The organism is Olivibacter jilunii (assembly GCF_900607235.1).
Classification (GTDB): domain Bacteria; phylum Bacteroidota; class Bacteroidia; order Sphingobacteriales; family Sphingobacteriaceae; genus Olivibacter; species Olivibacter oleidegradans.
The window spans coordinates 1-57,671 of the sequence record NZ_LR027855.1 but is presented as its reverse complement, the minus strand read 5'-3'; the positions used below and the strand labels follow the sequence as shown (position 1 = coordinate 57,671).

Annotated in this window: 55 protein-coding genes and 2 tRNA genes (1 of these 57 running past the window's edge); 35 read left to right on the top strand and 22 right to left on the bottom strand. The window is 40.3% G+C overall.

The genetic code is table 11. The features are described from left to right. Positions 1-865: the end of a heavy metal translocating P-type ATPase gene (locus E0E36_RS21670; protein WP_130857728.1), read on the top strand. It extends 1,238 nt beyond the left edge of the window; 865 of the gene's 2,103 nt are visible here — the last part of the coding sequence; its start codon lies beyond the left edge, outside the window; it ends in the stop codon at positions 863-865. A gap of 48 nt (positions 866-913) precedes the next feature. Here E0E36_RS21670 and E0E36_RS21665 read toward each other — a convergent pair whose 3' ends face one another. Next, positions 914-1,141, bottom strand: coding sequence for a hypothetical protein (locus E0E36_RS21665; RefSeq protein WP_013666704.1), 228 nt, complete (start codon positions 1,139-1,141; stop codon positions 914-916). Between the two features lie 79 nt (positions 1,142-1,220). Continuing rightward, positions 1,221-2,105: a fructosamine kinase family protein gene (locus E0E36_RS21660; protein WP_130857727.1), complete on the bottom strand. Its 885-nt coding sequence runs from the start codon at positions 2,103-2,105 to the stop codon at positions 1,221-1,223. A gap of 276 nt (positions 2,106-2,381) precedes the next feature. Between E0E36_RS21660 and E0E36_RS27825 the strand changes: the two genes are divergently transcribed. The 4 genes from E0E36_RS27825 (at position 2,382) to E0E36_RS21645 (ending at position 6,153) form a co-directional block, all read left to right on the top strand. Continuing rightward, on the top strand, positions 2,382-2,552 hold the full coding sequence (locus tag E0E36_RS27825; protein ID WP_165447046.1) for a hypothetical protein: 171 nt from the start codon (positions 2,382-2,384) through the stop codon (positions 2,550-2,552). A gap of 211 nt (positions 2,553-2,763) precedes the next feature. Then, on the top strand, positions 2,764-4,551 hold the full coding sequence (gene lepA, locus E0E36_RS21655; RefSeq protein WP_013666706.1) for a translation elongation factor 4: 1,788 nt from the start codon (positions 2,764-2,766) through the stop codon (positions 4,549-4,551). 96 nt (positions 4,552-4,647) lie between these two features. Beyond that, positions 4,648-5,532 carry a bifunctional 5,10-methylenetetrahydrofolate dehydrogenase/5,10-methenyltetrahydrofolate cyclohydrolase gene (locus tag E0E36_RS21650; protein ID WP_130857726.1) on the top strand — a complete coding sequence of 295 codons (885 nt, stop codon included), beginning with the start codon at positions 4,648-4,650 and terminating at the stop codon, positions 5,530-5,532. Positions 5,533-5,760: 228 nt separating this feature from the next. Beyond that, positions 5,761-6,153, top strand: a complete 393-nt coding sequence (locus E0E36_RS21645; protein WP_130857725.1) for a hypothetical protein — start codon at positions 5,761-5,763, stop codon at positions 6,151-6,153. 60 nt (positions 6,154-6,213) lie between these two features. Here E0E36_RS21645 and E0E36_RS21640 read toward each other — a convergent pair whose 3' ends face one another. From E0E36_RS21640 to E0E36_RS21625, 4 genes are all read right to left on the bottom strand, one after another. Further along, positions 6,214-7,134: a hydroxypyruvate isomerase family protein gene (locus E0E36_RS21640; protein WP_013666709.1), complete on the bottom strand. Its 921-nt coding sequence runs from the start codon at positions 7,132-7,134 to the stop codon at positions 6,214-6,216. A 111-nt stretch (positions 7,135-7,245) separates the two neighbouring features. Then, the gene (locus E0E36_RS21635) at positions 7,246-8,295 is read right to left on the bottom strand and encodes an FAD:protein FMN transferase (protein ID WP_130857724.1); all 1,050 of its coding nucleotides are present in this window, start codon (positions 8,293-8,295) and stop codon (positions 7,246-7,248) included. Positions 8,296-8,307: 12 nt separating this feature from the next. Beyond that, positions 8,308-9,630, bottom strand: a complete 1,323-nt coding sequence (locus E0E36_RS21630) for a Gfo/Idh/MocA family protein (RefSeq protein WP_013666711.1) — start codon at positions 9,628-9,630, stop codon at positions 8,308-8,310. A gap of 36 nt (positions 9,631-9,666) precedes the next feature. Then, entirely contained in the window at positions 9,667-10,623 is a 957-nt protein-coding gene (locus tag E0E36_RS21625) for a formylglycine-generating enzyme family protein (RefSeq protein ID WP_013666712.1), read from the bottom strand. Positions 10,624-10,826: 203 nt separating this feature from the next. On the opposite strand from E0E36_RS21625, the gene E0E36_RS21620 reads away from it, so the two are divergent. Beyond that, complete coding sequence (locus E0E36_RS21620; RefSeq protein ID WP_130857723.1) at positions 10,827-11,180, top strand: DUF488 domain-containing protein; 354 nt, start codon at positions 10,827-10,829, stop codon at positions 11,178-11,180. 69 nt (positions 11,181-11,249) lie between these two features. Continuing rightward, a tRNA-Arg gene (locus E0E36_RS21615) sits at positions 11,250-11,323 on the top strand. Positions 11,324-11,560: 237 nt separating this feature from the next. Here the strand turns inward: E0E36_RS21615 and E0E36_RS21610 are convergent. Next, the gene (locus E0E36_RS21610; protein ID WP_165447045.1) at positions 11,561-12,715 is read right to left on the bottom strand and encodes an alginate lyase family protein; all 1,155 of its coding nucleotides are present in this window, start codon (positions 12,713-12,715) and stop codon (positions 11,561-11,563) included. Between the two features lie 311 nt (positions 12,716-13,026). Next, positions 13,027-13,242 carry a DUF6965 family protein gene (locus E0E36_RS21605; protein WP_013666768.1) on the bottom strand — a complete coding sequence of 72 codons (216 nt, stop codon included), beginning with the start codon at positions 13,240-13,242 and terminating at the stop codon, positions 13,027-13,029. A gap of 229 nt (positions 13,243-13,471) precedes the next feature. Here E0E36_RS21605 and trpS point away from each other — a divergent pair, with 229 nt between their 5' ends. The 3 genes from trpS (at position 13,472) to kdsB (ending at position 15,981) form a co-directional block, all read left to right on the top strand. Further along, positions 13,472-14,467, top strand: a complete 996-nt coding sequence (gene trpS, locus E0E36_RS21600) for a tryptophan--tRNA ligase (protein WP_013666769.1) — start codon at positions 13,472-13,474, stop codon at positions 14,465-14,467. 71 nt (positions 14,468-14,538) lie between these two features. Continuing rightward, positions 14,539-15,153 carry a deoxynucleoside kinase gene (locus E0E36_RS21595; protein ID WP_013666770.1) on the top strand — a complete coding sequence of 205 codons (615 nt, stop codon included), beginning with the start codon at positions 14,539-14,541 and terminating at the stop codon, positions 15,151-15,153. 93 nt (positions 15,154-15,246) lie between these two features. Beyond that, positions 15,247-15,981 (top strand): 3-deoxy-manno-octulosonate cytidylyltransferase, encoded by a 735-nt coding sequence (gene kdsB, locus E0E36_RS21590; protein ID WP_013666771.1) that lies wholly within the window; start codon positions 15,247-15,249, stop codon positions 15,979-15,981. A 104-nt stretch (positions 15,982-16,085) separates the two neighbouring features. Here kdsB and E0E36_RS21585 read toward each other — a convergent pair whose 3' ends face one another. The 4 genes from E0E36_RS21585 to E0E36_RS21570 all read right to left on the bottom strand — a co-directional run bounded on the left by E0E36_RS21585 (position 16,086) and on the right by E0E36_RS21570 (position 19,570). Then, positions 16,086-16,631: a cob(I)yrinic acid a,c-diamide adenosyltransferase gene (locus tag E0E36_RS21585; RefSeq protein ID WP_041388404.1), complete on the bottom strand. Its 546-nt coding sequence runs from the start codon at positions 16,629-16,631 to the stop codon at positions 16,086-16,088. A 111-nt stretch (positions 16,632-16,742) separates the two neighbouring features. Further along, entirely contained in the window at positions 16,743-17,498 is a 756-nt protein-coding gene (locus tag E0E36_RS21580) for an ABC transporter ATP-binding protein (protein WP_013666773.1), read from the bottom strand. A 50-nt stretch (positions 17,499-17,548) separates the two neighbouring features. Next, complete coding sequence (locus tag E0E36_RS21575) at positions 17,549-18,286, bottom strand: lysophospholipid acyltransferase family protein (RefSeq protein ID WP_013666774.1); 738 nt, start codon at positions 18,284-18,286, stop codon at positions 17,549-17,551. A 21-nt stretch (positions 18,287-18,307) separates the two neighbouring features. Then, positions 18,308-19,570 carry a DEAD/DEAH box helicase gene (locus E0E36_RS21570; protein WP_013666775.1) on the bottom strand — a complete coding sequence of 421 codons (1,263 nt, stop codon included), beginning with the start codon at positions 19,568-19,570 and terminating at the stop codon, positions 18,308-18,310. A 432-nt stretch (positions 19,571-20,002) separates the two neighbouring features. Here E0E36_RS21570 and E0E36_RS21565 point away from each other — a divergent pair, with 432 nt between their 5' ends. The 14 genes from E0E36_RS21565 to E0E36_RS21500 all read left to right on the top strand — a co-directional run bounded on the left by E0E36_RS21565 (position 20,003) and on the right by E0E36_RS21500 (position 36,226). Beyond that, a complete protein-coding gene (locus tag E0E36_RS21565; protein WP_013666776.1) occupies positions 20,003-21,613 on the top strand; it encodes a CTP synthase in 1,611 nt (536 codons plus the stop codon). A 65-nt stretch (positions 21,614-21,678) separates the two neighbouring features. After that, positions 21,679-23,508 (top strand): membrane protein insertase YidC, encoded by a 1,830-nt coding sequence (yidC, locus tag E0E36_RS21560; protein WP_130857721.1) that lies wholly within the window; start codon positions 21,679-21,681, stop codon positions 23,506-23,508. A 92-nt stretch (positions 23,509-23,600) separates the two neighbouring features. Next, positions 23,601-24,788: a PAS domain-containing sensor histidine kinase gene (locus E0E36_RS21555; RefSeq protein WP_130857720.1), complete on the top strand. Its 1,188-nt coding sequence runs from the start codon at positions 23,601-23,603 to the stop codon at positions 24,786-24,788. A 48-nt stretch (positions 24,789-24,836) separates the two neighbouring features. Continuing rightward, positions 24,837-25,880, top strand: a complete 1,044-nt coding sequence (locus E0E36_RS21550) for a response regulator (RefSeq protein WP_130857719.1) — start codon at positions 24,837-24,839, stop codon at positions 25,878-25,880. A 138-nt stretch (positions 25,881-26,018) separates the two neighbouring features. Continuing rightward, positions 26,019-26,450: a Rossmann-fold NAD(P)-binding domain-containing protein gene (locus E0E36_RS21545; RefSeq protein ID WP_130857718.1), complete on the top strand. Its 432-nt coding sequence runs from the start codon at positions 26,019-26,021 to the stop codon at positions 26,448-26,450. A 9-nt stretch (positions 26,451-26,459) separates the two neighbouring features. Continuing rightward, entirely contained in the window at positions 26,460-27,809 is a 1,350-nt protein-coding gene (hemN, locus tag E0E36_RS21540) for an oxygen-independent coproporphyrinogen III oxidase (protein ID WP_130857717.1), read from the top strand. A 3-nt stretch (positions 27,810-27,812) separates the two neighbouring features. Then, the gene (locus E0E36_RS21535) at positions 27,813-30,209 is read left to right on the top strand and encodes a heavy metal translocating P-type ATPase (protein WP_130857716.1); all 2,397 of its coding nucleotides are present in this window, start codon (positions 27,813-27,815) and stop codon (positions 30,207-30,209) included. Further along, complete coding sequence (gene ccoS, locus E0E36_RS21530; protein WP_013666783.1) at positions 30,209-30,406, top strand: cbb3-type cytochrome oxidase assembly protein CcoS; 198 nt, start codon at positions 30,209-30,211, stop codon at positions 30,404-30,406. Before E0E36_RS21535 ends, ccoS begins: the two co-directional genes overlap by 1 nt. A gap of 83 nt (positions 30,407-30,489) precedes the next feature. Beyond that, positions 30,490-32,601: a cytochrome-c oxidase, cbb3-type subunit I gene (ccoN, locus tag E0E36_RS21525; RefSeq protein ID WP_130857715.1), complete on the top strand. Its 2,112-nt coding sequence runs from the start codon at positions 30,490-30,492 to the stop codon at positions 32,599-32,601. 10 nt (positions 32,602-32,611) lie between these two features. Next, positions 32,612-32,797 (top strand): hypothetical protein, encoded by a 186-nt coding sequence (locus tag E0E36_RS21520; RefSeq protein WP_013666785.1) that lies wholly within the window; start codon positions 32,612-32,614, stop codon positions 32,795-32,797. Positions 32,798-32,806: 9 nt separating this feature from the next. Beyond that, on the top strand, positions 32,807-33,661 hold the full coding sequence (locus E0E36_RS21515) for a cbb3-type cytochrome c oxidase N-terminal domain-containing protein (protein WP_130857714.1): 855 nt from the start codon (positions 32,807-32,809) through the stop codon (positions 33,659-33,661). A gap of 27 nt (positions 33,662-33,688) precedes the next feature. Continuing rightward, positions 33,689-35,074, top strand: a complete 1,386-nt coding sequence (gene ccoG / locus E0E36_RS21510; RefSeq protein ID WP_130857713.1) for a cytochrome c oxidase accessory protein CcoG — start codon at positions 33,689-33,691, stop codon at positions 35,072-35,074. A gap of 22 nt (positions 35,075-35,096) precedes the next feature. After that, positions 35,097-35,522 carry a FixH family protein gene (locus E0E36_RS21505; RefSeq protein WP_130857712.1) on the top strand — a complete coding sequence of 142 codons (426 nt, stop codon included), beginning with the start codon at positions 35,097-35,099 and terminating at the stop codon, positions 35,520-35,522. A gap of 17 nt (positions 35,523-35,539) precedes the next feature. After that, positions 35,540-36,226: a sulfite exporter TauE/SafE family protein gene (locus tag E0E36_RS21500; protein WP_130857711.1), complete on the top strand. Its 687-nt coding sequence runs from the start codon at positions 35,540-35,542 to the stop codon at positions 36,224-36,226. A gap of 1 nt (position 36,227) precedes the next feature. On the opposite strand, the gene E0E36_RS21495 is transcribed toward E0E36_RS21500, so the two are convergent. Then, on the bottom strand, positions 36,228-36,566 hold the full coding sequence (locus tag E0E36_RS21495; protein ID WP_130857710.1) for a Rieske (2Fe-2S) protein: 339 nt from the start codon (positions 36,564-36,566) through the stop codon (positions 36,228-36,230). Between the two features lie 239 nt (positions 36,567-36,805). Here E0E36_RS21495 and E0E36_RS21490 point away from each other — a divergent pair, with 239 nt between their 5' ends. Continuing rightward, positions 36,806-37,138 carry a TfoX/Sxy family protein gene (locus tag E0E36_RS21490; RefSeq protein ID WP_130857709.1) on the top strand — a complete coding sequence of 111 codons (333 nt, stop codon included), beginning with the start codon at positions 36,806-36,808 and terminating at the stop codon, positions 37,136-37,138. A gap of 54 nt (positions 37,139-37,192) precedes the next feature. Then, the gene (gene queG, locus E0E36_RS21485) at positions 37,193-38,128 is read left to right on the top strand and encodes a tRNA epoxyqueuosine(34) reductase QueG (protein ID WP_130857708.1); all 936 of its coding nucleotides are present in this window, start codon (positions 37,193-37,195) and stop codon (positions 38,126-38,128) included. 138 nt (positions 38,129-38,266) lie between these two features. On the opposite strand, the gene E0E36_RS21480 is transcribed toward queG, so the two are convergent. Next, positions 38,267-39,301: a quinone-dependent dihydroorotate dehydrogenase gene (locus E0E36_RS21480; protein WP_130857707.1), complete on the bottom strand. Its 1,035-nt coding sequence runs from the start codon at positions 39,299-39,301 to the stop codon at positions 38,267-38,269. A gap of 81 nt (positions 39,302-39,382) precedes the next feature. On the opposite strand from E0E36_RS21480, the gene E0E36_RS21475 reads away from it, so the two are divergent. Genes E0E36_RS21475 through E0E36_RS21465 form a run of 3 tightly spaced genes read left to right on the top strand, consistent with a single transcriptional unit; the run spans position 39,383 to position 43,249 of the window. Continuing rightward, positions 39,383-41,308, top strand: a complete 1,926-nt coding sequence (locus E0E36_RS21475; protein ID WP_130857706.1) for an ABC-F family ATP-binding cassette domain-containing protein — start codon at positions 39,383-39,385, stop codon at positions 41,306-41,308. Between the two features lie 57 nt (positions 41,309-41,365). After that, complete coding sequence (locus E0E36_RS21470; protein ID WP_130857705.1) at positions 41,366-42,694, top strand: type IX secretion system plug protein; 1,329 nt, start codon at positions 41,366-41,368, stop codon at positions 42,692-42,694. Between the two features lie 30 nt (positions 42,695-42,724). After that, positions 42,725-43,249: an acyl-CoA thioesterase gene (locus tag E0E36_RS21465; RefSeq protein ID WP_013666796.1), complete on the top strand. Its 525-nt coding sequence runs from the start codon at positions 42,725-42,727 to the stop codon at positions 43,247-43,249. Positions 43,250-43,324: 75 nt separating this feature from the next. Here E0E36_RS21465 and E0E36_RS21460 read toward each other — a convergent pair whose 3' ends face one another. The 3 genes from E0E36_RS21460 to E0E36_RS21450 all read right to left on the bottom strand — a co-directional run bounded on the left by E0E36_RS21460 (position 43,325) and on the right by E0E36_RS21450 (position 46,443). Then, positions 43,325-43,729 carry an EVE domain-containing protein gene (locus E0E36_RS21460; protein ID WP_013666797.1) on the bottom strand — a complete coding sequence of 135 codons (405 nt, stop codon included), beginning with the start codon at positions 43,727-43,729 and terminating at the stop codon, positions 43,325-43,327. A 170-nt stretch (positions 43,730-43,899) separates the two neighbouring features. After that, positions 43,900-44,397, bottom strand: coding sequence for an FKBP-type peptidyl-prolyl cis-trans isomerase (locus tag E0E36_RS21455; RefSeq protein WP_013666798.1), 498 nt, complete (start codon positions 44,395-44,397; stop codon positions 43,900-43,902). A gap of 27 nt (positions 44,398-44,424) precedes the next feature. Beyond that, entirely contained in the window at positions 44,425-46,443 is a 2,019-nt protein-coding gene (locus E0E36_RS21450) for a thioredoxin domain-containing protein (RefSeq protein ID WP_130857704.1), read from the bottom strand. A gap of 216 nt (positions 46,444-46,659) precedes the next feature. On the opposite strand from E0E36_RS21450, the gene E0E36_RS21445 reads away from it, so the two are divergent. Further along, positions 46,660-47,757 carry a mandelate racemase/muconate lactonizing enzyme family protein gene (locus tag E0E36_RS21445; protein ID WP_130857703.1) on the top strand — a complete coding sequence of 366 codons (1,098 nt, stop codon included), beginning with the start codon at positions 46,660-46,662 and terminating at the stop codon, positions 47,755-47,757. Between the two features lie 48 nt (positions 47,758-47,805). Here E0E36_RS21445 and E0E36_RS21440 read toward each other — a convergent pair whose 3' ends face one another. After that, positions 47,806-48,237, bottom strand: a complete 432-nt coding sequence (locus E0E36_RS21440) for a hypothetical protein (RefSeq protein WP_130857702.1) — start codon at positions 48,235-48,237, stop codon at positions 47,806-47,808. Between the two features lie 236 nt (positions 48,238-48,473). On the opposite strand from E0E36_RS21440, the gene E0E36_RS21435 reads away from it, so the two are divergent. Both E0E36_RS21435 and mazG read left to right on the top strand, forming a co-directional pair. Further along, the gene (locus E0E36_RS21435) at positions 48,474-50,252 is read left to right on the top strand and encodes an aminopeptidase P family protein (RefSeq protein WP_130857701.1); all 1,779 of its coding nucleotides are present in this window, start codon (positions 48,474-48,476) and stop codon (positions 50,250-50,252) included. 2 nt (positions 50,253-50,254) lie between these two features. Next, entirely contained in the window at positions 50,255-51,058 is an 804-nt protein-coding gene (mazG, locus tag E0E36_RS21430; protein ID WP_013666803.1) for a nucleoside triphosphate pyrophosphohydrolase, read from the top strand. A 4-nt stretch (positions 51,059-51,062) separates the two neighbouring features. Here the strand turns inward: mazG and E0E36_RS21425 are convergent, their stop codons facing one another. Continuing rightward, positions 51,063-52,283: an ABC transporter permease gene (locus E0E36_RS21425; RefSeq protein WP_130857700.1), complete on the bottom strand. Its 1,221-nt coding sequence runs from the start codon at positions 52,281-52,283 to the stop codon at positions 51,063-51,065. 74 nt (positions 52,284-52,357) lie between these two features. On the opposite strand from E0E36_RS21425, the gene fmt reads away from it, so the two are divergent. After that, the gene (fmt, locus tag E0E36_RS21420) at positions 52,358-53,284 is read left to right on the top strand and encodes a methionyl-tRNA formyltransferase (RefSeq protein ID WP_130857699.1); all 927 of its coding nucleotides are present in this window, start codon (positions 52,358-52,360) and stop codon (positions 53,282-53,284) included. Between the two features lie 66 nt (positions 53,285-53,350). On the opposite strand, the gene E0E36_RS21415 is transcribed toward fmt, so the two are convergent. Further along, positions 53,351-54,217 carry an aminotransferase class IV gene (locus E0E36_RS21415; protein WP_013666806.1) on the bottom strand — a complete coding sequence of 289 codons (867 nt, stop codon included), beginning with the start codon at positions 54,215-54,217 and terminating at the stop codon, positions 53,351-53,353. 43 nt (positions 54,218-54,260) lie between these two features. Continuing rightward, positions 54,261-55,307 (bottom strand): RluA family pseudouridine synthase, encoded by a 1,047-nt coding sequence (locus tag E0E36_RS21410; RefSeq protein WP_130857698.1) that lies wholly within the window; start codon positions 55,305-55,307, stop codon positions 54,261-54,263. Positions 55,308-55,449: 142 nt separating this feature from the next. Here E0E36_RS21410 and E0E36_RS21405 point away from each other — a divergent pair, with 142 nt between their 5' ends. Continuing rightward, a complete protein-coding gene (locus tag E0E36_RS21405; protein ID WP_013666808.1) occupies positions 55,450-56,091 on the top strand; it encodes a response regulator in 642 nt (213 codons plus the stop codon). A 61-nt stretch (positions 56,092-56,152) separates the two neighbouring features. Beyond that, a tRNA-Lys gene (locus E0E36_RS21400) sits at positions 56,153-56,228 on the top strand. A 119-nt stretch (positions 56,229-56,347) separates the two neighbouring features. Here the strand turns inward: E0E36_RS21400 and E0E36_RS21395 are convergent. Further along, positions 56,348-57,256 (bottom strand): arginase family protein, encoded by a 909-nt coding sequence (locus E0E36_RS21395; protein WP_130857697.1) that lies wholly within the window; start codon positions 57,254-57,256, stop codon positions 56,348-56,350. Positions 57,257-57,671: the final 415 nt, after the last annotated feature.

The window sequence follows — 57,671 nt, the reverse complement described above, 5'->3', positions numbered from 1 at the left end:
GACGGGGACATTAAGCACCGGCAAGTTCAAGATAAGGGACATAAAAAGCGAGCTGAGTGATATAGAGACCGCGACGCTGATCCATGGTTTAGAAAGCTATTCGAACCATCCGATCGCCAAGTCACTTGTTAATGCATTTGCCAACCGGGAAAAGAGAAAGATCGTTTTTACGCAGGTAAAGGAAGAAAAAGGATTAGGGATAAAAGCGATGGATAGTGAAGGGCACCGCTATCAAATTGGCTCAAAACAGCTTGTAGAAGATAGCAAGGAACTTGGCAACTATGATGTATTTTTATTGAGGGATGACGAGCTGGTTGTCAGAATCGCAATCGACGATGAAATTAAAGCAGGAGCAAAAGAGCTTGTACAGACTTTGAAGGGACAGCAGATAATACCGGTCATTTTAAGTGGTGACAGAAAAGAGAAATGCGACGCACTTGCGGCGTCGATAGGAATTACAGAAGTTTATGCCGAAAAGTTACCCCATGAAAAATTAGAATTGATTGAGTCATTAAAGCAAGGAGGTAAAGTAGCAATGGTTGGAGATGGTATTAACGATGGTCCGGCGCTTACAACAGCCGATGTAGGCGTCTCTTTAGGCGATGCAAGTCAGGTCGCCATCCAATCTGCCAAAGTAGTATTGTTGAACAACGATTTGCAATCGATCACGACTTTACTTAAGATAGGTAAGCATACGTTGCTTACGATCAAACAGAACCTTTTCTGGGCATTTTTTTATAATATTTTTGCAATCCCTTTGGCCGCATTTGGTTTTTTAAGTCCGATGTTAGCAGCACTAGCCATGGCTTGCTCGGATGTAGTGGTAATTGGTAATTCCATCCGATTGAAGTTTAAAAAGCTATAAGCGAATGCCAAATAAAAATGCCCCAGTGTTTCCACTGAGGCATTTTTATTAATTAAACATTCCTTTTACTTTATCGATGATACTATCCCCTCCCCCTTCACTATTTCCCAATAAGGATTGCATGTCGAAGTTGCCATTTAATAGGCCTTCAGCTTTGCCTTTTAATGCATCAGGTAAATTGTTGTTTACATAATCGAGCACAACTGAAGTTGCTTTTTGCGCTAATTCGGGGGAAAGACCTACTTTCTGAATCAGCTCGTTTACTAATTTTTCCATGCCTTTTGTTTTAATGTTGTCAATAGTTTTTTGAAAACATTTGAGGAGCTTATTTGTTTGCTCTCATTACATTATTTGGCTAGCTATATTTATCGATTATATGCGCTACCTGTTTCAGGTAACTTCCTCCGAAGACATTGGCATGGAACAATAGAATATAGAGATTCCATAAATCGATTCGTTTCTTCCAATCCTTCTCCAAGGGAAAAACTTCTTGATAAGCGTCATAGAAAACTTGATCGAATCCACCAAAAAGTTGCGTTAATGCAAGGTCCATTTCGCGATGTCCGTAATAAACTGCCGGATCGATCAGGAAAGGTACCCCTGCTTGATTGACCATATAATTTCCATTCCAAAGGTCTCCGTGTAATAAAGCGGGCGGTTCAGTGGGGAAAAGAGAAGGCAGTCGCTGGAAGAGTTGTTCGAATTTATGATGTAATATTTTGTCTATCAGCCCCTTTGACTCACTTCGTTCCAGTTGTTTTTTTAAACGCTCTTCAATGAAAAAATCTGACCAGGATATATGCGGTCGATTATATTGAGGTAATGAACCTAGGTAATTGTCGTATTCTAAACCAAAATAATCGTGGCTGTTTTTATGGACAAAAGCGAGCATGCGGCCTAGATTCGCTTGTGCGTTCTTACTATTATCGCCTTTTTCTATCCATGGCATAAGCAAAAAAGCATCCCTATTGAATTGCCCTGCTATCAGCAGCTCCGGTACTACGGCTCCGCCCACACGTTTTAGCAGCTTTAAGCCTTCCCGCTCCAATACAAATATATTCGGCAGGGTATCGGCATCATTGATTTTAATAAAAAAAGATTCCCGGTGCCCCTGGATTTGATAGCTTCGATGGATATCACCTCCGGATACCGGTAACATATGGAGGATTTGAAAGCTAGTGCCGATCAACTTACTTATGACTTCCTCTAAGTTTTTTATAAAATCAACCGATAAAAACATTTTTTGAACTTGTTGAATAAACCTATGGATAAATGTATGTAAAAAGGAGAAAATAAGGTAGGGGTTTTAAATTTTATGTGATTTTGATAGTTTTAAAAGAACCTTTTCTTTGTCACTTTTATTCGTTATTGTTTGTTTTAAAAGGTACTCATGCTACTTCGTGGTTTCCGCAAAAAGTGACGCAGAATCTCGTCGCTTGGAAATTTGCTACAAACAGTGTGCATCAAGGTGCAGACCGCAAATTTCCTAGGCGACATTTTCCAAAGCCAACGAATCATGCGTTTAACCAGACGTATCATTTCTTCAGCCCTAAATATAGTCCTGTGCGTGGGGAAAATCGGCCTTGGAGGATACCGAAGCAACGAGCAGCAAAGCATGTGCACCATCGTTCATATCGCAATATCCAAGCGGATTGAGGAAGTGAAACGGCTCCAATACGCGCCATGAATGCTTTGCAATCAGGTGCAAGGTAGCCTACAGAGCCTTGATTGTTTGGTTCTTTATCATCAAGGATAAAGAACATTATATTAAATGAAAAATTATTTAAAATAAACGTTCTTTTTTGTAAGACACGGTTTTGCCGGAGAAAAAGTAAAAGAGATGGTAAATATTCTGGTTAATAATTTATCTTTGCCGTTTAATACGCATTATTGCCTACATGAAGCACATTCGCAATTTTTGTATCATTGCACATATCGATCACGGGAAGAGCACCTTGGCAGATCGTTTATTGGAGTACACCAATACCATCACACAGAGAGAGGCGCAGGCGCAGCTCTTGGACGATATGGATTTGGAACGTGAGCGTGGAATTACGATTAAGAGCCATGCCATCCAAATGAATTATAATTATGATGGACAGGACTATGTTCTTAACCTGATTGATACACCCGGGCACGTCGATTTTTCTTACGAAGTGTCCCGTTCGATTGCCGCCTGTGAAGGAGCTTTGCTGATTGTGGACGCTTCCCAAGGGATTCAGGCACAAACGATCTCCAACCTGTATTTGGCTTTGGAACACGATTTGGAAATCATTCCCATTCTGAATAAGATGGATTTACCGGGAGCAATGCCCGAGGAGGTAAAGGATCAGATTGTGGATTTGATCGGTGGAAAACGCGAAGATATTATTCCTGCGTCGGGAAAGACAGGGATGGGTGTTTCAGACATCCTTCGGGCAATTGTTGAGCGCGTACCGGCACCCGTAGGTGATCCGGATGGCCCCCTCCAAGCCTTAATTTTTGACTCCGTCTTTAACTCCTTTCGCGGAATTATGGCTTATTTTAAGGTAGAAAATGGGGAAATTAGAAAGAATGATAAGGTCAAATTTATCGCAACAGGTAAAGAATATACGGCCGATGAAATAGGAACGCTGAAACTCAACCAGGTGCCGAAAGACGTTATTCGTACGGGAGATGTAGGATATATTATCTCCGGTATAAAAGAGGCACGTGAAGTTAAAGTGGGTGATACAATTACCCATGTAAACCGTCCGAGCAAAGAGGCAATCAAAGGATTCGAAGAGGTTAAGCCCATGGTTTTTGCCGGAATTTATCCGGTAGATACGGAAGATTTCGAAGAGTTAAGAGAGAGCATGCACCGATTGCAGCTGAATGACGCTTCTCTCGTATTTGAACCCGAATCATCAGCTGCCCTTGGTTTCGGTTTCCGATGCGGTTTCTTGGGAATGCTCCATATGGAAATTATTCAGGAACGTTTGGAACGGGAGTTTGATATGACTGTTATCACAACGGTTCCAAACGTTTCCTACATTGCTCATACGACCAAAGATGGTGAGATAAAGGTAAACAACCCCTCTGATTTGCCTGATCCCAGTAAATTAGAATTTGTAGAAGAACCTTTTATCAAAGCTAATATCATTACCAAGTCGGAGTTTGTCGGACCTGTTATGTCACTCTGTATCCAAAAAAGAGGAGTTATTATTAACCAGAGTTATTTAACTGCCGATCGTGTAGAATTGGTATTTGAAATGCCAATGGGTGAGATTGTATTTGATTTCTACGATAAACTGAAAACCATTTCGAAAGGGTATGCCTCATTTGACTACCATCAAATTGGCTATAGGCAATCGGATTTGGTTAAATTAGACATTCGATTAAACGGAGAACCGGTAGATGCGCTCTCTTCGCTTATTCACCGAAGCAATGCCTACGAGTTCGGAAAAAAGATTTGTGAGAAATTGAAAGAGCTTTTACCAAGGCAGCAATTTGAGATTGCCATCCAAGCGTCTATAGGAGCTAAGGTTATCGCGCGGGAGAATGTACGTGCCTTGCGAAAAGATGTAACGGCTAAATGTTACGGAGGGGATATTTCACGTAAGCGCAAGCTGTTGGAAAAGCAGAAAAAAGGTAAGAAAAGAATGCGCCAGGTTGGAAATGTGGAAATTCCTCAATCGGCCTTTATGGCGGTGTTGAAATTAGATTAATCTTTGGTTATTTGTTGTTCGTTATGAGTTATTAGCTGTGTAATTAACTGCATTATAACCAATAACGAATAACCGATAACTTATAACTAATAAGAAATGCAATTACTAGACGGTAAACTTGTATCTGAGAAGATTAAACAGGATATTGCTCGGGAAGCGGCAGAGTTTTTGACTTCAAACGGTCGGAAACCGCATTTGGTGGCGATTTTAGTAGGCCATGACGGTGGTAGTGAAACTTACGTAGCCAGTAAGATGAGAAATTGCCAGCAAGTTGGTTTCGAATCCACTAATATTCGCTATGAAGATGATATTACACAAGAGGAACTCATTAAGAAAATAAAAGAGCTCAACCAAGATGATGCGGTTGATGGTATTATTGTGCAACTTCCTTTACCGAAGCATATTGATCCGGAAGTGGTGACCGAAGCTATCGATCACCGTAAGGATGTGGATGGCTTCCATCCAGTTAATTTAGGAAGGATGCAGCGGAACCTTCCCTGTTTCATTCCTGCTACTCCCTACGGCATTATGCTTATGTTAGACCATTACGGCATTCAAACTGCGGGTATGCATGCGGTAGTTGTAGGAAGAAGCAATATTGTTGGGAGTCCGATGAGCATTCTATTGGCACGTAACGCACAGCCCGGCAATTGTACCGTGACATTGACACATAGCCGTACTAAGAATTTAAAAGAAGAAATTTTACGTGCTGACTTAATTGTCGCCGCTATCGGTAAAAAGAATTTTGTTACAGCAGATATGGTGAAAGAAGGTGCTATCATCATTGATGTGGGAATCAATCGGGAAATAAGCACGTTGACAAAATCCGGCTATAAACTGTTTGGAGATGTCGATTTTGAGCGGGTATCGTCTAAGGCTTCTTATATCACACCCGTACCCGGAGGTGTTGGCTTAATGACGATTATTGGATTGTTGAAAAATACACTTGCAGCAGCTAAGAAAGAGGTTTATCGTTATTAGTTGTTCGTATTAGCTATTAGTTATTAGTTGTTGGTTATTAGTGATCGGTTGATCGTCGTTACGAAAAAAACTGTAGAAAAAATAGGACCATTTAACAACTCGACTATTTGACAACCAACCATAACAACTCGACTATTTGACAACTAATATTAGTAGTAACGGGTTCTACAAACAATCTGGCATTTTTATTGTTATGTCTGAAAATGTAAACAAAAACAATTTATTCAAATGAAAAAATTAAGTTTATTAGCTGTCTTGGCGTTGGCATTTACATTCGCGGCCTGCAATAATTCCTCCAATAGTGGTGAAGGTACTTCGGATACGATTGTTGCCGATACAACTACACTTGGCGAGCACATAGATCAGGGCATTGACAGTATGAAAGAAGCTGGAGAAGAAGCAAAAAGCGATATTAATGCTGCTGCAGATGAGGCAAAGGCGGATGCTAAGACGACCGGAGAAAATATTAAAAACGACCTGAACGCTGCGAAGGAAGATGTAGGTGACGCTGCTAAAGCTGCCGGAACGGATATTAAGAATGCAGCAAACAAAGTAGCCGACAAGACGAAGGAAGGTTATAATAATATCAAAGAAAGCTTGAAAAAAGATAGTACAAAGTAATAATCGGTATTTTACATTTATAACCAATCTATGGGGCACTGATTCAGTGCCCCATTTTATTTACATAAACGCGTCAACTTCGCGATAGGCTTCAATTAACCGTTGTTCGCCGTCCTTGCCGCTGCCGGAGACACCATGTTCCATTCCGACAACACCTTTATAACCCTTCTCGTAAAGGTATTTGAATATGTTTTTATAGTTGATTTCGCCCGTGGTTGGCTCTTTTCTGCCGGGGTTATCTCCCGTTTGTATATAAGCAATTTCGCTCCAGGTGCGTTCCATGTTCGCTATTAAATCGCCTTCATTCCGTTGCATGTGATATATATCATACAGTATTTTACAAGATGGGCTATTTACCGCACGACAAATAAGATAGGTTTGGTTGGAAGTACGCAAAAATAAGTCGGGTGTATCGCTCAAGGGTTCCAGCACCATGACGATGCCATGCGGTTCAAGTATTTCTGCGCCCTTCCGTAGCGCGTCGATAACGTGTGCTGTTTGCATATCCAGTGATAGATTTCTTGCAAAATCGCCCGGCACAACAGTAGTAAACTTGCCGCCGCATCTTTTTGATATCTCCACCGCTTCATGACAACCCTTTAAGAAGATGTCGATGTGGTCTTTTTTTCCTGCAGCCAAGGTGTTTGCACCGTTTCCGCCCTTATTTAAGACGAATACTCCCATTGCCATGCCCAACTTTGCTAATAAATTACCTATTTTTTCCTGTTCCTGCGGCGATCTACCCGACATACCATTGTCTTCAATACCCCGAAAGCCTTGATCGTACATAAACTGAATCTGATCTAAAAAATTATTGCCTGCCAGATTCTTAAACATACCATCGTGTGGTCCATAATTTAGATTGAAGGTTTTTGCGGCTTTGTTAACCGTTTGCGTGGACGCGTTGCTTGTTAGCGAACTACCGGCAACCAGTGCGCCTGTAGCCATTAATCCTTTCTGTAAAAATTCGCTTCTTTTCATCTTTTTTGTATCAAGTATCGGGTATCAGGTATCAAGCATGATGTCCTTCTCCCTTGTTTTGTTCTTAGATCTTTTTCCTATGTCTATAGTTAATCCTGTGTCTTATGTCTTCTATCTATATCCTTTATCTTCCTCTACCAAAAATTGCTTAAATCCATTGGTCATGGTGTCCCGCACATTTCCTTGCTGATCATGATAAATAATATACGCCTCAAGTGAAGGGCGTTTTGTTACAAAATTAAGAGCATCTGTTAAACTCATCGCCATTACCGCATTATCATAGCCATCAGCGGTTATTGCATCCTCTGCATAAAGCGTAACACTTATTAGTTCGTTATCCAGTGGAAAGCCCGTACGCGGATCAATAAGATGCGAAATTTTTTTGGATCCGTTTTGTTTGAACTTTCGATAGTTCCCCGAGGTGGTGATGGCGCCTTGACTTAGTGCTACGACATGTCGAATAATCGGTTCATCGTTATTTTCGGCAGGACCTTCGATGCCAATTTTCATAGCACTACCATCTTTCTTTTTGCCATGAATACGCAGTTCTCCCCCTATTTCGACAATAAATGATTTTATTCCTTTTTCTACCAGATAATTTGCCACTTTGTCGACACTATATCCTTGGGCAATGCCATTCACATCTATCTTAACACAGGGCCTTGCCTTATGGAGGAAATTTCCTTTCAATTTTAATTTAGTATAACCAATGCACTTTTTAATAGCGGCAATTTCCAAGCTATCGGGGTAATGCGTTATTGCCTCATGGCCAAAACCCCAGGCTTCTACTAGCGGGCCTACGGTAACGTCAAATAAACCCTCGGTTTCCTGAGCTATTTGTAGTGATTTTTCGATAACCTTGCGAAAATCAGCGTCAATGGATATCCCTTTTTCACTGTTGTTAAATTGGCTAATCAGCGAGTAAGGTTTGTAGATCGACATGGAGCTATCAATGCCTGCCAGTAGGCTATCAATACTTTCTTTTCGAATACTAGGTAAAGGACTGTAGTACGTGATTTGATAGCTAGTACCTTGAGCATAGCCCGTTATCCGATGTTTATCTTCTTCGAGGGAAGGTTCGGAGAAAGAGCAAAACAAGCATAGCATAAACAGGGAAAAAGAAAGCTTTTGCCAAGTATTAGTCGTGCTTGTTTTGCTCATAAGATGCCTATGTTATGCTTTTTCCCAGTGAAATAACCCCGGTTGAGCTACAGGATAAAGGCCATTTTCATCTGGTAATATTTTTGGCTTAGCATCCCAAGCTAGCGTTTCGGGCATGAGGGAATTGTTGGCGTTTAATGCATCGTCCCATTTTATTACTTGACCGGAATAAGTAGCATAACGCCCAATAATGCCGGTAAGGGTGCTTTTAGCGCCATATTCCGCATCCCAATGCTTATACTCCCCTTTACTGATCGTTTCGAACAACTCATCGTGTTCTGTTTGATAGGGATTTGCCTGGCCTTTTGTTGGGTGATTAAACAATAAGTTGCCTTGATGATCCCACAGTTTACCTGTGTTTCCCGCTGATAAATAGGCCTTTCCTTTCGTACCAAAGAAAGTTTCATCTACTCGGTTCTGCGTTCCTTCGAAATGCCGGCATTGACTGTAAATAACCGAACCATCAGCATAAGTAAGTTCAATCGAATGATTATCATAAATTTCACCGTATTCTTTTCCGGTACGCCAAGCCCGGCTTCCTGTACCCTGAATAGATACAGGATAAGAACCTTTAACCCAGTTCGCAATATCGATATTGTGAACATGCTGTTCTACTATATGATCGCCGCAGAGCCAGTTAAAATAAAACCAGTTACGCATTTGATATTCCATTTCAGTTTGTTCCGGCTTGCGCGGTCGTACCCACACCCCTCCACTATTCCAGTAAACCTGGCCGCCTACAATGTCGCCTATTTCACCGGCATGTATACGTTTAATTGCCTCTCTATAATTTTTTTGATAGCGGCGTTGTAGACCGACAACGACATTTAGTTTTTTCTTCTTTGCTTCTTCAGCAGCTGCCAGTACTTTCCTCACACCAGGTGCGTCGACGGCTACCGGTTTTTCCATAAATACGTGTTTTCCCTGTCTGATGGCTTCTTCGAAATGAGTCGGCCTAAAGCCAGGTGAAGTAGCAAGGATAACAACATCCGCCAAGGCAATGGCCTTAGCATATGCATCAAAACCGACGAATTTATGATCTTCCGGTACATTGACCTTTTCTTTGAACTTTTCTGAAAGATCTTTGAAACTGTTATCCAGTTGATCCCTAAATGCATCGGCCATAGCGACAAGTTGAATGTTGAATTTGGTTGAAAGTGCCTGAGAGGCTGCTCCTGTGCCTCGTCCTCCACATCCAACCAACGCAATCTTAATGGTATCATTTACGGAAGAATGTCCCATGAAGGGAATGCTACTTAACATCGTGCTGCCGGCAATGACTGCGGAGGTTTTTAAGAAATCCCGGCGCTGTTGATGAAGATTTAATTTATTCATTTCGGTTTATTGTTTGTTATTATATCTGTTAATTGATTATTTATCTGGTATAGGCGCTTGGTTGTAGTAAGCTTCAATTTCGGCTTTAGCAGGCTGGACAGCGGGTCGTACCAAGCGAAAACCGACAAAAGGTGCTTCCGGAAACCACCAATTGCTTTTTGGTATCTGTGGATCCAATTGTTTCCAGGCCGGATCGGAAGCAAAGCGAGCTGCCGAGCGCAATGCAGCCGCTTCGTCGTCGTAGGCGCCGCCACGTACGCTGTGGGGATATAACTTAGTTGGTTTATTTACCGGGTTTTTAGCCGGTGACGACGCATAGAACTGCTCATCATATTGATCGTAGGTCCATTCCGATACATTGCCATGCATATCATATAATCCCCATGCATTTGGCTTCTTCTCTCCTACCTTATGTGTCGTTCCATTGCTGTTGTCCGTAAACCATGCATATTCGCTCAGCTTGCTCGCGTCATCTCCAAAAGTATAGCTTCCTGTACTACCGGCCCTGCAAGCATACTCCCACTCTGCTTCAGTAGGTAGTCGATAGAATACCCCGGTTCGTTCATAGAGCCATTTACAAAATTGTATGGCATTATAGTGGGTCATGGCGATTGCCGGATGTCCCTCTTTACCCATGCCAAAAGTCATGTCTAAGTAAGGTTTTGTAGGACGGGTAACGGCATCTACATTGGCCGGAACTTTTCCATCTATGCTTTGGGTCACTTCGTAATCCTTATAAAGGAAAGGTTCGAAAAGATCCCAAGTAACCTCGTAAACACCTATCCAAAAGGCATCTAAGGATACTTCGTGAACAGGCTTTTCATCAGGATTTCCATTTTCGCTTCCCATTTTAAAATCTCCTTTCGGAATGGCCTTCATCGGAAAGCTAAGTTTGGTTCCGTTGATGGCTTGCGTATAGTCTGCTACTTCTTGGGCGGAAAGAGTGAAACTTGTGAATGTTAGAATGGATAAAATGGCAAGTTTTCTATTCATTTGTTGTTTTAATTGGCTCTGCTTAATTAGTTTTGCATTGATTAGTCCACTAAATAAGTCATATTTTGGAAGATATACAAGAGTTATATGAAATAATTGTGTATGCTGAACACTTTCGGTTACATGCAATCGGTTGTGTAGGTTAGGTTCAACACAATGCGACCGAATAACTGTTAATAAGTTGATTCGAAAATATAAAGGATATGCCCAGCTTTAAAATAAAACGCATTTATGATGAACCCGATAAATCGGATGGTTATCGGATTTTGGTTGATCGGCTATGGCCACGAGGTATTAAAAAAGAACGTGCGCAAATTGATGAATGGTTGAAAAATTTAGCACCTTCAACGGACTTGAGGAAACGTTATCATCAAGATGCGGAAAGTTGGGATGAATTTAAAAGAGATTATTATCGAGAGATCAGTGGCAATAGTGAATCAAAAGAAATCATTAACGAGTTAAAGAAGCATGAAGTGATTACCTTGCTTTATGCTGCTCATAATAAAGAACATAACAATGCAAAAGCCTTAAAGGAATATTTAGAGGCCTATTTTTGAAAAAATATTTGTCTAAAATGTGTAGGAAATAAAAGATTTTATTAGCTTTGCATCGCTTTTAGGGAGCATGCCTCGGTAGCTCAGTTGGATAGAGCAACGGTTTTCTAAACCGTGGGTCAGGGGTTCGAATCCCTTCCGGGGTACATAAGGTCTCAGTGAAAACTGAGACTTTTGTCATTTAAAAGGGATGCGAACAGAAGGGTCGGTCGGGTTCGAACACTTTCTCGGCGGGTCGAGTGCGGGCCAACAGGGACGCCGACAATCCCTTCCGGGGTACATAAGGTCTCAGTGAAAACTGAGACTTTTTTCATTTAGCAGGGATGCGGACAGAAAGATTATAGACTACACACCGCCTGAAGTTGGAGATTTTCGTCTATGTGTTATTTCCTGAAAACTAAAAGATTTGCCCGATTTTCTTTCGCTACCCCCTCACTTAATTTCCTTAATAAATGCAGCAGCGATGCATCTTTATACACGTGATAATAAGATAATAGCGCGCTGTATAGATCATAAGGATAATAGACGGAAAAATGACCGCCATCATCAACATCCAGGCTAATAGCTTTATCGGTAATTTGTTTAAACGGCCATATCGAACCAGGCTCGACAAAGCCTGCAAGGTATTTAATGGATTCTAATATATTTTTAGAATTTCCATTGTCCGTATTGTAATGCCATAAGTCAATGCCAACTTTACTACCGACCTTTGCCAAGGTTATCAACGCATGCACATTATACAAACTGTAATCGTAGGATTTAGTGCGGTTCAGTTCGTATATCTGCCGACCCATTGAATCGATCTGGGTGTCAAAAAACTTTTTGCTATCGCTAACTATTTTTGTCGCTAGTTGGTTATCGCCGGTATATAAAGCATAATAAGCCGTTTGGGCAGCATACCAAGTTCCGTGATTGTTTTTCTTCTTCCTTTCCTCTTTTCCAATTTCACTGGTTAACAGCCAATTCAAAAAGGTATTGAACCATACTTTCAGTTCCCTTCTTTCTGCTTCTTGGAACACATCAGCTCCTTGAAGCATCTCTTGAGCATCAATCACCAGTATGAACCATCTCGAATCAATAATGCCTGTGGGCGTGCCCACTTCTACACCTGGTTTACACTGACCAAAATTCAAGTTGGGATTCATTTTGGTTTTAGGATTTAAGAACCACGTCCTAATCAATTCAGCGGATTTTTGTGCATATCTTTTATCTTTTGTAAAATGATAAGCAAGTGCCAATGTATGAACTGAGACCGACATTTTGCGAAGCAATGGTTTATCAGACACTTTTTCGGTTTCGGGGTTTGTCTCTCCATCTTTGGTGATATACGATAAACTATCTTTAGCGTTCGGATTAGGCCAACTGTACGGCGACCAACTGTAATAATCATGTATATCTTTGCTGGCTGGCATGGGTGGATTATCTGTCACCGACAAGGCCTGAACTTTTAGCGTCAGATCCGCATCCGCTATAAGCCGCTTTAAAGAGGCCACCTTCGATTGTTCAAGTGCCTCGTCTGCTATTTTTTTAATATTCATAACCTCCTGGCTAAAAGCAGGGATATGGCAGAGGATGCAAAGAGTGTATATTAGTAATTTTCTAAGTAGATACATTGCGCTCTTTAAAGGTAATTCCTATTTCTTCTTCCACCATAGGGAGATGGCATACAGCAAACAGTGTTGTCAAATTTGAATAATTGACCAAGGAGCTTTACCCTTGGTCATCTTATGGATGTAGTTCACCGTATGATTTCTTGTCAGAATAAAACGAAAGAAGGTAATTATTGCTAATATATATAATCTTTTATTGCCCTCCAAAGAAGTAATAATCGGCCAAAAGGCCGATAGTGCTAATTATCGGCTTTTTGGCCGATTATATGATTGTAAAATTCCAACAAGTGCCAGTAATCAGGACAGTTTTGGTAATTGCCCTTGTAAACACTAATAGCAGTATAGCAAGCTTCTAAAAATTTTTTTGTATTAATAACCTTCGCCCACGGTTTCCATTCTACTTCAAAGGGTGGCGGATTGCTGTCAAAATATTCTTTAAGCTCTTGCGGTGTCATAAGGGATCTTCAAAAAACAGCCAAAAGTAGTAAAAATATTCACCTTCTCTCCTTTTACGAAGAAATCGAAGAAAATTAAATGGATTTTCCTGTATAACGAGTTCCCTTTAAACGGTATTAGTCCCCGTTAATTTGCAATGAAAACTTCGATTTCGACAAGTCCGATCTCAATGGATGGTTTTACTTTTATAGATAAAATATAGGAAGAATTCTTTATTTTCGCCCCTATATGGAAACAGTTGTCAGTGGAATCCGGAGCACCGGAAAATTACACTTAGGAAATTACTATGGCGCAATTAAGAACTTTATCAAAATGCAGGAAGAATACAACTGCTTTTTCTTTATTGCTGATTTACACTCATTAACAACCCATCCTACTCCCGATAACTTACATGGCAATGTGAAACAGGTTGTTGTAGAATATTTGGCAGCGGGTATCGATCCTGAGAAGGCCACCATTTATGTTCAGTCGGACGTACCGGAAGTTATTGAATTATATCTCTATTTAAATATGAACGCGTACTTGGGTGAATTGGAACGAGCTACCTCTTTCAAGGATAAAGTGCGCGCCAATCCGGATAACGTTAATGCGGGATTACTCACCTATCCTGTCTTGATGGCGGCCGACATTCTATTGCATAAAGCCACCAAGGTACCGGTTGGAAAGGATCAGGAACAGCATTTGGAAATGACGCGTACCTTTGGGAATCGTTTTAACAGAATGTACAAGCATGATTATTTTCCGGAGGCTTTTGCTTTTAGCTATAGTCATAATTTGGTGAAAATACCCGGTTTGGATGGTAAAGGAAAAATGGGTAAATCAGAAGGAGATGCTAATTGCATCTATTTATCAGATAAGCCGGAGGCGATTCGTAAGAAAGTCATGCGTGCCGTCACCGATAGCGGTCCAACGGAGGAAAATCAAGTAAAGCCCGTAGAAATACAGAATTTATTTGACTTAATGAAAGTTGTTTCATCTGCTGATACAGTTGCGCATTTTGACGACCTCTATAACAAATGCCAGATACGATACGGAGATTTTAAGAAACAGTTGGCAGAAGACATGGTAATAGCTACGGAACCCATGCGCTCACGAATTGAAGAGATAGAAGCTGATACAGCGTATATTCGAAGAGTTGTCGCTATGGGTGCGGAAAAAGCGAGGGAAAGTGCTAAAAGAACCATCAAGGATGTAAGGGAAATCATTGGATTTAAAGAGTTTTAAGAAGACAAGAGCATAAAGAGGTTGGTAGATAAAGCAACGAATAACAAATAACTTGTAACGAATAACAAAAAATGCATATAGCGATTGTAGGAAATATAGGCGCAGGCAAAACAACTTTGACCGGTTTGTTAGCTAAACACTTGGGTTGGGAGCCGCAATTTGAAGAGGTCGAAGACAACCCTTATCTAGAGGATTTTTATAGTGACATGAAACGCTGGTCTTTTAATCTTCAAATCTTTTTTCTCAATAGTCGCTTTCGCCATATTGTTGAACTGCAAAAAAGAAACGCTAACATTATTCAAGACCGTACTATTTATGAAGATGCTTATATTTTTGCCGAGAACTTGCATGACATGGGATTAATGACCACGCGCGATTTTCAAAACTATAGTAATATATTCGAGAGTATCGTTTCTTTTATTAAGGCTCCTGATTTATTGATTTACCTAAAGGCTTCAGTCCCCACCTTAGTTGATAATATACAGCTTAGGGGTCGTGACTATGAAGCAGGCATTCGCTTGGATTACCTTTCTAAGCTGAATGACAAATACCAAAAATGGATCAGTGGTTATAAGGAAGGCAAGCTGCTTATTCTGGATAAGGATAAGTTGGATTTTGCGAATAATCCGGAGGATCTTGGTTTTGTTATCCAGGAAATTGAAAAGAATCTCAATGGATTGTTCTAACAGATGCAAGATATAAAGACATAAGATGCAAGACAATGAATGTTTGTGCATCGAGTCTGGTTACTTTTATCTTACTACTTGATACTATAGAAAATGAACATTATAGGTATTATTCCCGCGCGTTATGCGTCGACACGGTTTCCAGGCAAGCCATTAATAGATATTAACGGAAAAAGTATGATCCGGCGGGTCTATGAACAGGCGCTTAAGGCTTCTTCCCTCAAACGTGTGGTGGTAGCAACGGATGACGAGCGGATCGCTCATCATGTGCAAAACTTCGGCGGTAATGTAATCTTAACGGCAAGTTCGCACCAAAGCGGAACGGATCGTTGTGCAGAAGTGATTGCTAAAGAGAATTCTTTCGATATTGCTATTAATATACAGGGAGACGAGCCTTATATAGATCCCGCCCAAATCGATTTGCTGGCGAGCTGTTTTGAAGATAAGGAGACGCAGATTGCGACACTTGTGAAGGAAATAAGAGACCATGAGGAGCTGTTTAATAATAACAGCCCTAAAGTGTTGCTAAATATGGATCGAGAAGCGATCTATTTTAGTCGCGCGACCTTACCCTTTTTAAGAGGAGTTCCGACAGAAAAATGGCTTGATCATCATAAATTCTATAAGCATATTGGTATTTATGGATACCGTTGCGAAATATTAAAGCTTTTAACGGCACTTCCGATTTCGAGTCTGGAAAAGGCGGAATCCTTGGAGCAGTTACGCTGGATAGAAAATGGTTATCGTATTAAAACAGCGGAAACGCTGGTCGAAACAGTAGCTATTGACGAACCGAAGGATCTGCATAAAGTTAAACAATTAAAATAACGAAGGAATCCAGTGTATTAAACTATAAATAACGATCTACTACCCTAACCCGTAACCTTGGCTGTAATAGGAAATCTAAATCCGAATCAGATCAATTTAAAGTGCTAACGAGGATTCCAGATTACTTCTTGCGTATTGCTGTCTTTGGCAATTTTCCTTGCTAAAACAAAAAGATAGTCGCTTAGACGATTAAGATAGATAATAATACTTCCCGATACTTCAGATGAAGCGGCTAAATGAACAACAATACGTTCTGCTCTCCGGCAAATACAGCGCGCAACGTGTACATGTGAGACGACGGTATTGCCTCCGGGAAGTATAAAGTTCTTTAATGGTTTAAGTTCATGGTCCATGCGGTCAATCGCCCTTTCCAAAAATTTAACATCATCATTCGCAATATTGTATAGTTTCATTTTTGATTTTTCAGGATCCGCAGCGAGTAAAGCTCCAATTGCAAAAAGCAAGTACTGTATTTCTAATAGTTCATCTTTCAAGTCGTTACTTATTTCATAGCTCCGAATTAGGCCAATGTAAGCGTTCAGTTCGTCTATCGTACCATAACATTCCACTCTCAAGTGATGTTTTGGTACCCTGGTACCTCCTATCAGGGAGGTCAATCCAGTATCTCCGGTTTTTGTGTATATTTTCACTTTACGTTGGTTAAGTTCATTGTTTTGATGATCATACATTGCGCGTGCCTGAAAACTCCAAGTAGACTTACTTAGAGGAGACGGGCGTATTAAAATAAGCAATGCAATCGGTTAGATTCCTTCGAAATCAGAGCCCTTTTCCTTTAGTGCTGCTAAGCGAGGAGATACGTTCTTAATTTCGGGATTTGGATAATCATCTTCTATCAGACCATCTCTCATACGGACAATACGATGGGCGTGTTGCGCGATATCTTCCTCGTGGGTTACCAAGACAATGGTATTACCTTTAGAGTGAATTTCTTCCAATAAGCCCATAATTTCAACGGAAGTCTTTGTGTCGAGATTTCCAGTCGGTTCGTCTGCGAGAATAATGGAAGGATCATTTATCAAAGCACGGGCAATCGCTACACGTTGCCTTTGTCCGCCCGACAATTCGTTAGGTTTATGATCCACACGGTTTCCCAAATTTACACTTTCTAACGCTTTCTGAGCTTTTTCAATTCTTTCTGTTTTACTTAGGCCAGCGTATATTAAAGGAAGTGCAACATTGTCCAATGAGGTAGAACGGGGCAGCAGATTGAACGTCTGAAAAACAAATCCAATTTCTTTATTGCGTACTTCTGCCAGTTCATCGTCTGTCATATCACTTACTTTTATACCATTTAAGACATATTCGCCCCTTGTGGGCGTGTCCAAGCAGCCTAAGATATTCATCAAAGTAGATTTGCCTGAGCCTGAAGGGCCCATGAGCGCAACAAATTCGCCCTTATTAATTTGAAGGGTTACGGATTTTAGTGCGTGAATGGTCTCGGCTCCAATGACATATTTTCTTCCTATTTCTTTGATATCTATGAGCGGTGATGACATAAATTGTTAATGATATATAGATGAGACTTCGAAAGCATTCTTTTGTTACACTAAATATCGGAATTTAAGTGGGCCTTAAATAAGGCGTGTGTATGATCTCTAAGTGCGTCAGTATCATCAACGCCAAAATCCTGCGTTTCTATTGGTTTCAGTACTTCTATCAAACAACGACCGGGCCGGCTACCCGTAGCTCCTTCATCCCATAGAAGTTTCCATAGATTATGAATAACTATTGGAAGTACAGCAACTTGATTTTCGATGGCCAACCTAAAAGGCCCGTTTTTAAATGGCTGTAAGACGGGGGGATAGGTGTCGTCTATTTTCCCTTCGGGAAAAATGATAATGCTTTTACCTTCTGCTAATTTTTGTTGAGCTGCTTTAAAAGCTCTGTAGGAAGATATCTTACTATTTCTATCAACCGGAATATCAATCGTCTTGAAAAACATACGAGTGATCGGGTTCTCTAGCAGTTCTGCCTTTCCCATAAATAGAATATCCTGCTTGCAGAGGATTGCTAACGCCGAAATATCCAGAATGGAAGTATGATTTGAACAAATAATATATGGGCGGCTCCAATCCATATTTTCGGATATTTTGATCCTAAAATAGAATCCGCTTAGAAACGTACTTAGCCAGGCGATTTGTTTACGAATACGGCCTATCAAGGAGAAATTTTTTTGCTGATTTTTTGCCGCTGCCCATAAAACCGGATAAAACAGCACAAAAAAAAAGACAACCCAAAAAATATAAATTCCTAAATGTATTTTTTTTAATAACCTTTTAAACATAAACCGTATAAGGCCAAGATTTTAAGATGCTTTAGAATCTTCATTATCGCCTCCGACTGCTGTACGCTTATTTCGAAATTTATCGTTTCTCTTTTTGAAATTTGATCGTTTCTTTTTCCTTTTTTTGTTCTGGATAGGAATAATCTGTGGTCCTTCTCCGATAAATTCAGGAAGCTGAACTTCTTCGATTGTCCTGTCCATCATTTTTTCAATAGACAATAACTTTCTGAAGTCTCTGTTATTAACAAAAGTAATAGCCGTTCCTGTTCGCTCTGCTCTGGCCGTTCGACCTATGCGATGAATATAGTCTTCCGGATCACCCGGCACATCGTAATTAACGACCAAATCGATTCCCTCGATATCAATTCCTCGTGAAAGCACATCGGTGCCCACCAATATATTTAATTTTCGGTTTTTAAAATCAAGTAAAATTTGTTCGCGTTCGTCTTGCTGCAAGTCTGAGTGAAAAGACCGGACCTTCAGGTCATTTTTAAATAACTCTTTTTCTAGAAGCTTTACATTTTCTTTCGTGCTACAGAAAATAATAATACTATAAAAACTATCGGTAGATAAAATATGCTTTAGAAGCGTTACTTTCTGTTCATCGAAGGTTCTGTAATATTGTTGTTTTATTTTTTCGGCAGGTTGAGAAATGGCTATATTAACTTGTTGCGGATTTTTCAGTAAGGCCTTTGCGAATAAGCGTATCTTCTGTGGCATGGTTGCTGAAAATAGCAACGTTTGTCTTTGTTCCGGCAGTTGCCTCACAATCCTTAATATGTCGTCCTTGAAACCCATGTCCAGCATACGATCCGCTTCGTCCAAAATCAAGAAGTCTATTTTTTCCAACCGAACAGTGCTCGATGACATATGAGCTATAAGTCGCCCGGGGGTAGCAATAACGATATCTACCCCTTCTTTTAATGAGCGCCGTTGCTGTTCATAACCAACACCATCTCCTCCACCGTATACGGCAATTGATGTTATTCCCGTAAAATAAGCCAGGCCTTGAATCTGCTGATCAATTTGTAAAGCCAACTCACGCGTCGGCGCTAAAATGAGCGCACTTATTGATGGCCGATCGTCATTTTTGCAAATGGCATCCATTAAAGGTAATAAATAAGACGCCGTTTTTCCGGTGCCGGTTTGTGCGCAGGCTATAAGATCATGTTTCTCCGCGATGACAGGTATTGCTTGCTGTTGGATGGGGGTGGGTATCTTGAAACCCATACTCATGAGCCCCTCTAAAAGCCTGTCATCAAAATTAAATTCACTAAAATCCAAAATGTATCGTTTTGATTATGACCGTAAAAATAGTAAATTATTTTGATAAGCTATTGGCTTTAGGTATTAGGCCATAGGTTATAAGCTATAAGCTTTAAGCTTGTGCCACCGCAACTGCCACTTTTTAGCTATCGGCAACCAGCTTTATATTAAGCCTCAAGTTATAAGCAGTAAGCTTAAACGTATACAAGCCCATCGTCCCATCGGCTAATCATCCCATTGGCTAATTATCACATCGGCTATTCATCCCATCGGCTAATTAACGACTCCCTTACTTAACCATTCAACAACTCAACTACTTACGATATTTGCTAAGAATTAATCAATATATGACAAAAAAGACCAAAAAAAATTCTACTTTTGTACCCCGTACAAGAACATGCTGTAATTGCATTACATAAATAAACAGCAATAATTTCCATTTTTTATATCATGACCAAATACATCTTTGTTACGGGCGGTGTTACTTCATCTTTAGGTAAAGGTATTATTTCAGCTTCATTAGCAAAACTACTTCAAGCGAGAGGATACCGGGTTACTATTCAAAAATTTGATCCATACATTAATATTGATCCAGGTACCTTGAATCCCTATGAACACGGCGAGTGTTATGTGACTGAAGACGGTGCGGAGACCGACCTTGACCTAGGGCACTATGAGCGATTTTTGAATACACCGACATCACAAGCTAACAATGTGACAACCGGTCGTATTTACCAGCATGTGATTGAACGGGAGCGTGCGGGCGACTATCTTGGTAAAACGGTTCAAGTGGTACCTCATATCACCGATGAAATTAAACGTCGGATGCGTCTGCTGGGCGAGACAGGAGAATACGATATTGTTATCACCGAATTAGGAGGCACCGTAGGAGATATTGAATCGTTGCCATTTATAGAAGCGGTAAGGCAATTGCGTTGGGAACTAGGCAACAATGACTCGCTGGTAATCCATTTGACTCTTGTGCCTTATCTTGCTGCTGCGGGCGAACTCAAAACAAAACCAACCCAACACTCGGTTAAGATGCTATTGGAGTATGGTATACAGCCTGATATTTTGGTGTGTAGAACCGAGCATCGTATAGGTCATGATATCCGGAAAAAAATTGCCTTGTTCTGCAATGTAAACATTAATGCTGTTATTGAATCGGCTGACGCCTCATCGATTTATGATGTTCCGCTTTTAATGTTGAAAGAGCAGCTTGATAAAACCGTACTGGCGAAACTTAAGCTTTCCAATAAAAATGAACCTGATTTAGAGAACTGGAAGGCCTTTCTGGGAAGAGTGAAAAACCCAACCGCAGAGGTTAAAATAGGTTTGGTGGGTAAATATGTGGAGCTTCCGGATGCATACAAATCAATCAATGAATCCTTTATCCACGCAGGCGCTCAGAACGAATGTAAGGTAACGGTAAGAAGCATAGCTGCAGAGAGTGTTAATAACGACAATGTTGAAGAGAAATTAAAGGGCTTAGATGGCGTATTGGTGGCTCCCGGCTTTGGAGAGCGTGGCTTGGAAGGCAAAATTGCTGCTATCAAATATGTGCGGGAAAATAATATTCCGTTTTTTGGTATTTGCTTGGGCATGCAGGTAGCGGTGATCGAGTTTGCAAGAAATGTATTAGGATTGAAAGATGCCAATAGTTATGAGATGGATAAAAAAACCAAACATCCGGTTATTAACTTAATGGAAGATCAAAAAAATATAAAAAACATGGGAGGAACTATGCGTCTTGGGGCCTATCCCTGTGAGCTAAAAAAAGGTACCAAAGCGTCTGCCATTTATGGGAAGCAGCGTATCAGTGAGCGACATAGACATCGTTATGAATTTAACAATGACTATCTAAAACAGTATGAAAAAGCGGGCATGATTGCATCGGGTATCAATCCGGATAATAATTTGGTGGAAATCATCGAACTGAAAGACCATCCATTTTTTGTGGGTGGACAATTTCATCCGGAATTAAAGTCTACAGTAGCAAATCCTCACCCACTTTTTGTTAACTTTGTGGCCGCTTCTTTAATAAAAGCGGGGAAACGGTAACAATTTGAAATAAATATAGTCAATTTCAATAAATATATTTTAGACTGATTCAGTAATATTAAAAGATGGATAGAAATACCTTTACTGGCCTGTTCCTGATTATGATCATCTTGGCAGGTTCGGTATTTTTTATGAAACCCTCGGAAGAGGAGATTAAAAAGGAACAACAGCTACAGGATTCCATAGCGCAGGCCAAAAGTCCTGAAACAAAAAAAACGACGGATAGTCTTTTTGCAGCACAACAAGGTTTAGAGGCCTCTACAGTAGATTCGACGCAAATGTCGGGTCCTTTTGGTGGCGCGAAAGTAGGAAACGAAGAACTTATTTCACTTGAAAATGAATTTATCAAAGCAACAATCAGTACAAAGGGTGGCCGCGTTAAATCTGTTGAAGTAAAAGGAGAAAAAGATTACCTTGGAAAACCTTTGGTATTATTTGGAGGTGACAAAAATCGCTTTGGTTTACAGTTTTCAACGGCCGGTGTCAACATTAATACGAATGACCTTTATTTTATTCCGCAGGCTAAAGAGCCCATTGTGGTAGAGAATACGGATTCGGCTTCTTTGGTTATGCGACTGTCTTATGCTGAGAATAAATATATCGACTATGTCTATAGCCTGAAAGGTAACAGCCATCAGTTAGGATTTACCATTGTAACCAAAGGTATGCAAGATGTGGTGGCTCCTACCGAGACTAAATTAGTACTGAATTGGCAAGCCGATCTTCCGCAGAAAGAAAAAGATATGAAGGATGAGCGGAATCGTTCGACCGCTTACTTTAAGGAATTTGACGGCGATGTTAATGAATTAAGTACCACCAAGGATGAAACAAAGGATGTAGGAAAAACTGATTGGATATCCTTTAAGCAGCATTACTTTTCTAATGTCTTGATCGCAAAGAATAGCTTTAATGGAGGTACGCTTAAGGTAAGCACTGTTAATAGTGACGAAATTGTAAAATCGTTTGCTGCTAATATGAGCCTTGATTTTAACAGACAGGACGTTAATACGTATCCAATGTCTTTTTACTTTGGACCTAATAAGTTCAGCATATTAAAGGATCAAGGACACGATTTGGAAAAGCAGATCAATATGGGTTGGGGACCAATGAAATGGATCAACCGCTTTATTACGCTACCAGTGTTTAACCTATTGGAAGGCTTTAATTGGAACTATGGTCTCATTATTTTGGTGTTGACGGTATTATTAAAGATTGTACTTTCTCCGCTTACCTATAAGTCCTATGTTTCGATGGCTAAAATGCGGGTACTGAAGCCTGAAATGGATGAGATTAAAGCAAAGGTAGGTGAAGATAACCAAACATTATTACAGCAGGAATATCTTAAACTCTACAAACAAGCCGGTGTGAATCCGATGGGAGGCTGTATTCCGATGCTTTTACAAATGCCTTTCATGATCGCCTTCTTCTTTTTCTTTCCTAATCTTTTTGAACTGAGGGGGGAAAGTTTTTTATGGATGAAAGATCTGTCAACCTACGATTCAATAGTTAATTTTCCGATGATCCCGATCATCAATATAAATCACATTAGTTTAATGTGTATATTGATGACTTGTGCCACGCTACTATCCACCTGGTATAACAATATGGTGTCCGGAGCAACAGGACAAATGAAATATATCGGTTATTTTATGCCATTAATATTTTTCTTTGTATTGAATAGTTATCCTGCGGGTCTTAATTATTACTACTTCTTATCGACCTGTTTAACGTTTGTAATACAGTTCTTCATTAGACAATCAATTAATGATGAGAAGATACACGCGATGATACAAGCCAATAAAAAGAAACCTGAGGCAAGTAAAAAATCAACCTTCCAAAAAAGAATGGAAGAGTATATGCGTCAGCAACAACAAGCGGGCAAAAATAAAAAATAAAATTTTGCACTTGAAAGAAATCGGAAGGCGCGTTTCAACGCGCCTTTTTTGTTACGGTAAAAGTGTTTATATTGGGTGCTTAAGGTGCTTATATGGAAACAGGGAAATTACTTGAGGCGATTATTCGCAATGCGATTGATGGTATTATTACAATTGACAACAAAGGGATTGTAGAGTCAATCAATCCGGCTGCTATGGCCTTATTCGGTTACTCCGATAACAGCGAAATCATTGGTAATAATATCTCGATGTTAATGCCCGAACCCGACCGCAGTCGGCACGATTCATATATCCACAATTACCTGACGACCGGTGTAAAACATATTATAGGAATAGGTCGTGAAGTAAGAGGAAAACGTCGAGATGGGACGACCTTTCCGTTTCGTTTAGCAGTAAGTGAAGTGAATTATAAAGATCGGAAAATCTTTACGGGTTTTATTCATGATCTTTCTAAGCAAAAAGAGGCTGAAGAGAAATTGAAAGAATATACCGCGGAACTAGAGATGAAGGTTACAGAACGAACCAAGGATCTTATTAAACTGATTGGTGAGTTAGAGGAAGCTAAAGCGGATGTTAGCCTATCTTTAGAAAAGGAAAAGGATCTTAACCAAATGAAATCCCGATTTGTTTCTATGGCTTCTCATGAATTTAGAACTCCCCTTAGCTCCGTACAACTTTCAGCATCTTTAATTGAAAAGTATCTGGACAAACATGATTTTGATAATATTACCAAGCATACGAACAAAATTAAAGGGTCCGTTCAATTGCTTACGAATATTCTCAACGATTTTCTATCCTTGGAACGTCTGGAAGCAGGAAAAGTCACTGCTGTTGAGGAAGAAGTCAATTTAATCAGATTAGCAGAAGATATTATTGAAGAAATGCAGCTTTTGGCAAAGCAGAATCAACATATTGTTTACCAGCATACCGGCGAGATTGGCAAATTTCGGATCGACCCAAATCTTCTTAAGAATAGCATTCTTAATCTCATTTCAAACGCTATTAAATATTCGGGTGAAAACACGTTTATTGAGTTTAATAGCGAAATAAACGGAGATTCCTGTATTATTACGATCAAAGATAATGGGATAGGAATTCCATTTGATGAACAAAAAAACCTGTTTGAACCCTTTTTTAGAGCGAATAACACAGGAAATATTCCAGGGACGGGGCTTGGATTGAATATCGTAAAGCGATACGTACATTTAATGAAAGGTGAAGTAATGTGTAAGAGCGAAGTTAATAAAGGAACGACTTTTACATTGATCTTTAAAAATTAATTAGTTAATGGTTTCATGTCTTTGGTAAGCAGATAAAAAATAGTTTTCATGAAAAACGTATTGATCATTGAAGATAACGATGATTTTAGAGAAAGCACAGTGGAGATTTTGGAACTGGCCGGGTATCGGGTGTTTAGTGCTACAGAAGGCAGATCAGGTGTTGAACTGGCGCTAAAAAATAAACCTGATATTATACTTTGCGATATTATGATGCCTAACCTGGATGGTTACGGTGTTTTGTTCCTGTTAGGAAAGCATCAGGAAACTGCAAGCATTCCCTTTATTTTCCTTACAGCAAAGGCAGAGCGTGCCGATATGCGAAAAGCAATGGAAATGGGGGCCGATGATTACCTGACGAAACCTTTTGATGATGTAGAATTGCTTAATGCGATCGAAACGAGACTTAGAAAGAAGGAGATTACTGATAAAAGGAAGCCCTTGCATATAGCAAGTGAAGAAGATCAAAATCATCTCCTCAACGATTTGCATCTTAAAGGAAGGGCAAAAAATTATAAAAAAAAGCAGAGCATTTATGAGGAAGGGGATAAACCACTTTATATCTACAAGGTTAAATCCGGAAAAGTTAGGAGCTATCTCTTTTATCATGATGGACGCGAATTATCTACTAATATCTTTACAACGGGGGATTACTTTGGTTATGAGGCACTTTTGGCACACGAAAAATATTCTGATAATACCCAAACGATTGAGGAAACGGAACTATGTTTGATTAATAAGGATGTATTTTTTGAGCTGCTATACCAAAATCCGGCCATTGCTCAGAAATTTATTGGTTTACTTTCTGAAAACATACGGGAAAAGGAGGAGCAATTATTACGGTTGGCCTATCACACCGTACGAAAAAGGGTTGCCGATGCCTTGGTGGTTGTATCGAAAAAATTTTTAGGAGACCAAAATGCCGACGAATGTGTGATCCGTATTTCCAGGGATGATCTGGCAGCCCTCGCGGGAACAGCTAATGAAACGATTAGCCGGACCTTAGCGGATTTTAAAGAGGAAAAATTACTTTCAAAAGAGGGGAATGCAATTCGTATTCATTCCATTTCTAAGCTGAGTACCATTAAACAATAATTATTGAAGTGTGTTTATCCTGTCATACAAAAAAGTAATGAATATTACTTTTTTGTATGACAGGATTCATCGTGTTCGTGCTCGATTCAATTTAGCTTTGTTTAGGCGCTATAAAAATAGCGATAACGAATCAGCACTATGAAAGCCACCGCTTACAGTATAAATGTCGATGAAAAAGAACACCTTGTTCGATCAAATGCCAAAACGCATGATTTAACGCTTATTTCGAATGCGTTGAATGCTTCCACTCTACCTTATTGCGCAGGAAAGACTGTTATTATTATTTCCGGAACAGATGTTTTGGACAAGTCCTTACTTATTTCTCTCAAACAAATGGGCGTAAAGAATGTGATCACCCGATCGAAATCAACTGCCCATATCGACTTAGCAAGTGCTGCGGAACTAGGTATTAAAGTAGCCAATAATCCCAGCAACGATCAGTCGATTGAAAATACAGCCAAACAGACCATTCACAATTTAGATTTATGGGAGGCTGGCCGCTGTGTCGGCCGTGCCTGTTGCTGTCATGACTGCATTAGTACGAATAAACATAATACAGAAGAAATCTAGCAAAGTAGTATGGAAAAGCAATTGATCAACTGCGCGAAAAAATATAATATAGCTGCACCGCGTTATACGAGTTATCCGACTGTCCCATATTGGGTAACTACTGATTGGACAGTTGACCAGTGGGTATCAGCTATGCGAGTTGCCGCTAATGTGGCCGGTGAAATCAGTTTGTATATACATCTACCCTACTGTGAGCGATTATGTACCTATTGTGGTTGTAATACACGGATTACAAAAAATCATAGCGTTGAGAGACCTTATATCGATTCGGTACTTCAAGAATGGCAACTGTATTTGGCACAAATGAGCGTAAAACCAAAAATTGTAGATCTTCATTTAGGAGGTGGAACCCCAACTTTTTTTAGTCCGGAGAACTTAAGCTATCTCATCAAAGAAATTATCCAGTATGCGCATGTTGATGAACATGCAGCTTTTTCTTTTGAAGCCCACCCTGCAAATACAACACGTGAACACCTGGATGCATTGTTTGCGCTGGGGTTTCGACGTTTAAGTTTAGGAATTCAGGATTTTGACGCCGAAGTGCAACGTATAATCAATAGAAAACAAAGCCCTGCGGACGTTATTCGTGTTACGCAAGAAGCAAGACGAATCGGTTATACATCGATCAATTTTGATCTTATTTATGGCTTACCAAAGCAATCTTTGTTGCGGATTAAAGACACCATTCAAATGACTATCGCTATGCATCCGGATCGAATCGCTTTTTATAGTTATGCGCATGTTCCATGGATGAAACCAGGGCAGCGCCTATATACGGAAGATGATCTGCCATCGGATGAAGCAAAATTGGAACTCTATTATGTTGGAAAGGAGATGATTGTAAATGCGGGCTACATAGATATTGGCATGGACCACTTTGCTTTTCCGACCGATAGTTTAGCACTTGCAGCTAGAGTAGGTAAACTTCATCGCAACTTTATGGGGTATACCGATATCAGGCCTTCCCTCCTATTGGGACTGGGTGTTTCGGCGATCAGTGATGTAGGAACAGCCTACGCCCAAAATGTAAAAACAGTAGAAGAATACCGAGGCATGGTCGAAAAAGGACAGTTTCCGCTTCAAAAAGGCCATTTACAAACGGAGCACGATCTTTCCGTAAAAAAACAGATACTTCGCCTAATGTGTGAAGGTAGGCTTCCTTTGTCTGACGTACAAGGTTCACCGGGAGTTCTAAAAAGGCTAAAACCGCTTATTGCAGATGGTTTAGTTTTACTTGGAGCAAAAGAACTGATTGTAACAGATCTTGGTAAGTCATTCCTACGCGTTATTTGTATGGCTTTTGACGAATATCATCATGCTGAAACGGCAAATAAACCATTATTTAGTAAAGCTGTATAAGATATGACCCCGCTTAAGGACATACAAAAGGAACAGCATTGTTTCCATTGTGGTGACGTAGTTGTAAAAGCGAATTATGAGGTTGACGGCCATGATTTCTGTTGCTTAGGTTGCAAAAGCGTTTATCAGGTATTAAACCAGCATAAACTTACGCATTATTACAAGTACAATACACATCCAGGCATCTCCGTCCGTAAAGATAAGAGCCAGTACTTTTATTTGGCAGATGAAAGCATCGCAAATAGCTTGTTGGACTATAAAGATGATCATATAGCCGTCGTTACTTTTTATGTCCCTACTATACATTGTAGTTCTTGCATATGGTTATTGGAAAAACTTCATAAGCTTCATCGAGGTATAACCAACACACGTGCCGATTTTCTACGGAAAGAGGTACGTATTACATTTTGCCACGACATCATAAAACTAAAGCAACTAGTTGAACTACTCACAGAAATCGGTTATGCACCGATCATTACCCTGAAAGACACATCGTCGAAAAGGAAGAAAAAAGACAGCAATAGACTGGTGAGAAAAATAGCTGTTGCGGGTTTTTGTTTTGGCAATTCAATGATGATCAGTTTTCCGGAGTATTTTGGACTAGGGACTTTTGAGAGAAACTATGCCCAGCTATTTGGTGTTGTCAATTTGCTTTTTACCTTGCCCATTATGCTCTATAGCGGGCAAGATTATTTCGTTTCTAGTATTAAAAGTATCCGGCAAGGGCGTCTAAACTTAGATATTCCGCTCACTTTAGGTATAATCGTTCTTTTTCTTCGCTCTGTGTGGGAGATTTTAACTGGCTCGGGAGCTGGGTTTTCCGATACACTTTGTGGCTTACTATTCTTTTTACTGATTGGGCGATGGGTACAACAAAAGACGTATCATCATCTTTCATTTGAAAGAGACTACCGATCTTACTTTCCGGTAGCGGTTACCAAAATTGATGCAGGCGAAGAAAAAACAGTGGCATTGTCCGCGTTACAGGTTGGTGATCGTATTTTGATCAGAAACAATGAAATTATTCCGGCAGATGCGATTTTGTTAAAAGGAGCTGCCTGTATTGATTTCAGTTTTGTCACTGGTGAATCAAACCCTGTTGATAAAATACTTGGCGAAATTATTTATGCAGGTGGCAAACAAACCGAACAAGCAATTGAATTGGAGGTGGTGAAACCCGTGTCACAAAGTTATTTAACAAGCCTTTGGAATGATCAGAAAAATAAGAAAGGGCAAGTTTCCTTTCAATCGTTCAGCAATAAAATCAGTCGTTATTTTACACCCATTCTCTTATTGATTGCTTTTATAAGCTTATTTTTTTGGTTTTACATAGGCGAACCCAGGCGAGCATGGTCGGCCTTTACGGCCGTTCTCATTATCGGTTGTCCCTGTGCACTGGCTTTAAGCTCACCGTTTACGCTATCAGCGGTACTTAGCGTTTTTGATCGGAATGGTCTATTTATGAAGGATACCTTGGCTATTGAAAAAATGGCGGGGATCGACACGCTGGTGTTTGACAAAACAGGGACCATCAGTACGCTTCATCAGGAGGAACTCCCATTCAAAGGTAGCTTGCCAGCTACGGAAGCATCCATGGTGTTTTCTGTATGTCGAAATTCCAACCATCCACTCAGTCGTAAAATAGTTCAATCATTACAGGGTACTTGCGAAATGTTGCCGATAAGCTCTTATGCTGAAATACCGGGAAAGGGAATACGGGCGATCATAAAAAATAAGGAAGTTTTAATCGGAAGTTATTCTTTTGTTGTTGGTACCGATGAGCAGTTCTATAAAGGGCCTGGCACCTATGTACGAATTGGTGGACATGTAAGAGGTGTTTTCTCCATGGAGCAAAAATGGCGAGATGGACTGGAATCGCTTATCAAAGCACTCAGCAGTTCGTACGAACTACATTTGTTATCAGGGGATGTTGATCGAGATTCAAGCGCCTTATCGTCTATTTTTCCTCAGCGAGATTATTTGAATTTTAATCAGCTACCGGCCGACAAGTTGCATTACATAAGCGGCTTACAGCAAAATGGAAAAAAAGTTGCGATGATCGGTGATGGTTTAAATGATGCAGGAGCCCTCAAGTGTGCTGATTTAGGACTAGCGGTGAGTGATGATGTTAATAATTTTTCACCGGCTTGTGATGCCATTATGAGCGGAACATCTTTTAGTAAGTTCTGTCGGTTTCTCGGATTTTCAAAAAAAGCAATGCATATTATTTACTGTAGTTTTGCTATTTCCCTTCTATACAATATAGTGGGTATGTATTTCGCGACACAAGGCAATCTATCGCCCTTGTTAGCTGCGATTTTAATGCCTTTAAGCACCATCACCATTATTAGTTTCACCAGTTTGACAACCAGGCTTTATGCTCGTAAATATACTTTGTAATGAGCGCAATATTCTTTTTGATAGCTTGTAGTGTGTTCATCGCGTTATTCTTTTTAGGCGCTTTTTTTTGGGCGAATAAGAATGGACAACACGATGATACCTACACCCCGGCCATACGTATTCTTTTCGAAGATGATGTTATTTTCGATGGGCAAGAAAACGAAAAAGGGGTAGATGAGAGCGAATTAAATAAGTGATAACAATCACCTTTTAGTCCGATCAATATCACTCGTCGGCTATTTGGACCATCGTACTTTTACCTCCGTAAAAATACTAAACTATGCAGCTTGAAACATTCAATTACGATAACAAAATTGTAAGAAATTTTGGTATAGCCACTATTTTCTGGGGAATTGTAGGCATGTCTGTCGGACTTCTCGTAGCAGTACAATTAGTCTGGCCTTTCATGAATTTTAATACACCCTTTACAACCTTCGGAAGAATACGACCTCTACATACCAATGCCGTTATTTTCGCCTTTGTCGGTAACGGAATTTTCATGGGCGTCTACTACTCCCTACAGCGCCTTCTCAAGGCCCGTATGTATAGCGATTTATTGAGCCGTATTCACTTTTGGGGCTGGCAATTGATTATTCTCGCAGCCGCGATCACTTTACCGCTCGGTTTCACCACTTCACACGAATATGCTGAGCTTGAATGGCCAATTGACATTGCGATAACGCTTATCTGGGTCGTATTTGGCATCAATATGTTCGGAACGATTATCAAAAGACGCGAGCGTCATATGTATGTTGCCATCTGGTTTTATATAGCAACCTTCGTAACGATTGCAGTGCTTCATATCGTAAACTCCGTTGAATTACCGATTGCTGCTTGGAAAAGTTATTATTTATATGCAGGAGTACAAGATGCACTGGTACAATGGTGGTATGGCCATAACGCCGTGGCTTTTTTTCTGACAACACCCTATTTAGGTATGATGTACTATTTTCTTCCAAAAATGGCGAACAGACCGGTTTACTCGTATAAACTAAGCATACTCCACTTTTGGTCGCTCATATTTATCTATATATGGGCCGGGCCACACCATTTGCTGTATACCTCTTTGCCAAGTTGGGCCCAATCGTTAGGTGTTGTGTTTTCAATCATGCTGATCGCTCCAAGCTGGGGCGGTATGATTAATGGTTTATTGACCTTGAGAGGTGCTTGGGATAAGGTACGTACGGAACCTACTCTAAAATTTATGGTGGTTGCGCTAACTGCTTATGGCATGGCAACTTTTGAAGGACCGATGCTCTCTTTAAAACAGGTAAATGCAATTGCGCACTTTACCGATTGGATTGTAGCACATGTGCACGTAGGTGCATTGGGTTGGAATGGTTTCATGACCTTTGCCATTTTATATTGGGCTATTCCGAAGATATATGGCACGACTTTACACTCTAAAAAAATGGCTAGTGTGCATTTTTGGGTTGGTACCCTCGGTATTCTCTTTTATGCCATACCAATGTACTGGGCCGCGGTCGTTCAAGGGCTTATGTGGAAGGAATTTACGCCAGAGGGTGTGTTGAAATATCCCACTTTTCTGTCGACGACTCTACAGATCCTTCCTATGCATATGTTGCGGGCAATAGGTGGTGCTTTATACCTTAGCGGTGCTTTACTAATGACCTATAACCTTATTCGTACCATGCAGAAGGGGAAATTAATTGCCAATGAACCGGCAGAAGCGATGGCGCTTCCTCCCGTCCATACGAATGAGAAATCAATTCATAGAAGACTGGAACGTAAACCGGCACTTTTTATGGTCATTGCCCTTATTGTTATACTGATCGGTGGTATGGTTGAAATGATGCCAACTTTCATGATTTCATCGAATGTTCCTACCATCAGTAGCGTGAAGCCCTACACGCCTTTAGAACTGCAAGGTCGGGATATTTATATCCGAGAAGGTTGTGTTAATTGTCACTCACAGACCGTTCGTCCCTTTCGCTCAGAAACCGTTCGATACGGAGAGTACAGTAAGGCGGGCGAATTTGTCTATGACCACCCCTTTCTTTGGGGATCAAAACGCACAGGGCCCGATTTGCATCGTGTTGGTAAAAAATACCCAAATAAATGGCACTATGACCATTTGCTAGATCCTACCCTCACCTCACCAGGGAGTATTATGCCTCCTTATCCCTGGTTGATCAATCAAAAAATAGATACGGCGAGTACCGCTGCAAAAATTACAGCCATGCGTAAATTGGGCGTTCCCTACCCGAAGGAGTATGAAAATTACGCAAATAAAGACCTGCTACAGCAAGCGAAATCTATTGTAGACGATTTGAAACAAAGTGAGGTAGACGTGCTAAATGACCGAGAAATTATTGCCATAATAGCTTACTTACAACGGTTAGGTACGGATATAAAAGTAACTGAAAAATAAATATTTAAATATGTTTAAGCAAATAATAGATTTAGGAGGAGATGAGTGGTATCTTATCCTCTCGTTATGGATCTTCTTTGTGTTTTTTGTTTTTGTGGCCATATGGCTGTTTCGCATGAGAAAGCCATACAGCGATTACATGAGCCAACTTCCACTGGAAAATGAAAAAATGGAAAACGAACAGGTTTTAGATTAACGATCAGGTATGAATAACTTATTATTACAGATAAATAATGCGACGTCCGAAAGGGGCTGGGGAAGCGGAAATATCCATCAGGATGTTTTACTGATAAGCCTGTTAATCGTGGTGTTGACGGTGCTAATTGCGGCGATCGTACTAAATAAGGCGTTTAAGACGATTGTTCATGTGATGATGCCTGAAATTGAGGCTGCTGCGAAAGCGGCTACCAAGGCTAAACAAAAGGAAAAGCGTGCGCACTTAAAACAATGGTGGAATAATGTAATGGGATTACGTCCGCTTTCGGAGGAAGAAGACTTAGTAATTGACCATGCTTATGATGATATCAGGGAATTGGATAATCCAACACCCGCCTGGTTTATGGGGCTTTTTTACGCTACCATGGTATTTGGTGTCGTTTATTTATCCGTTTATCACGTTTTTGGTTGGGGGATGAATCAGAACGATGAATATAAGAAGGAAATGCGCGTGGCCGAACAAGAGCGTAAAGCCTATTTAGCGAGCCAAGTAGACAATGTGGATGAAAATTCCGTTGAAGTAGACAAAAGTCCGGAGGTAATTGCCGAAGGAAAGGCGATCTTCGATCAAAACTGTATTGCTTGTCATGGTGCCGTTGGAGAAGGGGGAATCGGTCCGAATCTCACGGACAATTATTGGCTTCATGGGGCTAGTATAAAAGACGTATTTAAGACCATAAAACGCGGCGTGCCCGATAAAGGCATGATCGCTTGGGAGCAGCAGTTATCACCTTCTAAAATAGCACAAGTAGCCAATTATATTTTATCACTTCAGGGTACCAATCCGCCAAACGCAAAGGCTCCCCAAGGAAATCTTAATGAACAGCATCAAAGCGCGAATTGAGCGATATGCTAATGAACAAAAGAACAGATGAAACAAATGGCCTTAGCAACCAATACACAAAAGAATAAGAGGCGCTGGATTTATGCAAAAAAGGTTACCGGTAGACTTTTCAGCTATCGACAATATGTCGGATATTTCCTGTTAACGCTGTTGTTACTAGCTCCCTTTCTCAAAATTGAGGGTGAACCTTTTTTAATGTTCAATATAATTGAGCGCAAGTTTTGTGTTTTCGGAGCGGTATTTTATCCACAGGATTTACACATTTTTGTATTTGGCATGCTGATAGCCATGGTCTGCATTGTGCTTTTTACGGTTGTATATGGGAGGGTTTGGTGTGGCTGGGCCTGTCCACAGACTATTTTTATGGAATTGGTTTTCAGGCGCGTTGAATATTGGATAGAAGGTGATGCCAACGAGCAGCGGCGCTTAAATGAAGGGGATTGGACCAAAGAGAAATTGATGAAAAAAATAAGTAAACATACCATGTTTTTTCTTATTTCCTTCGTGATTGCTAATTTACTTTTGAGCTACATTATCGGTATTGATATGCTTTTTTCTATCATAACCGAACCCGTACAGAATCATCTCGTCGGTTTTATTTTCATTATGCTGTTTACGCTCGTATTTTACGCGGTATTCAGCTTTGTTCGCGAAATTGTATGCACAACGATTTGTCCTTATGGACGATTGCAGGGGGTACTTCTGGATGAGCAGAGCATTTCCGTTGTCTATAACTATAAACGTGGGGAACCAAGAGGGCCTATTCGAAAAGGGCAAGAAGCCGACTTGCGTGGTGATTGTGTGGATTGTCACTTATGTGTGCACGTATGTCCTACCGGAATAGATATCAGAAACGGGATTCAGATGGAGTGCGTTAATTGCACCGCATGCATTGATGTGTGCAATGGAGTTATGGAAAAAATTCATCGTCCAAAAAATCTAATCGGTTTTTATTCACAGAATGAGATTGAATTTGGATCGGCGCAAAAGAAAAATAAACGTGCGGTTGCTTATAGTGCGGTTCTGGTTGTACTTATCGGTGTATTTTTGAGCTTGCTGATCACTAGAAATGTAGTAGACGGAACCTTGCTACGGGCAAGCGGTACAAGTTATATTTTCAGAGATGATGGTACTGTTACCAATCTGTATAATATGGAGCTTACAAATAAATCGTCCAAGGATATCCCTTTTGATCTTAGCTGCGTTGATAAGCATTTTTCAGTTCAAGTGCTTCAAGCTAAAAAGGTATTGGTACCAGGTGAAACGGTACGGTTTTCCCTATTCTTGATAAGACCTAAAAAATCTATCAACGTATATAAAACCGATGTCGTAGTAAATATTAGTTCTGAAGGGAAAATCCTGAAAAAAATGAGGACCAATTTTGTCGCACCGCCCGCAGCCTCACGTAAATAAAGATTGTATTAATAATTAGGGTATGAATTGGGGAATGAGAATCGTTATAGGAATGGCCATCGCCATGTCATCCATCGTTGCTGTTGGAATCTATATGGTCAACCAAGACACAGACACGCTTGAAGAGACAGACTATTATGAGAAGGGGTTGGACTATGAGCGTGTCTATAAAAAGAAGGAAAATCTTGTTCGGTATCAACGAAAAGTTACCTTGAACGTCGTGAGAGATAGTTTGGTGCTTTCTTTTGCAGAAGAAAATAATAAGGGAATGGTCGATTTTATAAGGTCATCCAACAGATCTTTAGACCAACGTATTCATTTTATTACATCAAAGTCGGTCTACCGTCTCCCAATTAAAAACCTGAAAAAAGGGGTATGGCATATTAAGCTCGATTGGGAAAGTCAGCAGCGGTCTTACCTCCAGGAAGAGCAATTATATTTGAACTAAACTTTAAATATTAAAGTATGATTCTTGCTTTCTTTATTGGAGTAATTTCAAGTGTTCATTGTGTAGGCATGTGCGGACCTCTTATGTTCGCTTTACCGGCAATGAACGTATCGTGGGCAAAGCAAGTAGGTATACATCTGTTATATCAGTTAGGAAGGATTCTCACTTATGGTCTTTTGGGCTTTGTATTGGGATTACTTGGAGCTGGCACTTTAATACGGGGCTGGCAACAATATATGAGTCTTGTTACCGGCATTATCTTGCTCTTATTTGCCCTGTATTATTTTTTACAGCGGTATGGAAAAGGCTCATTTTCATATGGAGGCACTTTTTGGCAACCGTTGTTCAATAAAATGGGCTATTGGATCCAACGTCCCGGGGGACATTTTGTTGTAGGTCTGTTGAATGGCTTGCTTCCTTGTGGAATGGTTTATCTTGCTTTGGCAGCAGCTTTGAACACGGGGTCTCCTGTTAATGGGTTTATTTTTATGGCATTCTTTGGTTTAGGAACAGTTCCCCTCCTACTCATCGCTCTTGTTTGCGGTCATTATTTTCGAAAACGAATTCGTTTGAATTTTATCGGATTGATTCCATTCTTGTTTCTTATAATGGGTGTCTGGTTTATTCTTAGGGGGGCAAACTTAGATATAGCCTACTTGAGCCCACTACTCTATCCAAAGTCAGGAACAACGCTGTGTCATTAAATTACCCGCGAAATATACGTTGAAAAAAATTCCGTTTAATACCTACATACCAGTCTTCTCCCCGTTTTTCCAAGGCATATACGTTAATATAATTACCCTGCCCGGCTGCTCCATGTCCATTAGATAGATCAAAAGCATGCCGGTGATACGGACAGATGATCTGTTTATTTTCACACCAGCCTGCGCTTAGATCTGCACCGGCATGTGGGCATTTGTAGCTTGTAGCAAAAAGTTCCTGTTCGTAGTCGATCAAACATATCGTTTTTCCTCCAATCCTAACTTTTCTAATTGTGTTTACGGCAGGGAGCAAATCCGGACCTATCTTGTGCCAATAAAGCATGGATTATTCGTTGTTGGTTGTTAGTTATTAGTTATTAGTTGTTAGTTGTTAGTTATTAGTTGTTAGTTATTAGTTGTTAATTATTAGTTGTTAGTTATTAGTTGTTAGTTATTGGCTATTAGTTATTAAATTTTGTGTTTAATTTTTTATATTAGAAGTACGAATCCATATTATCTCTTGTCCATTTTCAGTATTGTCGGATAAAAATCAGTTTTGTTGCCATCAAAAGTAATATTTCAATGAAAGTTAATGAAAAATTATTAAACAGACTAAGGGAAGCTTTAATGGATATCCCAACAATTAAGGAAAAAACGATGTTTGGGGGCATTTGTTTTTTAGTAAACGATAAAATGTGTATCTGCGCGAGAGACAATCGATTGATGTGTCGCATCGGACCAGCTGTTTATGAGGAGTGCTTAGAAATACCTGGCTGTGAACCTATGGTACACGGAAAGCGTTTGGTGAAAGGTTACGTTTTCGTCTATGAAGAGGCATTTAAAGATCGAGCTGCTTTTGATCATTGGATCTCCTTATCATTGAAGCATAACGAAGCGCTGAGTCGACAACAATAAGCAAGCAGTAATTGCTACATTGTATTTAATACCCGATTTAACTAAGTTTGCACTATGTTAATTGCTGCAGAAAAGTACTCGAAATTAATCAAGGATGAAGCAAAGCGCTTAGGTTTTGCTTTCTGTGGCATTGCCAAAGCTGATTTTTTGGAGGAAGAGGCACCGCGTTTGGAAAAATGGCTAAAGGAGGAAATGCATGGCGAAATGTACTATATGGAAAACCATTTTGATAAGCGATTGGATCCTCGTCTCCTTGTGGAAGGTGCTAAGTCTATTATATCGTTAGGTTTTAATTATTTTACTTCTGATATACAGATAGATAAAGATTCTCCAAAGATATCCAGATATGCTTATGGCGTCGATTATCATACGGTAATTAAAAATAAACTTAAGTCGTTACTGCACTTTATGCAGGACGAGATTGGGGAAGTAGGAGGACGGGCATTTGTGGATTCGGCTCCGGTGCTGGACCGTGCTTGGGCTAAACGTTCGGGTTTAGGTTGGATTGGCAAAAACAGTAACTTAATTAATAGAAAAAAAGGATCTTTCTTCTTTTTATGTGAACTGATAGTTGATATTGAGTTGGATTACGATCTTGCTCCCACAAAAGACTATTGCGGAACTTGTACGCGATGCATCGATGCGTGCCCCACGGAGGCTATTGTTGCGCCGCAAATTGTAGATGGAAGTAAGTGCATCTCCTACCTGACCATTGAACTTAAGAACGAGATTCCTGATCAGTTTGTAGGTAAAATGGACAACTGGATGTTTGGATGCGATGTATGCCAAGATGTTTGTCCTTGGAATCGTTTTGCTGAACCTCATACGGAAGAGTCCTTTAAACCACATCCAGACTTATTGGAGATGACGAAGAAGGATTGGGAAGAAATTACTGAGGAAACTTTTCAACGCGTTTTTAAAAAGTCTGCCGTCAAGCGGGCAAAATTTTCGGGGTTGACGAGGAATATCCGTTTCCTGGGGAAAAGTTAAGTCGTTGAGTCGTTGAGTGGTTTCACTTCGACTACTTACCTATTTTCCTATTTGACTACTGCTCTTGGCGCACCGGTTGAGTTGTTAAGTCGTTGAGTGTTTTCGCTTCGACTACTTACCTACTTACCTACTTACCTATTATCCTATTTGACTACTCAACTTTTTACAGATTCGCTTAATCAACCCCGGACCTTCGTAAATAAATCCGGTATACAGCTGTACCAAAGAAGCACCGGCTTCCAGTTTTTCCAGCGCATCTTCTGCACTGTGTATACCCCCTACTCCGATAATGGGAAACGCTTTGTTTGATTTTTCCGACAGATAGCGTATTACTTCCGTAGAACGCTTGGTTAAAGGCTTTCCGCTTAGCCCACCTGTTTCCCTAGTTAAGTTGATCGGCGAGCGGAGCCCCTCTCTGTCAATGGTTGTATTCGTAGCAATAACGCCTGCAATTCCTGTAGTGGTAACAATTTCTATAATATCATCCAGCTGGCTGTTTGTTAAATCAGGAGCTATTTTTAAAAGAATCGGCCGAGATATGCCATTTTTAAGATTACGTTGCTGTAAAGTGTTTAAGATATGCATTAACGGTGCCTTTTCCTGTAGATCCCGTAACCCAGGGGTATTAGGCGAGCTGACGTTTACGACAAAGTAGTCGACCACATCAAAAAGTGCATCAAAACACAAAATATAATCATTTACCGCTTCTTCATTAGGAGTTAGTTTGTTTTTTCCTATGTTTCCACCGATAATGACTTCGCTCCTTTTTTTCAAAAACTTTAGTCTCGTTGCAGCAACGTCGACGCCTTGATTATTGAAACCCATTCGGTTGATCAAAGCTTCGTCTGCCGTTAGTCGGAACATGCGCGGTTTGTCGTTACCGGATTGAGGTTTTGGAGTAACCGTCCCAATCTCAATAAAGCCGAAGCCTAGATCCACAAGTTCATCCACATATTCAGCGTTTTTGTCAAAGCCTGCGGCTAAACCGATCGGATTTTTAAAAGTTAAACCAAAAACTGTTTTCTGTAGACGAGCGTCTTCATAATTAAAAGCGGCTCTGATCAGTTTACTGCCTCCCCAAATTTTATTAGCTGCTTTTAAGCCTCCCGTAACATTATGATGGGCCGACTCAGGATTCATTAAGAAAAATAGCGGTTTAACTAGTTTATACATGGCGCAAAGATGATGAAAATTAGGCAATGAAACAATTGACTGACTGAGGCAACGTAAAAAAATCGTACTTTTGCACCCGCAATGATAGCTATTAATAATTTAACTTTCGAAATAGGAGCCCGAGCATTGTATGACGATGCAAATTGGCATATAAAACCAGGTGATAAAGTAGGCCTTATTGGCGCTAATGGAACAGGAAAAACAACGCTGCTGCGCATCATAGTAGGCGAATATACGCCAACGTCCGGAACCATCTCGATGGCAAAGGACTTGAAGATCGGTTACCTTAATCAGGATTTGCTTTCTTACGAATCGGAAAAGAGTATTCTCCATGTAGCCATGGAAGCATTTGAAAGACAGAACCAGCTGCATGCTGAGATAGAAACCTTGCTGAAAAAGATGGAGACGGATTATAGCGAGGAATTAATTCATAAGCTTAGCGATAAGCAAATTGAATTTGAAGCATTGGATGGATATAATATTGAATACCGGGCCCACGAGATTTTAGCGGGCCTGGGATTTGATGATGAGCAACAGAGCCGAAAGCTCTCGGAATTTTCAGGTGGATGGCGAATGCGTGTTATGCTGGCTCGTATTTTATTACAGGCACCTGATATCTTGTTGCTGGATGAACCGACCAACCACTTGGATTTACCTTCCATTAAATGGTTGGAAGCTTATTTGCAGGCATTTGAAGGGGCCATTGTCATTGTTTCGCACGACCGTTATTTTTTGGACCGCGTTATTAATAAAACAGTAGAATCTAGAAAAGGAAAGCTTACGCTATATGCAGGAAACTATAGTTTTTACCTAGAAGAGAAGGCTTTGCGTAACGAGATTCAGGCTGGCCAATTTAAAAATCAGCAAGCTAAAATTAAACAAGAAGAACGGTTGATAGAACGTTTCCGGGCTAAAGCGAGCAAGGCAAAAATGGCACAGTCACGTATAAAAGCGCTTGAACGGATGGAACGTGTGGACGATGTGGATGACGACAACCCCACCGTCAATTTTAGCTTCAAATTTAGCAAACAATCCGGCCGTCATGTAGTCCGACTGGAGCATATTACAAAAGCTTATCCCGGTGTGCCTATTTTGAAGAACGCACATGCAGTGATTGAGAAGGGCGATAAGATTGCCTTAATCGGTGCAAATGGAAAGGGGAAGTCCACCCTATTACGTATTATTGCTAATGCAGATAAAGATTTTGAAGGAAAGAGTGAAACCGGTCATAATGTAACGACCACCTTTTTCGCTCAGCATCAGTTGGAAGCGCTACATTTGGAAAATGAGATCTTGCAGGAGTTACAGGCATTTGCCCCAAAACACACGGAAACAGAGTTACGCTCCATTTTGGGATGCTTTCTATTTACAGGTGATGACGCCTTTAAAAAAATTAAAGTACTTTCCGGCGGTGAAAAGTCGCGTGTGGCGTTAGCAAAGGCATTGACAGCGGATGCAAATTTTCTGATTCTTGATGAGCCTACCAACCATTTGGATATCCAATCGGTTAATATCCTCATCCAAGCACTTCAACAATACGAGGGTACATTGATCACCGTTTCGCACGATCGCTTCTTTTTAGATAGTGTAGCTAACAAGATCTGGTACATTGAAAATCAGGAAATAAAAGAATATCCCGGAACCTATAAGGAGTATGAAGAGTGGCAGTGGAAAAGACCGATAGTAAAAGAAAAGCCGCTGGTAAATACAACTCCTAAGAAAGAGGAAAATAAAAAAATTAATACTTATCATGCAGAAACGCCGGATAAGCACAAACAATTGCAGAAGCTGAATAAAGAATTGAGTGTTTTAGAAGAAAAAGTGGGGGAATTGGAAAAGGAGGTTACAGCTATTGAAGAGCAATTAACCGATCAGGCTTTGTACAATAACCCGCAACAATTAAAAGAAATTAATTTACGCTATGACAGCAAGAAAGCGGAGCTCTCTCAATTTCAGCAGAGATGGGAAACGCTGGCCGATGAAATTTTGACACTAGAAGGGACTTAAATCGGACTATTGTATCGAAATTCTTGTAAATTAGGCGGCACTAATACCAATTGATACATGAGATTTTCTTTAGGCCTCTTCTTTATGCTTGTTGTATTCAATGCAACACAGGTGTCTGCGCAGAAAAAAGAGAAAAAACGGGTTCGAATGGAACGCTCTCCGGAGCAAGACCTTCGATACGAAGATGTAAACTATTTACCCGTGATAAAATCAGTTCAATTTTATCACGCGAAGGAAGAACAATCGCTTCCCCTGATGACATTGGGTGGAGGAGATCAGTTTTTTCTTTCCTTTGATGATTTGCGAGCAGATAATCGTACTTATTATTACACAATCGAACACTGCACCTCTGACTGGCGTAGTAGCAATCTTTCCACTATTGAGTATATCGATGGCCTTACGGAAGATCGCTTGTATGATTATAAAAGTTCCGTTAATACGCTCCAGGCATATACGCATTACGAACTTCGATTTCCTAATGAAGGCAGTATGATGCCGAAGCTGCCCGGCAACTATCTCCTAAAGGTTTATGAGGATGCGGATAAAGCAAGATTGATTTTAACCAGAAGGTTTTACGTTTTAAGACAAGATGTAAGTGTGGGTATTAAGACACTTCCCTCTTTTAATGTGATAAAAAGGAAGGAAAACCAAAAACTAAACCTTGAGATCAATCTGGGTAACATCCAACTTAATAACCCTTATCAGGATATCAAACTGGTTGTAAAGCAAAATCGTAGGGATGATGTGCAAGAAGTACTGACGAAGCCAATGTTTGTAAGGGACGGACAACTTATCTATAATAATAATGCGACCTTAGACTTTGATGGAGGAAATGAGTTCAGAAATTTAGATTTAAGAAGTTTCCGTCTATTATCCGGTCAGATCAGTGCAAGCAGCAAAGATAGCATACGGCGAATGTCCGTTATGTTGGATCATGACCTGTCTCAAGAATCTTATAGCTTCTCTTACGACGAGGATGGAAAGTTTTTTTTGCGTAATAGCGATTTTGAGAATAGTGACTTTGAAGGCGATTATGCAGCTGTGACTTTCACCTTAAAAACGTCATCGCCTCCTGCTGCGAACGAAAAGATCTACATTGCCGGATTATTTAACAACTTTGCGACAGATGGGACTAACGAAATGAAATATGATCCGGATCAAAAGCAATGGCAAGGAGAGCTGCTTCTTAAACAAGGGCTTTATCATTACACTTATATCAGCAAGATAAATGGTAAAGAACAGTTAAATAGGTATGATGGACATCATTTTGAAACAGGCAATACCTACGATGTATTTGTGTATTATCGGAAGCCGGCTACACGCTGGGAAGAATTAATCGGATTTGGTACCGTAAATACATCCAGTAAGGGGCCGATTCGCGATTAATATCTTGTTGGGTTTACCTATCTTTGCGGCATGAACAAGAAATTTGCAAAGGAATCATTCACTATTATGAATGAACTGGTTTTACCAAATGATACCAACACGCTTAATAATTTGATGGGCGGAAGGCTATTGCATTGGATGGATATAGCCGCAGCTATATCCGCTCAGAAGCATTGCAATCGGATTGTCGTAACAGCGTCCGTTGATAACGTATCATTTCGCCATCCTGTTAAGTTGGGAGATGTGATTAGTATAGAGGCAAAGGTTACGAGAGCTTTTAATACATCGGTTGAAGTGCAGCTTCAGGTATATGCCCAGAATATTCCATCTGGAAGTAGAATTAAGTCAAACGAGGCTTTTTACACTTTCGTAGCAATTGACCAGAATTCACGTACGATTGCGGTTCCCGAATTGGTGCCGGAGACAGAGGAAGAAAAAGAATTATTTGATGGTGCTTTACGTCGCCGCCAGTTACGTTTGATACTTGCAGGGAAGATGAAACCCGAAGAAGCCAGTGAACTATACAATTTCTTTAACCAAATAGGCGCTAAATAAGGTATATGGTTTAGGATATAAGGTTAAAGGTAAAATCTCTTACACATTTACCTTTATCCTCCCAACCTTCTACAATTAGCTTCCAAGCGCTACGATACGATCGAACTCTTCTGGTGCTAAGGGCATCACGGATAAACGTCCCTGTCTTACAAGAGCTATATCCTGCAACTGCTCATCGGCTTTTATTGTCTCCAGCGTGACAGGCTTCTTCAAGGTTTGAAGCGGAGCCAGATCTACAACAACCCAACGTTCATCGCTGGTAGTTGGGTCTTGGTAAGCTTCTTTCACAACTTTCGCAATTCCGACGACTTCTTTCCCTTCATTGCTATGATAAAATAACACTAAGTCGCCCTTTTTCATTGCTTTCAAGTTATTGCGCGCTTGGTAATTTCGGACGCCATCCCAAAAGGTTTGCTTATCTTTTAAAAATTGTTGCCAGCTATATTTAAAGGGTTCTGATTTAACCAGGAAATAATTCATATGTAATAAAGTCTATCGCTGCTGCGAACTTACGTAAATTCACTTTTTTTCACAAGTGCTCATTTTGTAGTTCAAGATCGCTCCGCTAATGCTTCAAATTAGAAGAGATATAAAAATAAAAAGGAGCGCCGCAATGGCGCCCCGTTTAAAAGAACAAGAAATTTCTAATATTAGTGTCCACTATCTCCGTCAATTCCGTGCGCGTGTCCATGCGACAGTTCGTCTTCGGTAGCCTCACGTACATTTAAAATCTCGATATCGAAATGTAAATTTTGTCCGGCCATCGGGTGATTAAGATCGACAACGACCGCTTCGGGACTAACTTCTACCACGCGTGCACGGAACTGATTACCCTGATTGTCTTGCAAGGGAAGAATTTCACCAACCGGAGGAATGCCCGATTCTTTAAACATATCAGCAGGAAGCTGTGCAACGGCACTGTCATCTTTTTCACCATATGCATCCACTGCTAACAATTCAAAATCAACGGTGTCTCCTTGCTTAAGACCTTCGATATTCTCCTCAAATTTTGGAAGCATCATTCCTACTCCATATAGAAACACAAGCGGATTCGATTTGTCTGCCTCTTCAACAAACTCTTTTTCTCCGTTGTTGATGGTGTGCAATTTGTAAGTAAGCGCTACTACGCTGTTTGGTGTAATGGTCATTTTTATAAAATTATGGAAACCTTCTTGTTAGGCCTCCTGTTTAAGAATTAAATTTTCTACGTCCTTTAAATTATCAACTGGTAAACTGCATGTATTGTTTTTACAAACATAAATTAGACTACGTTCAGTAACTCTATTTCTTAAAAGTGGCAGGTTCTCCTCTACGCCGCCCAAAATAACTTTATTGGGACTATAAATCTTTTGATCGATAGCGATCCGTAAATCATTTGATTGCGGTCCGGTAATCGCTATTTCATGGAAACCGTACACTTCTTCAAGTAAGCGGATTGCCCAGTTGGAGTATGCAGACCCATAAGTTCTAATCTGTGGAAAAACATTAGCCAATAACTGCGCTGCAATTTCCTTATAAGTTGAATCCTCAAAAATTACGCCTAACTTATTTAGTTGATGTGCCATCACTGAATTGGAGGATGGAATCACGTTGTCCATTATTTCAAATTTCCGTGTAATCAGCACTTCTGTTAAGTCGGAGGTATAGTAAAATGCACCGGCCTGCCGGTCATAGAATTGTGCAAGTGTGTAATCTGCCAATGATTTAGCTTGATCCAACCACGCTTTATTAAAGGTTACCTCATAAAGTGCGATGAAGGCCTCAATAACAAACGCATAGTCATCCAAAAACGCCGTTATCGTTTTAAAAGGAGTTTGAGGTTGATGTAAAAGTGTGCCTTCCTCAGTGATCAACTTACGAAGAATAAAATGCGCATTTCGTTCTGCTACGGTAAGGTATTCCTTCTTATTGAATGTTCGATAAGCATCTATATAAGCTTTTAACATCATGGCGTTCCAGCTTGTCAATATTTTATTATCGAGGCCGGGACGTATACGCTGCTCTCTGTAGTGGCGTATTTTCTTTTTGATATCTTTTAAATAAGTTTCCCACTCCTCTTTACTGTAGCCGGCTTGTTCTGCCAATTTGTCTGCATCAAGCCTTGTTTTCAGTACATTCGTTTTTTCTTCCGGCCAGTTACCTGCTGCTGTTATTGAAAAATACGAGATGAATAAATCGGCATCTTTTCCCAGCAGATTGTCGATTTCTTCTTGTTGAAAAGTATAATACTTTCCCTCAACACCTTCGCTATCTGCGTCCAGTGCGCTATAAAAGGCGCCTTCTGCTGACGTCATTTCACGATCGACCCATTGAAGGGTCTCCTCTACCACACGTTTATAAAGCGGCTCCGGTTTTTGCAGATAAGCCTCGGCATATAAGCTTATGAGTTGCGCATTATCGTAAAGCATCTTTTCGAAGTGTGGGATATGCCATTGTCCATCAACCGCATAACGGGCAAAGCCGCCACCTACCTGATCGTATAAGCCTCCGGCAGCTATATGTTGCAGTGTAAAATGCGTATGCTCCAGTATATCCGCGTCATTTGCCAGGTGGCCGTAACGAAGAAAGAATAACCAGTTGTTTGGCAAAGGAAATTTAGGAGCCCTTTTGTAGCCTCCATCTATCGGATCGAAAGTTTGCTGCCAAGGTTTTACGATCTCTTTTAGATCATCTTCACTGTATTTCTCGGGAATCTTACTGATTCTGAAAGTTTCGCTTTCCGTGATTCCCTGTGCCAGCTTTTCAGCATATTCGATTGCCGTTTCCGGTTCGTTTGCCCAAAGTGCCTGCACTTGGTTCAATACATTTACCCAATCGGCCGGCCGAAAATAAGTCCCGCCATAAACCGGTCGACCGTCCGGAAGGCAGATGCAATTTAATGGCCAGCCACCACTGTTTGTCATCAACTGAACGGCAGTCATATAAATCTGATCGATGTCGGGCCGTTCCTCCCTATCCACTTTGATAGAAATATAGTGACGGTTCATTACTTGGGCAACCTCTTTGTTTTCAAAACTTTCTCTTTCCATCACATGGCACCAATGGCACGCGGAATAGCCAATGCTAACAATAAGTAATTTGTTTTCGGCTTTGGCTTTACTTAAAGCTTCATCTCCCCAAGGATACCAGTCAACCGGGTTATGTTGGTGTTGTTTAAGGTATGGAGAGCTTTCGTTTTGAAGGTGATTTGCCATAATAGATGTAAAGGTAGTATTATAATGTTATTTTATGATTATTAATGGTTTTTCTTTTTGCTGACCTTCTTTAGATCGAATAAGGATTTCGTCTTAAAATAAGGTCACTTCGGTGAAAACAGTTATCTTGCGAATTATATTGATTGATGGTCGGATGTATTAACTTTTTTCGGTCTCGACGGACGACCGGCTTTTTCATTTTTTACGTTTTTAACTATGCTGATTTCACATATCGAAATTTTTAGATTTAGTATCAAAATGGAGCCTTTTGCAATCGCGACAGGCACGATGGATTATGCTCAAAACACCTTGATAAGGATACACACAGATGTAGGATTAATCGGATACGGGGAATGTTCAGCGTTTCCGATGATTGTTGGAGAGACACAAGATACCTGTTTAACGCTTGCGCGGGACTTTAGTCGCCTATGGAAAGGTAAAAATGCACTTTTATTAGAAGAACGGATGAACGAGCTTCATGCCTTTATTGCCAAAAATTCTACAATAAAAAGCGCGTTCGATATGGCACTATACGATTTAGCCGCTAAGTACGAAAATAAGCCGCTCTACAAATACTTACAGGGCATAGTTCGGCCCATAACAACCGATATTACAGTGGGCATCGCTGCTCCAACCATTATGGCAGAGAAAGCGTTGTCTTTTGTTAAAAACGGCGCATCCATTTTAAAAGTAAAGCTTGGGAAGAACCCTGAGGAAGATATTTTAAGAATCCAAGCAATCCGTCAGGCGGTTGGAGATGATATTCCGATACGTTTAGATGCCAACCAGGGTTGGACTTACGAAGAAGCGTTAAAGGTGCTTGGGGCTTTAACTAGTTATAACATCGAGTTTTGTGAGCAGCCCATGCGGTCTTATGATGATCATTTATTGCCTTTTTTAAGGGAAAAGGTTCGTATACCGATTATGGCAGATGAGAGTTGTTACGACCATTGGGATGCCGAACGTTTGATAGGGACAAAAAGTTGCGATGCTATTAATATTAAATTGGCTAAATCGGGCGGTATTTTTGAAGCACTGAAAATTCACCGGGTTGCAAAGCAACACGGTGTTCCTTGCATGATCGGCGGTATGTTGGAAAGCCGCCTGGCATTAGGAGCAAATGTACATCTCGCTTATGCCTGTGAAGGTGTTATATACCATGATATGGACACTTGTATGATTGGTCATCTTGAAGATCCCATTATTGGAGGGCCTCACTTTGATGCCTACGATATCAGTCTCGAGGAAAGTCCGGGAATAGGTGCAGAAGTAGATGCGGCATTTCTGGAACGCTGTGAACGCTGGACGGTATAGTGTAAACAGCAAAAGCCTTCTCATGGAGAAGCTTTTGCCGTTTTTTTATCAAAAGACGATCTTTTCCGGTCCGGAAACTTTATTTATATGACATTCACAGCGTCCGCCGCTAATCACAAAGTCGGTCTTCTTGACTTGTCCACTACTTGGATGTGTACCACTGACGACTACCGTATCTCCCTCCACACTAAGTGCACTTTTGTCACCATCAGATGCAATCATATAAAAGGGATTTGCAGCATCAGTTGACTGTTCAGCGCCACTTGGAAGTTTTTTGCCCGTAGCTTTAAGCGTAACGGAAAAGTCTTTCACCTGAAGTGTATCACCTTTACTATCTGTAAAAACTACGCCGACGGTTCTAAATTCCATCGTACAGGGCTTCGGCGGACAATCGGCTTCTGCCTGTTGATTCTTTTTAGCTGCACACGATAATAGTACAGCCAAAGAAGCGGTTAAAGAAAATGTTATTTTAAGAGACATACTTAATTGTTTTTTTTAAAATGTGTGGTGAGCCACATTTATAAATCGAGTAATATATTTGCTTTCTTATTTAGGATAAAGATAAAAATTTAATTGATAAAAAATAGCTTTATCCTTTCTTGATAACGTATTGGAGAAACAAGTGCTACACATGTTCTGTGTATCTTGTCATTTTTCAAAAAAATGCTTTAGTAATGGTGCCACAATTAGTAAATTGCGCAAAATCTACGTGTATTATGACATATTTTGAGAAGCTGTCCGCTATCCGTAAACAGATGTCGGAGCAGCAGATAGATGCTTATATCATTCCTTCATCAGACCCACATATTAGTGAATATCTTCCGGATCGCTTCAAATGCATCGCTTTTGTTTCCGGTTTTACAGGTTCGGCAGGGACATTGGTTATCACCCAGGATTTTGCCGGTTTATGGACCGATTCGCGCTATTTTGTACAAGCCGACGAACAGTTAAAAAGCAGTGGATTTGAGTTGGTAAAGCTGAAAACACAGGGTACTGCCGAATATATTGAGTGGCTTGCGGAACGTTTAGAACCGGGGAATACCGTTGCATTTGATGGAAAGCTTGCCTCGGTTTATATCGCTGAACAACTTATTAATCGACTGCAGCCACGCAAAATTTTGATCAATGGAACCGTTGACCTGTTAGATAAAATTTGGCAAGACCGACCCGAGCTGCCTAAAGAAAGAGCATACATTCTTGAAAAAGAGCTTGTTGGTGCAACTATTACGGAGAAAATATCGAAAGTAAGAGCGGCCATGCAAAAGTTTAATGCCAGTTACCACTTGGTTTCATCTTTAGATGATATAGCTTGGATTTTTAATTTGCGGGGAAGTGATGTCAAATGTAATCCGGTGGTTTTAGGTTTCGCCCTTTTGGAACCTATAAAAACAACTTTATTTATCGATCGTAGCAAGTTAGACCAAAGCGATAAGACAAGGCTCGAAGAACAAGGTGTGGCGGTTGCCGAATATGATACACTGGAAGAGGCGCTTAGTCAATTGCCTGCCGGTGAAACTGTTTTATTGGATCCCAAACGGACATGTTATGCCGTATATACGCAGATTCCGCAATATGAACGTATTATCGAAGCGCTAAATCCCAGCACAAAACTAAAGGCATCTAAGAATGATATTGAAGCTGAACATACAAGGCAGACGATGGTTAAAGATGGCATTGCCCTTACCAAATTTTTCAGGTGGCTTGAAGGGAGAATTGGGAAAGAAGAACTTACTGAGATTAATATTGCTGAGAAATTGCTGACATTTCGCAAAGAACAAGAAGGCTTTGTAAATGAGAGCTTTGACACCATCGCTGGTTACAAAGAACACGGTGCGCTCCCCCACTATAAAGCGACGGACGAGAGTAATGCTTCCTTAAAAGGAGAAGGACTGTTACTCATTGACTCGGGCGGACAATATACAACAGGAACGACCGATATTACACGGGTGATCTCGTTAGGAGCTACAACAGATGCTGAACGTATGGACTACACATTGGTGCTGAAAGCAATGATTGAAGGGAGTACTGCCATTTTTCCAAAAGGAAGCAAAGGGTATCAAATAGATGCTATTACTAGAAAGCCCCTTTGGGATAGACTGAGAAATTATGGCCATGGTACCGGACATGGCGTTGGTTTTTTTCTAAACGTTCATGAAGGACCACATGTGTTCAATACGGCCAATATAGATATTGCCATTGAGGAAGGAATGATTACTTCCATAGAACCTGGTTTATACCGTGAGGGTCGTTATGGTATACGAATCGAAAATTTAGTCTTAAGTATCCGCGATCAGGAAACTGAATTTGGTGAATTTATGGCTTTTGAGACGTTGACATTGTGCTATATTGATACGGGTTTGGTTGATAAAACGCTGTTGGATCAAAAGCACGTCGATTGGTTAAACCAATATAATAACATGGTTTATGAACGCTTATCTCCCCATTTAGATGAAGAACATCGGCAATGGTTAGCCCATAAAACACAAATCATTTAAATATGCCACATACTGCGCCTGTTAAACAAGATACGCCCGCCAGAGCCTTTGAACGTTTACTGGAAGTTTTAAATACATTGCGTTTAGAGTGCCCTTGGGACAGAAAACAGACCATGGAATCGTTAAGGCACTTAACGATCGAAGAAACCTACGAATTAGCGGACGCTATTTTGGATAAAGACCTGCCGGAGATAAAGAAGGAATTGGGCGATCTGATGATGCACCTGGTGTTTTATGCCCGTATTGCTGAAGAAACGAATGATTTTGATATTGTAGATGTCCTTAACAGTGTATGCGACAAACTTATCAATAGACACCCACATATTTATGGAGATATTGAAGTAACAGATGAAGAAGATGTAAAACGTAATTGGGAACAGCTGAAGTTAAAAGAGGGAAACCGATCGGTTTTAGCAGGAGTTCCGAAAAGTCTGCCGGCTTTGGTGAAAGCCTATCGAATTCAAGATAAAGCCAGAGGCGTTGGCTTCGACTGGGAGGACAAAAGTCAGGTATGGGAAAAAGTGGAGGAAGAATTAGCGGAATTTAAAAGTGAACTGGATATCACGAAAAGTGAAGCGGTCGATTTAGAGAAGGCGGAACAGGAATTTGGTGATCTTTTGTTTTCGTTGATCAATTATGCTCGGTTTTTAGGTATTAATCCGGAAAATGCATTGGAAAAAACGAATAAAAAATTTATACAACGCTTTAGCCATCTCGAAAAAAGGGCACAGGAGGATGGAAAAAGTTTAAAAGATATGTCTTTGGCAGAAATGGATGTCTACTGGAACGAGGCAAAACAACAATAGGTGTCTATTTAAATCTAATGGCCTTAATAGGTGTGATTCGGCTTACTAAACCGGATGGAACTAAAAGGGCCAATAAACACAATAATGTTGTGCCGATATTGAGTAGCATAATTTCTTGAATACCAATGTCGATGGGGACATATGAAATATAGTAATCCTTTTCATCCAATTTAAACCAGTGCGTATAGTACTGTAAAACACATAGACCGATACCCAATATATTTCCAAGTAAAAGTCCCAGACCAATAAGACGAAGTGCATTATAGAGAAATACTTTTCGAATAGATAGGTTGGTAAGTCCTAGTGCTTTCAATATCCCGATCATATTTGTTCGTTCGAGAATGAGAATTAGCAAGGCAGATATCATATTAATACTGGCCACTAAAATCATCAGGATAAGGATAATTTGCGAATTAATATCAAGTAACGCAAGCCAATCAAAAATTTCAGGAAATTGAGAGACTACAGTGACCGATAGTAGCTGAATGGGTAAAGCATCCAATATTCGCTGATTTATTTCTTCTACTTTTCCGAAATGGCTTGTCATGATTTCATAACCGCCCACTTCGTTATCCGACCATTTATTTAGTCGTCTTATGAGTGATAGGTCGCCAATTACATAGGTTTTATCAATTTCCTCAACACCTAAGTTATAAATACCCACGATTGTGAACTTCCTTTTTCGCAACGGTTCTTGAACAAAGTACATGAGAAAGTCATCTCCGAGTTTAAGTTTAAGCCTATTAGCAGTATAACGCGAAATAAGTATTTGTTGTTGCGCAGGTATGCTATCCGTAAAATTGATTACGTTTCCTTCAACCAGTATCTTGCGCAACTTTTCCTGATTATAGGCGCTGTCAATCCCTTTCAGCACAACGCCTTCTATTTCGTCTTCAGCATTAATAATTCCCGGCTTAGTAGCAAACGCATTAAGCTCTTTAACACCGGCTATTTTTTTAATTAGTAGCAGGCTGTCGGTTCGTATGCTAAAGGGTGAGCTTTCGTATGAATTGTTCAAGTTGTGTTTATAAATAGTAATATCGCCATTAAAGCCTCTTTCTTTTTCGATTATACTTCCTTTGAAGCCCTTTAAAATGGCAATAGCTAGTATCATTACGGCTAGTCCCAGCATGATACCCGCTATTGCTACTCTCACGATTAGCCTAGAGTACTTGCGTGCACCGCTTTTGGAAATCCTATTTGCTAAGTATAAGGGAAAATTCAAGTCTGACTATATATTTTGTACCTTAGCAAAGGTAAAGATTGAAGTGTTTTTAAAGAAACGTAAACAGAAAAATAATGCGAATTATATTTATGGGCACTCCTGAATTTGCAGTTGCTTCTTTGTCAGCGCTGTTGGAGGCAGGAGAAAATGTGGTAGCTGTCGTTACGGTAGCGGATAAACCGGCAGGAAGGGGACAAAAGGTACAAGAATCAGCAGTTAAAAAATTTGCTTTATCAAGAGGTATTCCTGTTTTACAGCCCGATAAATTAAAAGACCCCGATTTTATCAATGCTTTAGCCGCTTATCAGGCGGACTTACAAGTGGTGGTAGCTTTTAGAATGTTACCGGAAGTTGTCTGGAATATGCCTCCTAAGGGAACGGTAAACCTGCATGCCTCTCTCCTTCCTCAATATCGGGGTGCGGCACCAATAAATCATGCAGTGATGAACGGAGAGCGAGAAACAGGCGTCACTACTTTTCTTTTACAACATGAGATAGATACAGGTAATATTTTATTGAGTGAACGCGTGTCCATTGAAGCGGATGACACTGCCGGCGACATACACGATAAATTAATGTATGTGGGAGCTGAATTATTGGTTAAAACGGTGCAACTTATTAAGGAGGACAAACATCACGAAATACCACAAGCAAGTATTGCCGATGAACAGAAATTAAAGCATGCTCCAAAGATTTTTAAAGATGACTGTAAAATACAATGGGAAAGGCCGGTTGAGGAGGTGTATAATTTTATTAGGGGACTGAGTCCCTACCCTGCTGCTTTTACGGTATTTCAGGGTAAAACTTTAAAGATTTTCGCTTGTCGTCCATTGAAGGGACCCGTACCACCGGAAAAGGAACCTGGCAGCATCGTGACCGACGGTAAGCATTACTTACGATTTACCACACGAGATGGTTACTTAGATGTACTCCAACTTCAATTAGAGGGAAAGAAAAAGATGTCCGTCGAAGAATTTTTAAGAGGCGCGCGATTTGAGTGATTATCTCGGAATTTTTATAGAGAGCAGTAATGACTAAAATTACGCTGCTCTCTAAATTCATGACCGTTACTCTTCATTTAAATCGGAGGCAAGTTGCCATTTCCCCAATTTTTCTTGTAAACTTTTGGATAGATGGTTGAAGTACCTTTTCTTTTTGTATCCCATCACCCAATAAATACCATGTATTGCATTCGTTAAGAACATTTCGTCGGCCTCATGCAGTATCTCAGGGCTTATTTGTGCCTCAACCACTTCGATGCCGTACTCATTAGCCATTTCGATGACAACTTTACGCATAACACCTGCGATACAACCTTCGCTTAAAGCCGGTGTATATAATGTTTTGTTATACCAAACGAAGATGTTAGAACTCAGCGATTCGCAGAGAAACCCGTCATTATTTAGGATAAGAATATCATCACAACCTAAGCGTTTTCGCTCTATACCGGCCAATATATAAATAAGTGCATTATTGCTCTTCAGATGAGAGAGGCTGTTAATCGACTTTTTATGCTCTCGATAGACATCGATGATTACCCCTGTTTTATTTAGCCGATATCCATCATGATCAAGCGGATTTGCTTCCAAAAGATAATTTGCTTTGTTCGTTTCAGGGCTGTAGAGACCTGCTCCTGCCCGGTAGACGTTTAACCGAATTCTAGCATCTGCCCCCAGTTTATTTTTTCTAACCAGCTCTGCCGCCTTTTCACGGATAAAATAGGTGTCAAATTTTGCAAAACCTTCTAAATGGAGAAGTTCCATACTGGCTTGAAGTCGCTCAACATGGTACTGAAGAAAACGAATATCGCCATCTGTCCAACGCATGGTTTCAAAAATTCCGTCTCCATATCTTAAACTTCTATTGCTACTTTGTATAGCGGGCTGATTTTCCAGCATCAAACTTCCGTTATGATTTATATATCTATCGTTCATTGTTTAATTTAACGAAAAAAAAGGGAAAAAATTCTGTAAAAAATTACTTGCTTCGTTCGTACTGCACGTAGGATTTCCATTTATCTAAGCATATGGCGAAGTCATCCGGTAAATCACTTTCAAAGTGCATGAGTTCTTTACTTTTAGGATGTGTAAACCCTAAGCTTTTTGCATGTAGGGCTTGACGGGGTAAGATGGAGAAGCAGTTGTCTACAAATTGTTTGTACTTAGTAAAAACAGTTCCTTTTAAAATTTTATCACCGCCATAAAGTGTATCATTAAATAAGGGGTGGCCAATGGACTGCATATGCGCCCGGATCTGATGTGTTCTGCCGGTTTCCAGTTGGCACTCGATGAGTGTGACATAGCCTAGACGCTCAAGAACCCTATAATGCGTGACGGACCACTTACCTTTATCTTCATTTTCGTAAACCGACATTACACGACGATCTTTAAGGCTTCGGCCAATATATCCGGAAACTGTACCGTTCTCTTGAAGGTCGCCCCAAACTAATGCTAAATACTTACGCTGAATGGTATGGTCAAAAAATTGCTTGGCGAGATTTGTGATCGTCCACTCGTTTTTAGCAATGACCAATAAACCGCTGGTGTCTTTGTCTATCCGGTGCACCAGCCCCGGTCGGCCATCGTTACCTGGTAGCTGAGGTAATTGATTAAAGTGATAAACCAACGCATTCACCAGTGTCCCTGTGTAATTATTGTAACCTGGATGAACCACCATCCCCGCTGGTTTATTTACGATTAGCAGATCATCATCTTCATATCGAATATCTAAGGGAATATTTTCCGGGTAAATTTCAGTATCTCTTGGCGGATGAGGTAATACAACTGTTATTAGATCGCCAGGTTTTACTTTGTAACTGGATTTAACCGGTCTATTATTAACCAAGACATTCTCTGCTTCAATGGCATTTTGCACCCTGTTTCTAGAAGCATTTTCAACACGGTGCATAAGGAACTTGTCTATGCGCAACAGCGTTTGGCCCTTATCGACCACTATCCGTAAATGTTCAAATAAATCCTGTTCGCCGTTATCTTCTATGTCGAATGCTTCTACTTCTTCTGCCATGGTGCAAAAGTAAATATTATTTAGTTTTCATAAGTAGTCTGATAAAAATAAGCTTTCCGTTCAGACTTTTTCTTTTACTTTAAGGAAATTTCTTTGCATTTTAGCGGTTGTATCCAACAGGCATTAAACGAATAGAACATTCATGTCATATCTTAATAGCAATATCCGGTTAGCCATCGTGGATGACCACCAGATCGTTATCGAGGGTCTTAAAACGCTCTTGACAAATCATAGCGAGATTGAAGTTGTCGACTGCTTTATAAGTGGCGCAGAGTTTATGGCGTTTTTAACCGGTCATGAAGTGGATGTTGTGCTGTTAGATGTCATGTTACCGGACGGTAGTGGTATCGATTGGTGTAAAGAGATCAAGATTAAAGCTCCAAATGTCTCTGTGTTAGCGCTGAGTAATCATGCCGAACGAAGTTTTGTTATGAAGATGCTGCAAAATGGAGCAAGTGGTTATTTGTTGAAAAATGTATCGGTTGACGACCTCGTTCATGCGATTAAGGCGGCCTATAAAGGTGAAATCGCTTTTAGCAGGGAAGTAAATGAAATTATTGCCAAACCCACTCTAAATGAACTTAAAGGCCCTCCGCAGCTTACGAAAAGGGAGAAACAGATTCTGTCTATGATCGCTGAAGGAAAGACAACGGCTAATATGGCTGAAACACTCTTTCTTAGCCCTTTAACCGTGGAAACACATAGGCGGAATTTGCTGCAAAAATTCGAAGTAAAAAATGTGGCAGAGTTGATCAAAGAGGCGCTTCAGCAAAGATTATTATAAAAAAATGTTCTTTTTTTTGAGAAAAAGTCTAACTTTGGGCTCCCAATAAGAAAAGTATAACGACTCCGTAGCTCAGTTGGTAGAGCAACTGACTCTTAATCAGTGGGTCGAGAGTTCGAATCTCTCCGGGGTCACCACAGGGGAAGCCATTTTTCTAGAAAAAATGGCTTTTTCTGTTTATAAGGGCAGATTAGATTGTAATGCTTCTAATTTGGACTGCAAAGCCACGGTATTAAGTAAATGCTTTTCCCCGTATTTATCGTTTAATGGAACGAAAGGCGCGGACGATGGTATCACTGATGTTTTGGGCAATCTGTCCGTTGGTGTCGAAGCGGGGGTTGAAGATGGTGATATCAAAACCTATGATTCTTCCGGTGCATAAAAGTTGGTTAATAAAATATTCTGACTGCTCAAAATCAAGTCCGCCGGGCAAATGATATTCTACTGCAGGGTTTAGCTCATCGGCTAGTACATCCGTATCAAAATGCATCCAATAGCCATCTAGGGAGGAGTCAAGGTTTGTTATTACAGCAGCTGCAACTTGTTCTATCCCCTCTTTTTCTATGTTTTCCAGATCATAGCGAGTGATGGTGGTATCGCGAATATCCTGCGAGCCATATTTTTTTGTCTCTTCCCAATCCCGCTGACCGATATGAATCACGTGGCCATCCTCTACATAGGGTTTTATGTTGTTAATGTTGGTGAGTATGTCCGGTCCGCGACCGGTAACAATTGCTAGATCCATATCGGCCACTTCGCCGGTCACCGACTTTTCGGGTTCGTAGAAGTCTGCATGCGCATCGATAAAGATCAGCCCATATTTACCGCGGACTTTGAGGCCAGACATGATACCTAGAAGAATGCTGCAATCACCGCCCAATATCAGCGGGAAGCGGCCTTTGTCAAGCAGTAAATCAACGGCTTTTCCGAGTTTGATAGAGAAATTGCGAATTGATACTGGATTAAGACAACGAGTGTCAGGATCTCTTTTGTCGCTGTACTGCGCATTGAGGGTAGCAAGGTGTAGTACAGGATGTTCTTGCTGTAGCTGCCAGCCGAGGCCAGCTTTCAACAGGGCGGCTGGCAAATCTTGCACGCCATTTGTACGGAGCCCTAATATAGAAGGTGCCGCTAGGATCTGTATGTCGAGGTTTTGTGTGCCCATATACGGGATATTATGTGCAAAATTTGTTCCAGATCATCTCACAGATCAAGGTCTATTTTTCAATGTCTTTTGGTGTGGTTTTTTAATAAAGAGAAGCTTTTGTGGAAATAACAAAAAAATAAATGCCATAAATCTATACTAAAAGAAATAGCCCCTCTGGGAAAGGGGCTATTCTGCTAACCAATTATAAACCTATATTAAACTGAGGGGCAATATGACAAACAAAATGATATTTTTTTATTTTATATCGTTTTGTTGATGCAAATATAGTAAAAAAATCAATTATCAAGATATTTTTTGAATTTTTTTATTTTTTGTTGTGAATATTCGTTTGTTTTTTGCTTTATTTTTTTCATAATAGATTTTTATCGTATTTTTTTTAGATGTTTTTTATTTAAAAATTGCTATAATATAT

Bases quoted from the DNA above. Each gene is read 5' to 3' on its own strand.
- ccoS (WP_013666783.1), top strand. From the start codon at position 30,209: ATGAGCGCAATATTCTTTTTGATAGCTTGTAGTGTGTTCATCGCGTTA.
- E0E36_RS21455 (WP_013666798.1), bottom strand. From the start codon at position 44,397: ATGACCATTACACCAAACAGCGTAGTAGCGCTTACTTACAAATTGCAC.
- E0E36_RS21665 (WP_013666704.1), bottom strand. From the start codon at position 1,141: ATGGAAAAATTAGTAAACGAGCTGATTCAGAAAGTAGGTCTTTCCCCC.
- E0E36_RS21505 (WP_130857712.1), top strand. From the start codon at position 35,097: ATGAATTGGGGAATGAGAATCGTTATAGGAATGGCCATCGCCATGTCA.
- queG (WP_130857708.1), top strand. From the start codon at position 37,193: ATGTTAATTGCTGCAGAAAAGTACTCGAAATTAATCAAGGATGAAGCA.
- E0E36_RS21650 (WP_130857726.1), top strand. From the start codon at position 4,648: ATGCAATTACTAGACGGTAAACTTGTATCTGAGAAGATTAAACAGGAT.
- E0E36_RS21440 (WP_130857702.1), bottom strand. From the start codon at position 48,237: ATGTCTCTTAAAATAACATTTTCTTTAACCGCTTCTTTGGCTGTACTA.
- E0E36_RS21460 (WP_013666797.1), bottom strand. From the start codon at position 43,729: ATGAATTATTTCCTGGTTAAATCAGAACCCTTTAAATATAGCTGGCAA.
- E0E36_RS21480 (WP_130857707.1), bottom strand. From the start codon at position 39,301: ATGTATAAACTAGTTAAACCGCTATTTTTCTTAATGAATCCTGAGTCG.
- E0E36_RS21415 (WP_013666806.1), bottom strand. From the start codon at position 54,217: ATGAACGATAGATATATAAATCATAACGGAAGTTTGATGCTGGAAAAT.
- lepA (WP_013666706.1), top strand. From the start codon at position 2,764: ATGAAGCACATTCGCAATTTTTGTATCATTGCACATATCGATCACGGG.
- E0E36_RS21520 (WP_013666785.1), top strand. From the start codon at position 32,612: ATGTTTAAGCAAATAATAGATTTAGGAGGAGATGAGTGGTATCTTATC.
- E0E36_RS21625 (WP_013666712.1), bottom strand. From the start codon at position 10,623: ATGAATAGAAAACTTGCCATTTTATCCATTCTAACATTCACAAGTTTC.
- E0E36_RS21445 (WP_130857703.1), top strand. From the start codon at position 46,660: ATGCTGATTTCACATATCGAAATTTTTAGATTTAGTATCAAAATGGAG.
- E0E36_RS21450 (WP_130857704.1), bottom strand. From the start codon at position 46,443: ATGGCAAATCACCTTCAAAACGAAAGCTCTCCATACCTTAAACAACAC.
- trpS (WP_013666769.1), top strand. From the start codon at position 13,472: ATGGAAACAGTTGTCAGTGGAATCCGGAGCACCGGAAAATTACACTTA.
- E0E36_RS21500 (WP_130857711.1), top strand. From the start codon at position 35,540: ATGATTCTTGCTTTCTTTATTGGAGTAATTTCAAGTGTTCATTGTGTA.
- E0E36_RS21535 (WP_130857716.1), top strand. From the start codon at position 27,813: ATGACCCCGCTTAAGGACATACAAAAGGAACAGCATTGTTTCCATTGT.
- E0E36_RS21470 (WP_130857705.1), top strand. From the start codon at position 41,366: ATGAGATTTTCTTTAGGCCTCTTCTTTATGCTTGTTGTATTCAATGCA.
- E0E36_RS21595 (WP_013666770.1), top strand. From the start codon at position 14,539: ATGCATATAGCGATTGTAGGAAATATAGGCGCAGGCAAAACAACTTTG.
- mazG (WP_013666803.1), top strand. From the start codon at position 50,255: ATGCCACATACTGCGCCTGTTAAACAAGATACGCCCGCCAGAGCCTTT.
- hemN (WP_130857717.1), top strand. From the start codon at position 26,460: ATGGAAAAGCAATTGATCAACTGCGCGAAAAAATATAATATAGCTGCA.
- E0E36_RS21610 (WP_165447045.1), bottom strand. From the start codon at position 12,715: ATGAATATTAAAAAAATAGCAGACGAGGCACTTGAACAATCGAAGGTG.
- E0E36_RS21645 (WP_130857725.1), top strand. From the start codon at position 5,761: ATGAAAAAATTAAGTTTATTAGCTGTCTTGGCGTTGGCATTTACATTC.
- E0E36_RS21405 (WP_013666808.1), top strand. From the start codon at position 55,450: ATGTCATATCTTAATAGCAATATCCGGTTAGCCATCGTGGATGACCAC.
- E0E36_RS21620 (WP_130857723.1), top strand. From the start codon at position 10,827: ATGCCCAGCTTTAAAATAAAACGCATTTATGATGAACCCGATAAATCG.
- fmt (WP_130857699.1), top strand. From the start codon at position 52,358: ATGCGAATTATATTTATGGGCACTCCTGAATTTGCAGTTGCTTCTTTG.
- E0E36_RS21465 (WP_013666796.1), top strand. From the start codon at position 42,725: ATGAACAAGAAATTTGCAAAGGAATCATTCACTATTATGAATGAACTG.
- E0E36_RS21555 (WP_130857720.1), top strand. From the start codon at position 23,601: ATGGAAACAGGGAAATTACTTGAGGCGATTATTCGCAATGCGATTGAT.
- E0E36_RS21565 (WP_013666776.1), top strand. From the start codon at position 20,003: ATGACCAAATACATCTTTGTTACGGGCGGTGTTACTTCATCTTTAGGT.
- E0E36_RS21550 (WP_130857719.1), top strand. From the start codon at position 24,837: ATGAAAAACGTATTGATCATTGAAGATAACGATGATTTTAGAGAAAGC.
- E0E36_RS21630 (WP_013666711.1), bottom strand. From the start codon at position 9,630: ATGAATAAATTAAATCTTCATCAACAGCGCCGGGATTTCTTAAAAACC.
- ccoG (WP_130857713.1), top strand. From the start codon at position 33,689: ATGAAACAAATGGCCTTAGCAACCAATACACAAAAGAATAAGAGGCGC.
- E0E36_RS27825 (WP_165447046.1), top strand. From the start codon at position 2,382: ATGCGTTTAACCAGACGTATCATTTCTTCAGCCCTAAATATAGTCCTG.
- E0E36_RS21605 (WP_013666768.1), bottom strand. From the start codon at position 13,242: ATGACACCGCAAGAGCTTAAAGAATATTTTGACAGCAATCCGCCACCC.
- E0E36_RS21580 (WP_013666773.1), bottom strand. From the start codon at position 17,498: ATGTCATCACCGCTCATAGATATCAAAGAAATAGGAAGAAAATATGTC.
- E0E36_RS21495 (WP_130857710.1), bottom strand. From the start codon at position 36,566: ATGCTTTATTGGCACAAGATAGGTCCGGATTTGCTCCCTGCCGTAAAC.
- E0E36_RS21395 (WP_130857697.1), bottom strand. From the start codon at position 57,256: ATGGGCACACAAAACCTCGACATACAGATCCTAGCGGCACCTTCTATA.
- E0E36_RS21660 (WP_130857727.1), bottom strand. From the start codon at position 2,105: ATGTTTTTATCGGTTGATTTTATAAAAAACTTAGAGGAAGTCATAAGT.
- yidC (WP_130857721.1), top strand. From the start codon at position 21,679: ATGGATAGAAATACCTTTACTGGCCTGTTCCTGATTATGATCATCTTG.
- E0E36_RS21515 (WP_130857714.1), top strand. From the start codon at position 32,807: ATGAATAACTTATTATTACAGATAAATAATGCGACGTCCGAAAGGGGC.
- E0E36_RS21635 (WP_130857724.1), bottom strand. From the start codon at position 8,295: ATGAGCAAAACAAGCACGACTAATACTTGGCAAAAGCTTTCTTTTTCC.
- E0E36_RS21545 (WP_130857718.1), top strand. From the start codon at position 26,019: ATGAAAGCCACCGCTTACAGTATAAATGTCGATGAAAAAGAACACCTT.
- E0E36_RS21575 (WP_013666774.1), bottom strand. From the start codon at position 18,286: ATGTTTAAAAGGTTATTAAAAAAAATACATTTAGGAATTTATATTTTT.
- E0E36_RS21475 (WP_130857706.1), top strand. From the start codon at position 39,383: ATGATAGCTATTAATAATTTAACTTTCGAAATAGGAGCCCGAGCATTG.
- ccoN (WP_130857715.1), top strand. From the start codon at position 30,490: ATGCAGCTTGAAACATTCAATTACGATAACAAAATTGTAAGAAATTTT.
- E0E36_RS21410 (WP_130857698.1), bottom strand. From the start codon at position 55,307: ATGGCAGAAGAAGTAGAAGCATTCGACATAGAAGATAACGGCGAACAG.
- kdsB (WP_013666771.1), top strand. From the start codon at position 15,247: ATGAACATTATAGGTATTATTCCCGCGCGTTATGCGTCGACACGGTTT.
- E0E36_RS21640 (WP_013666709.1), bottom strand. From the start codon at position 7,134: ATGAAAAGAAGCGAATTTTTACAGAAAGGATTAATGGCTACAGGCGCA.
- E0E36_RS21435 (WP_130857701.1), top strand. From the start codon at position 48,474: ATGACATATTTTGAGAAGCTGTCCGCTATCCGTAAACAGATGTCGGAG.
- E0E36_RS21490 (WP_130857709.1), top strand. From the start codon at position 36,806: ATGAAAGTTAATGAAAAATTATTAAACAGACTAAGGGAAGCTTTAATG.